This window comes from Nonomuraea sp. LP-02 (genome assembly GCF_036289125.1).
GTDB lineage: Bacteria > Actinomycetota > Actinomycetes > Streptosporangiales > Streptosporangiaceae > Nonomuraea > Nonomuraea bangladeshensis.
The window spans coordinates 7787426-7843265 of record NZ_JAXCLK010000001.1 but is presented as its reverse complement, the minus strand read 5'-3'; the positions used below and the strand labels follow the sequence as shown (position 1 = coordinate 7843265).

Below are 55840 nucleotides of genomic sequence, written 5' to 3'. Positions count from 1 at the left end.
CGCAGTGCCTCGACGACCTGCGCCGAGGTGGACAGCACCGGGCCAGGGGCCTGCTCGGCGAGGTCGAGGTAGAGGCCGCGCTTGTTGGCGTATTTGACCTGGTCGTAGGCGTAGAGGACGATCGGGCGGCCGGTGGCGGCGAAGTCGAACATCACCGAGGAGTAGTCGGTGACCAGGACGTCCGCGATCAGCAGCAGCTCGGCGATGTCCGGATATGTGGTGACGTCACGCGCGATCTCGGGGACCGCGGGGACGGCCTGCATCGGGTGCGCCCGTACCAGGATCTCGTGGTCGGCCCCCAGCGCCTCGCGCGCCTTGGCGAGGTCGAGCTTGACCATCGCGTTCTTGCGGTCGTAGTCGCGGTAGGTCGGCGCGTACAGGACGACCCGCTTGCCCTCCGCCAGCCCCAGCCGCTCGCGCACGGCCTCGGCGAGCGCCTCGCGGTCGGGCGAGTTGAGCACGTCGTTGCGCGGCAGCCCGCTCTCCAGCACCTCGCCCTTGTAGCCGAACGCCTTGCGCAGCACCGGCGTGGCCCACGGCGACTGCGACAGCAGCAGGTCCCAGCCGCGCACCTCGGCGGCCTGGCGGTGCCAGATCGGCGGCCTCGGGTCGCGCTTCATGTGGGGCAGGTCGTTGCCGACGTGCTTGGCCGGGGTGCCGTTCCAGGTCTGCACCACCACCTGGTCCTCGCGGGCGCGGAACCAGGTGGGCAGGAACGCGTTGGTGATGATGTGCCGGGAGCGCGCCAGCGCGGCGTGGTGCTCACGGCTGCCGGCCCGTACGACCGTGGCCGGGCCCGGCGGCACGAAGGCGCCGTCCTTGACGATCCAGATGTGCTCGCGGTCGTCACCGCGCCGCAGCCGCTCCTCGTAGATGGCGCGGACGCTGTCGGCGTAGAGGCGGCCGTCGTTGACGACATAGACGGTGGCGTCGTTGAGGGGTTCGGTGCGCTGCGCCGGGTAGAAGACGCGGCGCAGCACATGGGTGCCCGCCACGCCGCGCTCGTCGGCGGGCCGGGCCTCCTCGACCGTGACGACCGGCACGTCGAAGCGGGTGGAGAGCATGCGGTAGACGCGGCCGTCGAGCGTGCGCGGCTCCTCGTCGAGGCCCGCCAGCGCGGCGTGGTCCATGCGCAGCGGCACGATCTCGCCCGACGGGTGGCGCAGCGACAGGTTCCAGGTGCCGGCGGCCAGCGGAACGGGCTCGCCGAAGCGGTCCATCGCCGAGGGCGCGACCCGGACGGAGAAGTCCTCGCCGGACCGCTCCATCGGCAGCTGGTAGGACAACCCCGACCGGTGCCGCAGCGTGAGCGTGCGCGGGCCGGGCGCGTCGGGGTAGCGGCCGCTCAGCACCAGCGCCGGGCCCTCCCACACGGCCGAGGTGATGACCGGCCTGATGCGGTGGGCGGAGAGCACCACGCGGTCGCGCCGGTCGCCGAGCACGGTGATCTCGCGGTCGCCCACGACCTCGCGGGCCTCGGGCAGGTCGGCCAGCATGACGGAGGCCGCCGGGTCGCCCTTGGGCTCGACCCAGAGCCGCCGCCCGTCCTTCTCCTGAAGCAGGGCGGGCACGGCCAGCGCGACGACGACCTCGGTGCCGCCGGTGACGGGCGTGAACTCGGCCGCGATGCGGTGGCCGCCCAGCCGGGCGTGGCCCTTGGTGACGCTGCGGCCGGGCAGGGAGATCCTGAGCTCCAGGCGGTCGCCGTCGAGGGCGACCCCGGTCAGCTCGGCCCGGTTGGGCTGGAGCACGACCTGAAGGGCGCGGTCGGAGGTCCAGACCGGACGCACCCACCAGCCGGGCTTGAGCTTGAGCCCCGCCGGCCGTTCGGGGCGGCCCAGCGAGGAGCCGCGCAGCAGGCCGGTGGCGCGGGCGCCGCGGCTCCAGAACACGATCTCGGCCCGCCACGTCGTGGTGTCGGGCACCGACGGGCGGTGCCGCATGCGGCGGCGCACCGCCGACACGACGTTGCGCACCGCGCCGCGCCAGCGCAGCGGCCACGGGCTCAACTCGGCGGAGAAGCCGGACCAGTCGTAGTTGCAGCCGGGCTCGCGCGCCCCGTGAGTGGCCTCCGGCTCGTACGTCCGCCGCGTCCGCATGCGGATCGGCGGCAGCCAGCGCGGCCCGCGCAGCACCACGGTCGCCCAGTTGGCGCGCCTGCTGCGCACCGACAGCCCCGCGAGGTAGGCGAAGCCGGTGACGCGCAGCTTGCCGTCGACCCAGGTGATGTCGTCGATGTGCGTGACGGGCACCATGTCGGCGCGGCGCAGCCGGTAGAGGTCGGGCGTCAGCTCGTCCTGCAGCGGCAGGTCGGCGTACCAGCGCAGGCCCTTGCGGATGCGCCTGGACGGCTCGGCCGCGGCCTCGACGACCTTGACCAGCGTGTCGCCGTCGATCAGCTCGTCGTCGGAACGGGTCTCGATCAGGTGGACGATCACCCGCCGGGCGACCGGCAGGTCGCGTTTGACGCCCGCGTCCACGGCCGCGAGGTAGGGGCGCACGAGCGCCAGCATCTCGCGCCGCCGCGCGGGACCGCGTTTGACCGCGAGCTCGATCCGGCCCCCGAGGGGACCGCTGAGCACCTCGGTGTCGAACGCCGCGTCGCGTCCGCCGGGGCCGACCGCTCGCATGACCGCTTCGAGAGGCTCGCCACGATCGCAGAGATCCTGGACAGCCTTGAGGCGGTCGGCGAGGGGTTCGCCGCCCTGGCTCTGGGCTGTGACGCCGGTGGCCATAGGGAGGCACCGCCTTTCGGGCCGCCATCAGTGTTCTGCCCATGGTAATGGGCGTCACATGTCACGAAATCGCCCGATCAAGGAATCCGCTGGTCAGAACCCTTACTGAAAATCCGCTGAAGAGTCCGCCGCGTGATCGGCCGGGCGGCCGTCCCAGCGGGCGCGGCGCATGTCGACCCGCTCGCCGCGCAGCGGGGTGCCCTCCTCGCGCCAGTGGGCCAGGCATTCGCGCAGGTGGTCGGGTGCGGCGCCGCTGCCGTCGGCGTGCACGACGCGCCACCAGGGCACGCCGCCTCCCCAGGTGGACATCACCTTGCCGACCTGTCGGGGGCCGCCATCGCCGAGATATTCAGCGATGTCGCCGTAGGCCATCACCTTGCCGGGAGGGATGCGCTCGACCAGATCGAGCACCCGCTCGGCGAAGGGGTTCAGGGGGTCCACGCCGCCGGTCCGGCGTCGATGATCTCCTCGAACTTGCCGAGCTCGGCCACGCTGCCGCCGCTCTCGACCTCCATGACGCCGTCGCGCAGCCGGTAGACCTCGCCGTCCTCGCCCACGAGCCGGGCGCCGAGCGCGGCCGACAACCTCAGGAGCTGGGCCACCTGCCAGTCGGAGCCGGGCTCGCCGACCACCAGGCCGGTCCAGCGGGCGACCTGGTGCGTCCGCCCGTCATGACCGATGACGATCTCGTCAGATCCGCGCAGCTCGAATCCGGCCGGCGCGATGGCCTTCGCCAAGTCCGCGAAGGCGAGTGGCGACTCGCGTACCACTCGCAGCTCGTATCCCATGACGGGGGACCATAGCGGATCTTTCATGACTCTCTACGCTGATTCAGGACGATGATCGCACCACAGAACGTGATGAGCGCCACAAGCGTGCCCCCACCGTACAGCCAGAGCCGCAGCGGGTCGGGCCCCGGCCGCCGGGGCACCGGCGCCTCGCCGCTGCCGAAGTGCTCCTTGCCGCTCGGATCGACGATGCCGCTCGGCCGGCCGGCCAGCGCGTCGGCGGCGTTGAGCGCGGCGGCGGCGTCGACCACGCCGAAGCCGATCTGGTCGTCGTAGCCTGCGGCGGGCCGGCCTCGGGCGCCGGTCGCGAGGGCCTGCGCCACCTGCTCGGGCCGCAGACCGGGATGCCGGGACTTGATCAGCGCGGCCACGCCGGAGATGAGCGCGGCGGCCGAGCTGGTGCCCTCCGACAGGTCGTAGCCGCTCCCGCGCCTGACCACCGGCACGCCGACGCCCGGCGCGGACACCAGCACCGACAGGTTGTCGCTGCTGAACAAGGCCCGCCTGCCCTGCTTGTCGGTGGCGGCCACGCCGATCACGCCCGGATAGCCCGCGGGGAAGCTCCAGTAGGAGGTGCCCTTGTCCTGGGCGTACTGGGTCAGGCCGTCGTTGCCCACGGCGGCGACCAGCACGACGCCCCTGTCCAGCGCGTACGACACCGCCTCACGCTCGGACCTGACCGGGCCGTACGAGCCGATCGACATGCTGACGACCTGCGCCCCGTGGTTGGCCGCGTACCGCAGGGCGCGCGCGAGCGGGCTCTCCGCGGCGGTCTCGGCGTCCGGCGCGGGCGGGATGCCGATCACCGGCTCGTCGTCGGTGGCCATCGGCAGCGACAGGATGCGCGACTCGGGCGCGATGCCGATGAGCCCGCCGCCGGTGCCTGAGCCGGCGATCAGGGCCGCCATGGCGGTGCCGTGCCGGCCGGGCGGCACGTCGTGCACGGCGGTGCCCGAGGTCATGTCGGGGCCCTTGGTGACGCGGCCCTTCAGCTCCTTGACGGTGTCATCCACGCCGCTGTCCACGACGGCGACGGTGACCCCGGCGCCCTTGGTGACGCTCCACGCCTGCTCGACGTTGAGCGCGTCCAGCACCCACTGCTGCTGGTCCCTGACGGGGGCGGGGGCGGCGGCGGTCTGGCCGGTGAGGGCGAGCAGCACCGCGGCGACGGCGCGCGCGGCGGTCAGCACACGTTCCCCTGAGTACAGGGCGGGACCTTGGGCGGGTCCGCGAGGAAGTAGGCGATCTGGTTGCCGATGGACTTGCCCGCCGGCCACAGCTCCGGGTGCAGGATCTCCTCGGGCGGGATCGCGGCCCTGGTGCGCCCGTCGGCGTAGCCGCCGGTGGAGAAGACGAGGTAGGGGCCCGCGCCGACCCAGCTCGTACGCTGCCGCTGCTCGGGCCCGAAGCGCTCGCTCACCGTGCCGGGGAAGGCCACGGGCAGCACGCCCACGCGGTCGTCCTGGGTGAGCTCCTCGCCGGCCGACAACCTGGACTCCTCGTCCTTGAGCACGGCCACGCCGACGGTGAAGACGAACGACGCCGTCTGGTCCATGTACGTGGCCCGCAGCATCGTGACGCAGCCGTGGCTGCGCAGCACGTCGGCCACGGGGGCGTCGACGCCCTTGGCGCACTCGGTCTCGGGGGCGATGCCGACCCGGCGGGCGTACTGCTGGGCCCGGTCCAGCCCGAGGTACTTGACCTCGTCGGGGAAGACGCCGGTCGTCGGCCACGCCTGCCAGCGCCGGGCGATCTCCTCCTGCTTGTACTGGTTCTGCTCGGCGGGCGTGAGCGGCCGCGAGCGGGTCTCGTTGAGCAGCCCGATCGTGCCGAGGAGCACCACGGCGGCGGACACGGCGACGATGACCCCGAGCAGCGTCACGAAGATGCGCCGGTACTGGATGCCCTGCTGGAGCTCCAGCAGCTCCGCGCGCTGCCTCGCGGCGCTCGCCCGCCTGCGGCCGTCGCCGGCCGGCCAGGCGCGTACCCGCGACCCGCGTCCGGTGGCGGCGCCGAGCGGATTCCTCCGGCCCGGCGTGGCTTCCTCTCCGGCGCGCGGCAACCCTGACGTCGTCCTACGTGCCTTCACCACCGCCTCGTTCCCGGTTCGGTTTTGTGTCTAGTTCGTCCCCCTACGGGGACAGATCATGCGTCTTGGGGGCTGTGCGCCCGGCGTACCCGCCTGACCAGGGTGAATATGACCCCCAGCGAGGCGAGCGCGCCCGCGCCCGCCGCCGTGGCGATGGCCGCCGAGACGGCCACCCGCCGGTCGTCCCGTACGACGACCTTGACCGGGCCCGCCCGGCCCCCGGCGAGGGGGCGGCCGGGGTCCTGGACCGCGGCGCCGGTGGCGACCGCCGTGTGGCCGGCCAGGCGGTCGGCCGCGGCGAGCGCTCTGGCGGCGCTCACGACGCCGAAGCCCGTGGAGGTGTCGTAGCCGCCCGGCGGACGGTCGAGTGCGCCGGCGGTGAGTGCCTGCGCGACGAGCGGCGGCGACATCCGCGGATGCCGCGCCTTGATGAGGGCGACGACGCCGGACACCAGCGCGGTCGCCTGTGACGTGCCCCGTCCCACCCAGTACTCGTCGCCGGGGCCCGCCCCCATGATGTCCACGCCGGGCGCGGCCACCTGCACCGAGGAATTCCAGTTCGAGAACGCGGCCCGGCGCAGCCGCCGGTCGGTCGCCCCCACCGCGACCACGCCGGGGAAGGCCGCCGGGTAGGAGTAGGGCGCGTAGTCGCGGGCGAGCTTCCTGTCGCCTTCGTTACCCGCGGCGGCCACGAGCACGACGCCCTTGGAGATCGCGTAGCGGACGGCGGCGCGCTCCTTCGCGGTGGCGAGCTCCTTGGAGATCGACAGGTTGATCACGTCCGCCCCCTCGTCGACCGCGTACCTGATGCCGCGCGCCACGACGTCCTCGAAACGCTCGGCGGTGTTGAACTCCCGGAAACCGGGCTCCTCGTCCTCGAGGATGACCCTCACCGACAGTACGTCCGCTTCGGGCGCGACGCCGATGATCCCCCGTTTTCCGGCCGGCCCGTGCCCGTGCCCGGCGATCAGCGAGGCCATGTACGTGCCGTGCAGCCTGAGCGGCGGCACGCCCGGCGGGTTCGCGCCCGCCGTGAAGTCCTTGCCCGTGCGCACCGAGCCGGTCAGGTCGCGGTGGCCCGGGTCCACGCCGGAGTCGAGCACGGCCACGGTCGTTCCCGCGCCCTTGGTCACCCGCCACGCCTGCTGGAGCTCCAGCGTCTCGATCACCTGCCGCTGCCCGCTGCGTACGTCGTCGGGGTACGCGGGCGGCGCGCCCAGCAGCAGCGCTCCCACCGCCGCCCCTGCGGCGAGCACCGGCCGCGGCACGCCTCTCAGCACGCCTGAGTGACTGCCCCGCCTCAGCACTGCCACTCCTCGCCGCGGCAGTCCGGCATGACGGGGGTGCTGAGCGCGGCGAGGATCCCCTCGGAGATCTCGACGGCGAACGCGAACACCGCGGGCCGCGGCTCGCCGACGGCGCTCCCCGGCCGTCCGTCCACCTCTCCGGCCGTGGTGAGCACGAGGTACGGCCCCGCCTGCCCCACCGATCCCGCCTGACGGACGGCGGGCGTGAACCGCTCGGCGACCGTGCCGGGGAAGGCCAGCGGGAGCAGGCCGGGCACGGGCTCGCCGCCCTCGGGGAACGCGGCACGCGCGCGGGCGGCGCTCCGCTCGTCCGGCAGGGCCGCCACGCCGACGGTGACGAGCACGCCCTGCAGGGCGTCGAGGTACGTGGCCCGCAGCAGCCCCCGGCAGCCGGCCAGGCGCAGCCCCTCGGCCGCCTCGGGGTCGGCGTGCGCGCAGGAGGTGTCGGGCGAGATGCCGACGCGGCGGGCGTGCTCCTCGCCGCCCTGCTCGGCGGAGTAGGCCAGCTTGGCGGGGAACACGCGCCCCGCGGGCCAGGTGCGCCAGCGCTCGGCGACCTCCCGCGTGGCGGCGGCGCGCAACTCGGCGGCCGTGGGACCGCGCGTGAGCTCGGTGCCCGCCGAACCGCCCGCGACCCCGGCGGCCACCGCGCAGACCAGGGTCAGCGCGGAGGCCGCCACCAGGGTCGGCCAGGGCCGGGACGTGTTCACGTCATCGACCTTAACCAGGGCGTCACTGGAACACCCCGCAAAAATGCCGCAATATGCCTAATAGCTGGGCAGGCTCGGGTCCACCGTCTTGACCCAGCTCAGCACGCCGCCGCCCACGTGCACGGCGTCGGAGAAACCGGCGTTCTTGACGACCGCCAGCGCCTCGGCCGAGCGCGCGCCCGACTTGCAGTGGAGCACGATGCGCTTGTCCTGCGGCAGCTTCTCCAGGGCCGAGCCGTTGAGGAACTCGCCCTTCGGGATCAGCGTGGCGCCGGGGATGGAGACGATCTCGTACTCGTTGGGCTCGCGGACGTCGACGAGGAAGATGTCCTCGCCGCGCTCCTGCATGCCCTTGAGCTCAAGGGCGGTGATGGTGGAGCCCGTCGCCGCCTCGGCGGCCTCGTCCGAGATCGCGCCGCAGAACGCCTCGTAGTCGTCGAGGAGCTGGGTGAGCGTCGGGTTCTTGCCGCACAGGACGCACTCGGGGTCCTTGCGGACCTTGACGTCGCGGTACTTCATCTCCAGGGCGTCGTAGATCATCAGCCGCCCGACCAGCGGGTCGCCGATGCCGGTCAGCAGCTTGATGGCCTCGTTGACCTGGATGGAGCCCACCGACGCGCACAACACGCCGAGCACGCCGCCCTCGGCGCACGACGGCACCATGCCGGGAGGCGGGGGCTCGGGGTAGAGGCAGCGGTAGCACGGCCCGTGCTCGGCCCAGAAGACGCTCGCCTGGCCGTCGAAACGGTAGATGGAGCCCCAGACGTACGGCTTGCCGAGCAGCACCGCGGCGTCGTTCACCATGTAGCGCGTGGCGAAGTTGTCCGTGCCGTCGACGATGAGGTCGTAGCCGGAGAAGATCTCCATCACGTTGTCGGTGGTCAGCACCGTGTTGTGGACCACAACCTCGACGAGGGGGTTGATCTCCCGGATCGAGGCGGCCGCGCTCTCGGCCTTCGGCCGGCCCACGTCGGACTGGCCATGGATGACCTGGCGCTGCAGGTTGGACTCATCGACCACGTCGAAGTCGATGATGCCGAGGGTGCCGACGCCCGCCGCCGCGAGATACAGCAGCGCGGGCGAGCCCAGGCCCCCGGCGCCGACACACAGCACCTTGGCGTTCTTCAGCCGCTTCTGCCCGGCCATGCCCACATCGGGAATGATCAGGTGGCGCGAGTAGCGGCGCACTTCGTCGACGGTCAGCTCGTCTGCCGGCTCGACCAGCGGTGGCAACGACACTTCAATACGCTCCCGTTTTCGGGGTCTCATCTCACTGTGAAACCTAGCTGGGCAGTGGGGCATTCCCCAATCGAGTCTCACGGATCAGACGCCCTGCTTCGGCCGCCACGACCTGCGGCATCTCCATCATGGCGACGTGGCCGGCGGTCGGCAGCAGCACGATCCTGACGTCGCGGAACGTGTTCCACGCCCGGCGCGCCATCGCGGGGCGGACCAGCCGGTCGTGCCGGCCGTGCAGGATCAGCGTGGGCGCCTCGACCTTGGCGGCCTGGCGCCAGAGGTTGTCCTCGCCGCGGCGGAAGTACTCGGCCACGATGCCGCGGGCCGAGGCGATCATGGCCTGGCCGGCGTACGGGAGGTCGTCGCGGCGGCGCAGCTCTTCGACGGCGTCGCGCAGGCGTACGGGGTGGACCGCGGCGGCGTCGGCCCAGACCATCGCCATGGAGGCGGTGACGCGCTGCTCGGCGGGGATGAGCTGCAGCTTGCCCGCCACCCACTCCCCCAGCACGGGGATCGCGGCGGCGGCCACCCGGGCGGGCCCGTAGCGCGGGACCAGGTCGGGCAGCGCCGGGGAGACCAGCGTGAGCGAGCGGACCAGTTCGGGACGGCTCGCGGCGACCCGTACGGAGACCGCGCCGCCCAGCGAGTTGCCGAACAGGTGGGCCGGCCCGGTCCGCTCCAGCAGGCCGATCACGGACCTGGCGTGCCCGGCCACCGTGTAGTCGCCGTCGGCCGGGGCCGGGGAGAAGCCCGCGCCCGGCAGGTCGAGGGCGTGGCCCCTGACGGTGTCCTTGAGCTCGTCCATGAGGTCGGTCCAGTTGGTGGCGGACCCGGCCAGGCCGTGGACGAAGACCGCCTGCTCGGGCGGGCCCTCGGGGGTGGATCGGACGTACAACGAGCCGATCGTGCGTCCCGGCCAGTGCGGGATCGGCTCCGCGACCATGCGCGTCCTCCTCGTCGTTCATGGAAGGCGGGGGTGGCGTTCCCCCAACGATAACCGTCGAGCCTAGAAGCGGCCCAGAAAGGGTCAGAACGGTTTTTACCCTACTTTTTACGACACATCGTGCACCGGCCCTCGCGGGAGGCGCGCCGGCCGGGCGTCTGGGGCGAGTCGTCCCGACATGTCCAAGAGATCGGTAAAAAGGCGACGGGCGTCGTTTATGAGGGTCACCGGCGGAAACATGTCAGGCAGCGCCACGGACGGTGACTCGTCCGGCACTGACCGTATTCGTGAGGGACAGGCCGGCACGGAAGCATCGTCCGGGCGTACGGCTATTTCTTTGGGTGTGAAATGACGACCGCCGTCATCATGTGACCGCGAATGTGCTTCCTGTCGGCGTGCGCCCACGGGGTAATTCCGGCCCGGCGGCCGGCCGGAGTGTTCGCGGCCATTCTCACCGCGCGAAGCGCGCCACTTTGTGCTGCCATCCTTTGCGACTCCGGCCAAATCGGACATTTCATCTCATTTCATGGGATAGACATGTAATGCAAGCAATAGGATTCTTAATACACAGCAAAATAGGGTGATCCCAGTTTGCCCGCCCGGCCCTCCGGAAATGACATGCAGCGGATGACTCTTAAGCAGCCGTCCAAGACCTTTTTCAGGTACCCGGAAACGTCTGAAACGGGGCACTCGATCCTTTAGGGGGAAAACGCAATGCCCAAGCTCAAGAGCCTTATCACCGGTCTCGCCGTCAGCACGGCGATGACCGGCGCCGCGGTCGCCATGGCACCCACGGCCGCCAACGCCACCCCGGTCACCTCCCTAGTGTCCGTCGCCACCGGCGACTGGGACGACGACGACAGCCTGGGCGACGGCCTGGGCGACGGCCTGGGCACCGGCCTGGGCAACAACTGGGGCGGCGGCTGGAACAACTGGGGCGGCGGCTGGGGCGGCGGTCGTCACCAGCGCTGCCACCGCGGCGGCGGCGGGGGCGGCTGGGGCGGCTGGGGCCGTCGCCACGGCAGGATCTGCGTCGTGGTCCGCAACCACAACCGCAACATCAACGACGATTTCGAGCACGACCGCCGCCGCCGCCACCTGCGCAACTTCGACCACCACAACTTCGAGAACGAAGTGTCGTGACGACGCGTCCGTGAAGCAACGGCGCAAGGAGTAAGGGGCCGTTTCACGACCGCCGGAAATCCGTCCATGAAACGGATGACGGCGCCGTACTGAATGGCTTTTCCCGGGGTCCGGCCCGCGCGGGCGCGTGCGGGTCCGGCCTGAGATCTCTTTTCTCCTCGCCTGCTGCGGCGAATCATTTTCGAGGGCCCCGCCGGCTGACAGCCGGCGGGGCTCTCGTCGTGTTTTCCCGGACTTTTCCCTATGTCACAAACCGGCAAAAGTGGACAATTCCGGTTTGTCTGGGTTGGTGGCGGTTATATGAAGAGTGCGGATGAACGGACTCGTTCCGAACATCCCCCGCCCTGACCATCAAGACGGCAGCAATCAGGCTGTCAGGAAAGGGCGGTACGGGGCAATCGATCCTTTAGGGGGAAGACAAAATGCCCAAGCTCAAGAGTATTGTCGCGGGCCTCGCCCTCAGCACGGCGATGACCGGAGGCGCGGTCGCCGCGAGCGCGGCCACCTCTGCCGCCAGCGCCGCCACCCAGCTCACCACGCAGACCGGCATCCAGACCGGATGGGGCTGCGCCCGCCGCCGCTGCGGCGGCTGGGGCTGGCGTCGGGCCGGCTGGGGCCACCGGGGCCACGGCCGCATCAGGGTCGTCGTCGTCAACAACAACACCAACGTCAACAGCAACCAGCACCGCCGCTTCCGCCACTTCGACGGCGACAGCGACTGGGATTAGCGGCCAGGCCGGAGCCTGAGGTCTCCTGCGAGGAACCTTCCCAGGTGGTGAACCTCCGGCCGACGAAGCCGCGAGTGCCCGTGTTCACATCGTGAGCACGGGCACTTCTTCATGCCGGGGTCACCTGGTGCGGCGGCCCCCCTTGAACGCCCCCGCATACGTGATGGTCGAGCGCCTCGGCTGCGCAAGGCCCCTCCCCCGTCGCCGCGCCCCCGACGGCCCAGCAGCCCTGAGCGGCGTCTCCGAGGCCGGGCGACCGACTACCCGGTCCGGGCCCCCGCAGCAGGCCAGCCGGATGGCCCCCGACGCCTCCCAGAACCGCGCCCAGCCCTTTCTGCCCCTGCGCATCACCCCACCCGAGGAACGTGACACCAGAAGGCCACAGCGCCTTTTCGCGCCGCGGCTCCGAGCCACCCTTCCCGGGAAATGCAATGAGGGCCTCCCGGCTGGTGCCGGGAGACCCTCAGCAGGATCGCCATGGAGACGAGGAAAAGGGATTCGCCGTCAGCGGGCGTTTCCTTCTTCCGTCGTCACGCGACTGGATCAGTCGGTGTCGGTGTCGGCGTCGCTGGTGGTGGCGTAATCCTGGTCGCTGGTCATCGGGTGGTGGTGGTGGTGATGTTGATTCTTCTGGAGCCGGCGGTCGGACTCCCGGCGGATATCGAAGCGGCGGTTGAAGTTGAAGTTGTCGTTGGTCACGTTCACCCGCGCACTCTGGCTGTGGTGGCGGCGCCCCCACCCGCCCCAGCCACAGCGGCTCCGGTGGCCGCAGCCCCAGCCGGTCGTGACGGTGGTGCCCGTGCCGATCTGGGTGGCGGCGCTGGCGGCAGAGGTGGCGGCGCTCGTGGCGACCGCGCCACCGGTCATGGCCGTGCCGATGGCGAGACCCGCGAGAACACTCCTGAGCTTGGGCATTGCGTTTTCCCCCTAAAGGATCGATTGCCCCGTACCCGATCTTTCCGGCAGTGCCGGAAAAAACGTTTGGATGACCGCCGTTGAGCCATCCGGTAAATGTCATTTCCGACACCAGTGGCACACAAACAGAAATCGTCCCTTTTTGCCACACATTAAGATGGGCATTGCTTGCATTACACGTTTATGCATTGATTCCACATAAATTATCCGAAATGTCCTATTTTGGCGGTCATCCCGGTGCCCCGAACGTCGCACCATAGATCCGCGGGCCCACCCGCATCTAGGTGGGTGAGACCCGAGGAGAGCCCTTGCACCCCGACCAGCAGCGTGACTTCACCGAGTTCGTCATCACCCGTTCCGACCGGCTGATCAGGCTCGCGTACCTCCTGACCGGCGATCAGCACGCCGCCGAGGACCTGCTCCAGACCGCGCTGGCCAAGACCGCCGGGCACTGGCGGCGCATCCGCGACAGTCCGGAGGCGTACGTGCGCCGGGTCATGTACCACGAACAGGCCGGCCGCTGGCGAAGCCCGCGCTGGGGACGCGAACGGCCGGTCCTGTCACCGCCCGACCGGGCCGCCGGCGACCGGACCGACGAGGTCGAGACCCGGGTCACCCTGGCCCGGGCGCTCCGGACCCTGCCGCCGCGCAAGAGAGCGGTCCTGGTGCTCCGTTACTACGAGGACCTCCCGGAGTCGGAGGTCGCCAGGATCATGGGCTGCTCGGTGGGGACCGTACGCAGCCAGACGCACCAAGCCGTCGCCCGGTTGCGCGAGCTGATCGGCGAGACCATCACCCTGGAGGCCTGAGATGACCCTCGACGAACAGCGGATCTCCGCCGAGCTGCGGCGGATGGCGGACGAGGCGAGGCCCGTCGACGCGCTCGCCTACGCCGCACGGGCGCGGGCCGGCTCCACGCGGCGCCGCCGCTTCTCCTTGTCGGTCGCCGGGCTCGCCGCGGCCGCGTCGGTGATCGCCGCGGTGACCGTCGTGACCGGCGGGGGCTCCGGCCAGGTCACCGCGGCGGAGGTGGACCGCCTGCCGGACAACACCCCTGAGCAGGCGCGGGCCGTACGCGCGTGCATGCCCCAGGGCGGCCCGGTGCACAACATGGACGGTCGCCACCGCATCCCCGAGCACGGCGCGATGGAGGACTTCCGGATGCTGGTCGAGTACCGGGACGAGGGCGGATCGACCGCTCTGGTCGGCAGCCTGTCCGGCTTCGTCCTGTGCACGCCGAGCACGCCGCAGGATCTCTCGGAACGGGCGGTCTTCACCTACTGGGGATTCCAGGCTCCGGGGAACATGAGGGGCTTCCCCGGCCCGCTCCAGGTGGACGCCTACACCTCGCAGTCGCGCTACGAGGAGGGGCGGGACAAGGCGACGAGAGACCAGACCTACCGGGTCGTGGTCGGCCGGGTCACGGCGGACGTACGCCGGGTCGAGGTCGACTGGGCGGACGGGCGGCGCACCGACGCGCGCATCGCCGGCGGCTTCTTCATCGCCCGGGTGCTCGGAAAGTCGGTCCCCCACCCCGACGGCGGCAAGGACGCGGTCGGCGAGCCCATCACCGTCCTGGACTCGCCACCGGTGACGGTCACCGCCTACGGCCCGCAGAACCAGGTCCTAAAGCAGGTCACGGACGAGGCGTACGGCCCGTTGGGCCGGGGAACAGGGTACTGACCAGGCCGGGAGGAGGGGTCAGGCGGACTTGCGGGTCTTACGCCTGGCGGGGGGCTTCTCCTCCTCCTTGGCGGTGTCGGCCTTGGAGCCCGTCTTCGTGTCCTTCGCCTTCCCCGAGGCGGCCTTCCCGCGCTTGGCGGGGGCGCCCTCCCGTTCCCGCTTGGCCGCCTCGACGCTGGCCCGCAGCGCCGCCATCAGGTCCACGGCCGGCCCGGCCTCCTCCTCCTCGGCGGCCGGGACGACCTCCTTGCCCTCCACCTTGGCCTCGATCACGTGCTGGAGCGCCTCGCGGTAGGTGTCGTGGTACTCGCCCGGGTCGAAGTCGGACTCCATCGTGCTGATGAGCGACTCGGCCATCTTGAGCTCCTGGGCGCGTACCTCGATGTCCTCCTCCAGGAACTCGAAGTCGGGCGCGCGGATCTCGTCCGGCCAGAGCATGGTCTCCAGGACGAAGACGCCGTCGCGGACGCGCAGCGTGGCCAGCGACTCCCGCTGGCGCAGCGCCACCTTGACCACGGCGACCTGGCCCGAGCTCTCCAGCGCGTCGCGCAGCAGCACGTACGGCTTCGCCCCCTGCGCGTCGGGCTCCAGATAGTACGACTTCGCGAAGTAGATGGGGTCGATCTGCTCGGCCGGGGTGAACTGCAGCACGTCGATCCTGCGGGACGTGGTCAGCGGCAGGTCCTCGAAGTCCTCGTCGGTGAGCACGACCATCTCGCCCGTGGCCAGCTCGTAGCCCTTGGCGATGTCGGCGTAGGGGATCTCCTCGCCGTCGAGCTGGCACACGCGCTTGTAGCGGATGCGCCCGCCGTCCTTGCGATGCACCTGATGGAACGACACGTCCTTCTGCTCGGTCGCGGAGTAGAGCTTGACGGGGATCGTGACCAGGCCGAAGGAGATCGCACCCTTCCAGATGCTGCGCATGGCTCACTCCTCAAGCTCTCCGTCGTCGGTCAGCAAAAGGCACATACCCGACATGACACGACCAATGCTTGCCATACGTGGCCGTGGCGAAATCGGTGGGTTAGGCCAGATCCAATCGGGGAGGTGGCGTACACCACGGACGACCGCGAAAGGAGGTGCCCCCGTGGCCAAGAAGGTCCCCGTCAAGGTGGACGGACGCGAGCTGACCCTTAGCAACCTGGACAAGGTGCTCTATCCGGACTGCGGCTTCACCAAGGCCGAGGTCATCGACTACTACAGCCGGATCGCCCCCGTCCTGCTGCCCCACCTCGCGGGCCGCCCGCTGACCGTCAAGCGCTACCCCAACGGCGTGACCGGCCAGTCCTTCTTCGAGAAGAACGCCCCCGACCACACCCCCGACTGGGTACGCCGGGTCAACCTGCCCGTCCCCGGCAGCACCAAGAACCGCGAGAGCATCGACTTCGCCGTGATCGAGGACCTGCCGACGCTCGTCTACTACGCCAACCTCGCCGCGCTGGAGCTGCACGTGCCGCAGTGGCGCGTGGACGACGACGGCGAGGCCCTGCCCCCCGACATGATCGTCTTCGACCTCGACCCCGGGGCGCCGGCGACGATCGTCCAGTGCGCCGAGGTCGCGCTGATGCTGCGCGAGGTGCTGAAGGCAGAAGGGCTGACCGCCAGGCCGAAGACGAGCGGCAGCAAGGGCATGCAGCTCTACGCGGACTGGGACTGCAGGGAGGAGCCCTCCGCGTACGCCAAGAGGCTGGCCCAGCTCCTGGAGAAGGAGCACCCGAAGCAGGTCGTCAGCGTCATGGCCAAGGCCGCGAGGCCCGGCAAGGTCCTCATCGACTGGAGCCAGAACAACCCCGCGAAGACCACCGTGGCGCCCTACTCCCTGCGGGCCCGCGAACAGCCGACCGTGTCGACGCCCCTTACGTGGAAAGAGGTGGAAAGCTGTGAACATCCGGAGGACCTGGTGTTCACGGCGCCGGACGTACTGGCGAGAGCGGAGAACCGCGGCGACCTTTTCGCGCGGGCGTAGTCTGGAGCCGTCCACACCTGGAGGGGGACCACAAGATGTCGGAGATGGACGTTCGCGGGGACGAGGGGCCCTTCGACGAGGAGGTCGAGGAGTTGTCGATCGAGGCGCCCGAGGCCGACGCGGCCGAGCAGCAACGCGAGGTGGAGCGGGCGACCGGCGGGCTGCGCCGCGAGCTGCCGCTGGACGTCAACCCCGCCGACGCGGCCGAGCAGGACCGCGAGGTCGAGCTCGACGACGACGAATACCGGTGACGACCGCCGCCGGGTGTGACGCCTGCTCGCGCGCTGGACGATCTTCCTGCTCACGCGCGGGACGACCTGCCTACTCACGCGTAGGACGACCTGCCTACTCACGCGTAGGACGACCTGCCTACTCACGCGTAGGACGACCTGCCTACTCACGCGTAGGACGACCTGCCTACTCACGCGTAGGACGACGTGCCTACTCGCCCGTAGGATGTCCGCACGACCCGTTGAGAGCGCCGAGAGACCCATGGAGACCCGCGTGACCGCAACCCCGGACGCCAAGCCCCGGGGCACCCGGCTGCCCCGACTCGCCCGCCGCCGGCAGCTCCTGAGCGCGGCGCAGGAAGTGTTCGTCGAGAACGGCTACCACGCGGCCGCCATGGACGAGATCGCCGACCGGGCAGGGGTCAGCAAGCCCGTGCTCTACCAGCACTTCCCGGGCAAGCTGGAGCTCTACCTCGCGCTGCTCGACCTGCACGTCGACGACATGGTCAACCGCTGCAGGGACGCCCTGGCCTCCACCAACGAGAACAAACTGCGCGTGCAGGCCACCTTCCAGGCGTTCTTCGACTTCGTCTCCACCCAGGGCGAGGCCTTCCGCCTCGTCTTCGAGTCCGACCTGCGCAACGTCGCCCCGGTGCGCCAGCGCGTGGAGCGATCCCTGCGCGAGTGCGCGGAGATGGTCAGCGCGCTCATCCAGGAGGACACCGGCTGCACCAGCGACGAGGCCCATCTGCTGGGCGTCGGCCTGGTCGGCATGGCCGAGGTGAGCGCCCGCTACTGGGTGACGACGCACGGCTCCATCCCCAAGGACGCGGCCGAGCAGATGATGGCCCGCCTCGCCTGGCGCGGCATCAGCGGTTTTCCGCGTACGGCATAACCCGTTCGCTGGGCGCGATCATCCGCGTGTCCGTCGTGCGGCAGAGGCCACGATGGAGTTGAGCCAGCCCGTCCATGAGGGAGCCACGATGGAAGTCAAGATCGGCGTACGTTCCGTGCACCGCGAGCTCGTTGTCGAGACCGACCTGTCCGCCGACCAGGTCGAGGAGGAGATCAGGAACGCGCTGTCCGTCGAGCGTGGCGTCTTCGCCATCACCGACGTCAAGGGGCGGCGGGTGGTCGTGCCGGTGGCCGCGCTCGGGTTCATCGAGATCGGCGAGGACGAGGCCAGGCCGGTGGGCTTCGGCGGCACGCTGTAACTTTCCGGATACGGCCCGGCGCCGGGGGGACGGCTCACCATCCGCCGCACCCCCGGCGTCCTTTCGCGTCCGCGCGGGGGACGCATCCGCGCGAGAGGCCGTTCGCGCATCAGGCGGCGTCCGCGCGAGAGGCGCGTGTCCGCGCGGATGGCGCGTCCGCGCGGATGGCGTGTCCGCGCGGTCAGCGTTCCCCGCGATCAGCGTGGGAGGTGACCGGCGGCGAGGCGGCAGCCCGGCGGCGGGCGGTGCGGCCTCGGGGCGGGATGCCGGGGCTGGGCGGTGGCCGGGCAGCGCGAGCTTTCCCGTCGCAGCACGGCGCGTGAGGTCCAGCGGTTAGGCCCACATCTGGTCAAAGAACCGCTGTCGCGTCGCAAGGCCCTCATGCTGGCACGGTACAGCCGTTTCGCCGCGCCGCGCCGCCTAACCGGCCGACTTTCGGCTGCCCGGGCTTTCAGATGCCGAGCGCGGCCATGCGCTTGTTGTGCTCCTCGGTCAGCGTGGCGAAGAGCCGGGAGATGTCGGCCTGTCCCCCGCTCGCCTCCATCAGCGACAGCGCCAGCTCCGGCCGCGCCGCCGCCACCTGCTGGGCCTGGCTGAGCGCCTCGCCCACGAGCCGCCGCGCCCACAGCGCCAGCCGCGCCCCCGCCGTCGGGTCCGCCTCGATCCCGGCGCGCACGCGCTCCACCGCGAACTGCGAGCGCCCCTCGTCCACCAGCACCTCGTCCACCAGCTTGGCGACCGCCGGGTCGAGGTGCCTGGCCACCTCCCGGTAGAAGTCGTTGGCGATGCCGTCCCCGACGTACGTCTTGACCAGCGCCTGCAGCCAGTCGGCCGGGCGGGTCTGGGCGTGCCAGGCGTCCAGTGCCGCGGCGAACGGCGCCATCGCCTCGTCAGGATCGGCGCCCAGCCCCGTGAGGTGGTCGCGCAGCAGGCGGAAATGGGCGTACTCGGCGACCGCCAGCTCACTCAGCGCCGCGCGGTCGGCCAGCGAGGGCGCCAGCGTGGCCGCGTCCTCGGTCATCCGGGCGTAGGCACTGAGTTCCGCGTACGCCAGCACACCGAGCAGGTCGACGACTCCTGGAGACTGCTTCATGGTGGCAGCGTACTTCGGGAAATCTTCGGGAACATACGTGAGCTCGGCCAGCGTTGTGCTATCGAGTACACTGCTCTGTGAAAGTGCGACCGCACTGTGTAAATTCGGGGGTTTCTCCCGGATACCTCCGCTCCCAGGAGGCCGCGGTCGCTGATGACGCGAGAGGGCTGGCTCTACCGCGAGGACCCAAGACACGGGGTGTTATCCACCCGTCGGTCCCGGCAGGCCCGCCTTCATTTGAGACTGAGGCAGGCCACGCTGACGACTTTCCGAGACCTCGGAGTCACACCAGAAATCGCCGACGCCCTCGAGACCGAGGGCATCGTGTCGCCGTTCCCCATTCAGGAAATGGCGCTCCCGCTCGCGCTGAGCGGCCAGGACCTCATCGGTCAGGCACGCACCGGCACGGGCAAGACCTACGCGTTCGGCATCGCCATGCTGCAAGGCATCGGCAAGCCGCGCAAGAACCGCAAGAAGCCCCGCGGGCTGGTCGTCGTACCGACCCGAGAGCTGGCCACCCAGGTCAGCGAGGACCTCGTGACCGCCGCGGGCAAGCTCGGCTCCCGGGTGCTGACCGTCTACGGCGGTCGGGCGTACGAGCCCCAGGTCGAAGCGCTCAAGGCGGGAGTCGACGTCGTCGTCGGCACCCCCGGTCGGCTGCTCGACCTGGTCAAGCAGAAGCACCTCGACCTGAGCCAGGTCACCTCCCTCGTGCTCGACGAGGCCGACCGCATGCTCGACCTGGGCTTCCTGCCCGACGTCGAGCGCATCTTCAAGCTGGTCCCGGCGGAGCGGCAGACGATGCTGTTCTCCGCGACCATGCCGGGCGAGGTCGTCGCGCTGTCGCGCAAATACCTCAACCGTCCGACGCACATCCGCGCCGAGCACGAGAGCGGCGAGGGCGAGGCGACGCCGCAGGTGCGCCAGCTCGTGTGGCGCACCCACCGCATGGACAAGATCGAGATCCTGTCGCGGCTGCTCCAGGCCGACGGCCGGGGGCTCACCATGGTCTTCTGCGAGACCAAGCGGGCCTGCGACATGGTCGCCGAGCAGCTCGACACGCGCGGCTTCGCCGTCGCGGCCGTGCACGGCGACCTCGGCCAGGGCCAGCGCGAGCAGGCGCTGCGGGCGTTCCGCAACGGCAAGATCGACGTGCTCGTGGCCACCGACGTGGCCGCGCGCGGCATCGACATCGACGACGTCACGCACGTGGTCAACTACGACTGCCCCACTGAGGACAAGACGTACGTGCACCGCATCGGCCGCACCGGCCGGGCCGGGCGCACGGGCATCGCGGTCACCTTCGTGGAGTGGGAGGAGCTGACCCGGTGGAAGATGATCAACAACATGCTCGGGCTCGCCTTCGCCGAGCCTGAGGAGACCTACTCCACCTCGCCGCACGTCTACGCCGAGCTCAACATCCCCGAGGGCACCAAGGGCGTCCTGCCGCACGCGAACCGCTCGCGCGCCGGACTCTCCGCCGAGCATCTCGAGGACCTCGGCGAGACCGGCAGGGCACGCGGACGTGGCGGCCGGCGCCGCGACGAGCGCGACCGTGAGCGCGACCGTGAGCGTCCTGCCCGTACGCAGCGCCAGCGCCGCCGCACCCGTGGCGGCAAGGAACTGGCCGAGACCGCACCCGTCGAGACCTCGGAGGTCGAGCTCGTGGATGCCAAGGCGGAGGAGACTCCCGCGATCTTCACCCCCGACGAGGTCGGCGCCGCGAACGCGCAGCCGAAGCGGGCCCGTACGCGGAGGGGGGCGGCCTCGACGGCGATCGAGCAGGCGCTCGCCGTCGCGCCCGAGTCCGCGCTCGCCTCTTCCGGCGCCCCTTCCGGGGCTCCGGCGGACGGTGCGGTCGCGGAGGCGCCGGCGCGGAGCACGCGGAGCACCCGCTCCCGCCGGGTCGTCGCCGACGCCCCCGCCGCCGCAGCCTCGTTGTCGGAGGCGCTGTCGGAGTCGTCGCCGGTGGAGACGCCAGCGAAGGCACCGGTGGAGACGCCGGTGGAGACGCCGGCGCGGACCACCCGGTCCCGCCGCACCGCCGCCGCCAAGGCCACCGAACCGGCCGCGGCCGGCATCGAGCCGGCCCCGCCGGTCACCGAGCAGGCCCCGGCCGCCAAGCGAGCGCCCGTCGCCGAGCAGGCCCCGGCCGCCAAGCAGGCGCCGGTCGCCGAGCAGGCGTCCGTGGCCGAGCAGACGCCCGTTGCCAAGCGGGCGCCGGTCGCCAAGCGGACGTCGGTCGCCGAGCAGGCGCCCGTGGTCGCGGAGCGGCGGGAGGCGCGGGTTCAGGCGGAGCCGGAGCCGAGCTTCCTCGCCCCGCCGCCGCCCGCCCCGGTTCGCCAGCCGGAGCGGATCATCCCGCCGAGCCCGTTCGCGGTGATCTTCCAGTCACCGGACCTGGCCACGGACGACGATGACATCGCGCCGTCCGCCGCCAGCGAGCGCAAGCAGCAGCGACGCCAGGCCCGAGGCGGCAACCGCCGCCGCACCGGCTGACGTCCCGGCACCACCACGAAAGGCGCGCACCCCGTAGTACGTACGGGGTGCGCGCCTTTCGGCATGTGCGGACGTGCGGCAGAGTCGCTGTACGGGCCCCACCGCGCGTCCCCCGGCCGCGACGCCCCCAGGTGAGCCCGAGCCGCTCCAAGGCCCCTCCACGTGCCTCTCAGGCCGCGTGCGCCGGGAGTACGGCGTCGCGCCCCGCCGGTCGCACGGCAAGATCCGGCATTCGCGACATCTCCCCCGAAGTCGCACCAGCGTAACCGGCATGCCGGTGTCGAGGCGCTGACCTCTGGGTATTGTTGCCTCACGTGAGTACGCCGCGATTCCTCGACCTGCCTCCTGGCGTCACCCCACAGAAGATCGAGACGCCACAGGGCACGTTCGCGGCCCTGGAGGCCCTTCCGGTCAGTGGTGTGGTTGAGCGCTGGCCCGCGCTCCTCGTCCCCGGCCTGACCGGCAGCAAGGAGGACTTCATCGCGGTCCTGATGACGCTCGCGCAGTCCGGCCGCTGCGTGGTGGCGGTCGACCTGCGCGGCCAGTACGAGACCCCGGGCCCCGACGACCCCGCCGCCTACACCTGCGCGGCCCTCGGCGCCGACCTCGACACGCTCGCCCAGGTGATCGGCGGCAGCGGCCCCATGCACCTGGTGGGCCACTCCTTCGGCGGCCTGGTGGCCCGCGAGGCGGTCATCGACGGGCGTACGAAGTTCGCCTCGTTCACGCTCATGGGCTCGGGCCCGGGGGCGATCGAGGGCCGGCGGGCGCGCAACGGCAGGAAGATCATGGAAGAGGTGCCCGCGCTCGGCCTGGAGCACGTGTGGCACCAGAGGTTCGAGCCGGACGCGCTGGCGGCCGACGTCCCCGACGAGATCGTGGCGTTCCTGCACCGGCGACTGCTGGCCAACTCACCGACCGGCCTGTCGTGCATGGCCGAGCAGGTGCTCACCATGCGCGACCGCACCGACGAGCTGCGCCAGATCGAGGTGCCCACGCTCGTCCTCTACGGCGAGGACGACGACGGCTGGTCCCCCGAGACGCAGTCGGAGATGGCCGCCAGGCTGGGCGCGGAGTGCGTGGTCGTGCCGGGCGCCGTGCACTCCCCCGCCGTCGAGGCGCCGGAGACGACGGCGGCCGCGCTGGTCAGGTTCTGGAACGCGGCCGAGAAGCACTATTTGGACATTCATTCCAATAGCCTGTAATCATGTACTTACCATGAACGGCATCGAAGACCTCGTCGTCCAGCCGCCGCACACCGTCACCTATCGCGTGCACATCGACCGCACGATGTGGGTGGGCGGCGTCCGCGGGCTCATGCTGCAGGCACTGCACCCCCTGGCCATGCGCGGCGTCTGGCAGAACTCCACCTTCCAGCAGGACCCGTTCGGCCGGCTGCGGCGCACCGCCGACTTCGTGGGACGGGTCACGTTCGGCAGCCCCGCGGAGGCGGCCGAGGCCGGGCGGCGGGTGCGTACGATCCACAAGGCGCTGCGCGTCCAGGACCCCGACACCGGCCGCAGGCACCGGGTGGACGATCCCGAGCTGCTGCTGTGGGTGCACTGCGCCGAGGTGTCGTCCTACCTGGAGGCGGCCAGGCGCGGCGGGCTGGGGCTGAGCGAGCGCCAGGCCGACCGCTACCTGGCCGAGCAGCGCTCCGCCGCGGCCTACGTCGGGCTGCACCCCGAGGACGTGCCGGGCACGTGCGCCGAGTTGGAGGCGTACGTCAAGCAGGTGCGGCCCGCCCTCCGCGTGACCGAGGAGGCTGCCGCGACCGTGCGGTTCCTCATGTGGCCGCGGCTGCCGGAGGAGCTGCGCATGCTGTCGCCGGGCAAGCCGGTCTACTTCCCGTTCGGGGCGCTCTGCTACTACACGCTCCCCGACTGGGCCAGGCGGATGTACGGCGTGCTGCCCGAGGTGCCCCGCGCGGCGGTCACGGCGGCGCTGCGGGCGTTCAGGCTGGCGATGAACTCCGTCCCCGAGCCCGTCCACGACCGGGCCTTCATGCCGGCCACCCGTGACATGCTCCGGGGGGCCAGGGAACGGCTGGGCGCGGCCGGCTACGACGTCAGCGAGGGGCTCAAGGGCCTCACGGACCCCCGCCGCTGGCCCAAGGGGGCAGCAGCGGGCTCGACGCCCGCCGCCTGACCGCCGAAGGGGGGCGGGCGGCACTCATCCGGCGCGGCCGCCCAGGGGCGCCCGTCCAGCGAGGCCGCCCAGGAGCTCTCGTCCGGCGCGGCCGCCCAGGAGCGCTTACTCGGCGAGGCCGTCCCAGGGGTCGCGGTCGGGGGCCACGGCCTGGCCCTCGGGACAGTGGCGGCGGAAGTCGCACCAGGAGCAGATCGGGCCCGGGCTGGGCGCGAACAGCTCGTCGATCTCGGGCGGCACCACCGCGGGCCCCACGAACGGCCGCGCGGACGCCCCCGCAGGCGACGGAGCGGAGGTGCGTGACGCCTGGCCGCGCGGGGCGGTGCGGCCCTTGGCGGGAGCGGCGACGGCCGCGCGGTAGCGTTCGTCGGCCTCCGCCGCCTCGCTCGCCAGCTCTTCGGCCCGCCTCAGATGGCGGGCCAGCGACTCGTCGGTGTGCCGCCACTGGACGATCTCGCCGGTGGGCAGGTGGTGCAGCTCGACCTCGTGGCACGGGGTGCGCAGCATGCTGGAGGCGGCCACGGCGTAGGCGGCGAGGGCGAGCGAGCCACGGGCGTCGTCCTGGGTGAGCGGGCGGCGGCCGGTCTTGTAGTCGACCACGACCAGCTCGTCGCCGCGCCGGTCGAGCCGGTCGATGCGGCCCGACAGGGCGATGACCTTGGTGCGCGTGCCGACCGTGCGTTCGACGCCGACCGGCTCATCCGCCGGATCTAAAGTCGCCACATATCCGGACACGAGGTCGCGGGCCCGCGCCAGCCAGCGCCCCGACTGCTCGGCGTCCCTGAACCCCTCGGCGATCCACCCGTTGGTGAGCAGGATGGCCGCCGTCAGCGGCGTGCGCCGCTCGTACGGCTCCCGCCACCACCCCGCCAGCGCGTTGTGGACGCTCGCGCCGACGCTGTTGTGCGCCCAGGCGGGCCCCTTGGACGGCTGGGGCCGGTCGAGGTAGCTGAACCGGTAGCGGCGCCGGCAGTCGAGCCAGGCGTTCAACCGCGACGGCGTGCACGAGTAGAGCCGCCGCGGCATGTCCTCCAGCGGGAGCTGGCCCTGCACCGAGCTCACCCGGCCGCCTACTCGTCGCCCGAACCGAGCTTGATCCCGGAGATCCTGGTGCCGTCGGTGAGCGGGCCCTCGGGCTCCTCGCCTTCGGTGGCGACCCTGGTCAGCGAGCCCGACACCCAGTCGTCGAAGTGCGGCTCCAGGTCGCCGACCGTGACCTCGTCACCGTGGACCGGCAGCACCCGCGTCTCCGGCGGCAGCGTGAACAGCCGCCCGCCGATCGAGGTGAGCTGGTCGGCCAGCGCCGGGTATTCGCCGCCCAGCTTGCCGGGGCCGTCGGCCTGGAGCGCCTTGCCGGTGAACACGGCCCCGAGCGCCTCGCAGTAGAGCGACACGCCTCCGGGGGTGACGCCCGGCGTCTCCATGACGTCGAGCTGGACGTCGGCGACCTCGAAGATGCCGTCGTCCTCCATGTCGATGTCGGGCCAGGTCTCGGACCAGGTCTCCCGCCACAGGGGCTTGTCCTTGGGGTGGAGCGCCACGACCGCCTCGTCCCTGCTGGCCACCTCGATGGCCGCGGAGACGTGGTCGGGCAGCCCGGCCGTGCAGATGACGGCCAGCACCTCGCGCTCGCCCACCTGCTCCATGATCTTCTCGGCGTCACGGGACGGGTCGATGACGATCACCTCGTCGTCGTCGCCTATGACCCAGGTGTTGTTCTCGACCTTGTGCTCGGTGCCGTCGAGGTCGACGACCCCCTCGGTCACCACTCTCTCGATACGCGCTGTCACGCCTCCGAACTCTAGCCCGTCTGCCTGACAGCGCGAATCGCGAAAGCGGGTCCTAGTCCTCGAGCCGTGGCGAGAAGGCCCCGAAGGGCACGTCCAGATCGTGGTCGCGGGCGTCGATCAGGGACAGCTCGGCGAGCGCGATCATGCATCCGGCGTCGGCCGGCCAGCAGATCGTCCACAGCCAGTTGCCCAGGGCCTCGCCCGCGTAGACCGCGCGGTCGTCCTCGCCGTCGACGCACCACAGCGGCGCGGGATGCCCGAGCACCTCGATCTTGGCGTTGGGCGGACCCTCGTCGAACCCCGTGCCGGGGTCGGGGCCGTCCAGGCCCGCGAACGCCGCGCCGAGCCCGATGCCCGGCTCCTCGGCGATGATCAGCATGTCGGCCGGCCCTTCCACCAGGGACGGACCGGTGAGCGCGACGACGCTGGCACGGGCGCCGGTGCGCTGGTCGCCCACCTCGGCGAAACCGGTCACCACCCATAGGGAGGGCAGCGGCCACGGCAGCCATACGGGCACGACGGAACTCTTGCGCATCGCGTCCAGGGCCTCGCGGGTCGGCGGCCACGGAGGCTGATACGGCAGGACGTCGCCGTGCGTGTCACATCGGTACGCGCTTGACCAGGCGCCCGGCCCGTGAAGCGGGCCAAAACACCGTGGGCAGGTTGGAGCCGCTCTCACACCTACCCACGGTGCTTTCTCGGGTACGGCCCCGTCAAGGCCGGTCCCCGTTATCCCGTCGTAATCTTGGTCATGTGCGCGTAAATTGTGTCGGCGCCGTCATCCTCGACGCCGCCGGACGGATCCTGCTCGTCCAGCGGGGGCGTCCTCCGGGCGTCGGCCTGTGGTCCGTGCCCGGCGGCCGGCTGGAGCCCGGCGAGGACGACGAGGCGGGCGTGCGGCGTGAGGTCCTGGAGGAGACCGGCCTGCGGGTCGAGGTGGGCCCGCTGGCCGGCGTCGTGGAGCGCCCCGGCCCCGGCGGCGTCACGTACGTGATCCGCGACTACCACGCCACCGTGACCGGCGGGACGGCGGCGGCCGGTGACGACGCCGCCGACCTGCGCTGGTGCACGCCGGCCGAGCTCGCCGGGCTGCCGCTCACCGAGGGCCTGCTGGAGACGCTCACCGGATGGGGAGCCCTACCGGCTTGAGGTCAGGCTGGACGTCCACAGGATGAGGTGGTCGGCGTCGTACGTGGTGGACCGCCCGAGCGCCACCACCTCCGACCCCGACACCGCCACGGCGGTGAGCCACTGCATCCCCGGGCCGGCCAGCCGGTCCTTCGTGAGCGCCATGCGGTTCCAGTTCAGGCCGTCCTGGGAGGTCCAGGCGGCGCTGTCGCCCTCGCCGGGCACGCCGTGCCAGCCGACCGCCACCAGGCCCTCGGCCGCCGCCGCGAGGTCGTAGACCGCGGCCGCCTGCTCGGCGGGCAGCCACGAGGTCTCCCAGCTCTCGCCGTCGTCGGCGGAGACCGCCGCGAAGGCGCGGCGGGAGCCGCCGGTGAGCGCGGTGCCCATTGCCACCAGCCTGCCCTGGTGCTCCACGATCCGGCGCAGCCCGGCGGACGCGGCGTCCGGCGGGGCCACGCGGGGGCGGGCGCTCCAGTTGAGCCCGTCCTCGGAGTACCAGACGAGGCTGCTCTCCCGGTCGGCCGGGCCCGCGCCGCCCACCGCCACGAACCCGTCCGCCGTCGCGGCCACGTCGTGCACGCGCGCGCCGGAGCCGCCCTGCGGCAGCTTGTCCGCCCTGGTGAACCTGCGCAGGTCGGAGGTGAACCACAGGGCCGCGCCCGCGGTGTTCGACTGGTCGGTGTCCTGGCCGGCCAGCACGTAGCCCTTCTTGCCCGCGGCGACGACCCGCGGCTCCAGGCCCACGTGGCCGGACCGCCTGGCCAGGTCGCCCGAGACGTTCACCCGCCTCCAGGACTCGCCGTCGGCCGAGGTCACCAGCAGGGGGTCGGTGACGCCGACGTTGGTCTCGGTGCCGCCGACCGCGAGCCAGCCCCGGGAGCCGTGGGCCACGTCGTCCAGCCGCTGGCGGCCGGAGCCGCCGAGACTCATGGACTTCCAGCTCTGCCAGTTCCTGATCGTCCACAGGCCGGCGTCGCCGGAGGCCGAGCCGACGGCGACGTACCGGCCGCCGAAGCTGGTCAGGGCGCTCGTCTCGCGGGCCATGCGGGTCAGGCCGGCGACGTCGCCGAGCGGCACGCGGGCGGCCTGGCCGCGCGGCGGCGCGGACATCAGCACGAGCTGGTTGTCCACGTCGGAGGCGGCCTGGTCGCCGCCCGCGAACAGGGTGCCGCCCTCGGCGATGGTGAAGCCGCGCAACGTGGCGTTGCGCAGGTTCCCGAGGTCGGCCCGCTTGGTCCAGCCGCGGCCGTCGGACGTGGTCAGCACGGCGTACCGGCCGAGGCCGGCCTGCGCGATCGCCGCCGCCCCCGACTCGTACGAGATCAGCGACTCGACGCCGACGCTCTCGCCGCCGAGGCCCGCGATCGAGCCGCACTGCGCCCACTCGTCGCCGCCCGGGGAGCAGTAGACGCGTACGTCGCCCGTGATCGTGCGCTGCCGCGTCGGCACCAGCACGAACCGCTTGGGCAGCACCGCCAGCGTCCCCGTGCGCGGCATCGCCTCGGGGAGCAGGAAGTCCGTGACCTGCCAGGTACGCCCGCCGTCGGCCGACCGGACGACCCGCGAACCCTCGCCCTCCGCGGGTCGCCCGATGGCCACGACGGTGTCGCCCTTGGCGACCACCGCGTTGATCTCGCGTATCTGCAGGCCCGTCGCCTCGGCCCGCTCCCAGGCGCGGCCGTCGGCCGACCGCCAGGCGGCCGGGCCCGGCGCGCCGTCGTCGCCCGTGGTGGTGCCGACCGCGACGAACCCCGATGACGTACGGGCGATGTCGGCGATCCGGTCGCCCGCGCGGAACGCGGTCAGGGCGGAGGCGGGCACGGCGTCCCAGCTGAAGCCGTCGGCGCTGGTCCACAGGCCGCGCTCGCCGGTGCCGAAGTCCTCGCCACTGGCCAGCCAGCGCCCGCCGCCGCCGACGACGCGCTGGACGGTGGGGGCGGAGGCACCGTTGACCTGGCCGAGCTGCCACGTCTTGCCGCCGTCGGGCGAGAACAGGAACAGCGGGCGCGGGGTGGGGTCGGTGATGTCGCTGCCGACGGCGACGACCGCGCGGCCGACCGAGGCCATGTCGTTGAGCTTCTGGTTGACGCCGTCACCGGCGGCCGGGACGGTGAACAGCTCGTCGCCCGAGCGGCCGGTCCCGGCGGCCAGGCTGAGACCTTGGGGCTCCTCGCCGGCCCACTGCCAGACGAGCACCCCGGTCGCCACCAGGAGGGCGGCGGCGACGGTGAGGACGACGGGGGTGGCGCGGCTGCCCCCGCGTACGGGGCTGGACCTGCGGACGGCGGCGGGGGCCGGGCCCCTGTGATGGCGTCCGCTCGCGCCTTGGGGGCGGGCGGGGCCGCTCGCCACGAGCAGGTCGGGCCTGGTCGGCCGACCGGCCGGTGGGCGGCCGACGCGCCGCACCTCGGGCTCGTCCTCCCCGCCGGGCTCGGGCGCGTCGGCGGGGACCACCAGCCGGTACGGGGCCGTACGCGGGTCCCTGCGCGGCGTCTCCTCCTCCACGCCCTCCCGCGTCCCGGAGGCGGCCTCCTGGCCCTCTCGGCCCTCCCTGTGCCGCGACTCCTCCCGAGGCCCCTGTACGGCCTCCTGAGCGTCCTCCTGCCCCCTCGGCGACTCGGGCGGCGCGTGACCGGCAGAGGGGGGTTGGGCGGACGCGTCGGCGGACGCAGTGTCGTGGGAACCCGACGGGTCCCGAGGGGCCGCTGGGTCGTGCGCTGTGGAGGCCGACGGGCCCTGGGGAGCCGACGGGCCTTCGGGGGCCGCTGCGTCCTGCAGGGCTGTGTCCTGGGGGGCCGATGGGCCCTCGGGGGCCGGGGGCTTTCTGGGAGGGCCGGAGGCGACGAGTTTGTCCGGGCGGTTGACCACTCGGCGCGGCCGGCGGCGCGGCTCGGCCTCGGGCTCCGCCGTCGGCGAGCTGTAGGGCCGGCGTCCCTTGGGCGGCTCCTGCGGCGCCTCGTCCGGTACGGGCGCCGCGAAGGGCGGCATGCCCCACGGGGACGTCAGGGGTAAGCCCCTGGCCCGGTCGTCGGTGGGCCCGGGCGGGGAGTGGCTGATCCTCGGCTCTGGAGAAGATTGCGGCTCGGACGCGCCCTCGGAGCGGGGGTCGTCGTCGCCTGGCGGTCGCCGTGGCGGTTCGCTGGGGCCGGAGGCCACGCGCCGTACCTCCTAGTCGAACTAGTCGTACGGGAACGGTCACCATCCGGGACCGTTCCAGGAAGGATGTCCGTCCTTATGCGCTTATTTCGAGTTTTTCTGTCTCACTCGACGAAGTATCACACGCGCCAACCCTTACCCCGCCGGACCGAAACGATCACCTCCGGAAGCCCTCGCCCTCCCCACAGGTTCCAGAGCAGCACGAATGAGCGCGAATGGCGAGACCTCTCTAGTGAGATTCCCCCAACCGCTAGCCCGATTTATCTAGAAATTGTGGCGATTGACCGCTTTTTGGCCAGGTACAAAACCCCGAGCGAGAACACCAGGAACTGCACCGCCGTCCCCGTCAGCGCCTGCCACGGCACCGCCACCTCCGCCTGGTTCAGCGACTCCTGCAACTCCCCCGCCGCCGCGCTCAGCCCGAACGCCACCAGATTGTTGAGCACGTGCAGCGCGATCGCCGCCTCCAGCCCTCCGGTACGCACCGACAACCAGCCCATCACCACGCCGAACGCGAACACGTCGGCGAGCCCCATCCACGAGTAGCCGTGCAGCGAGGCGAACAGCGCCGCCCCGACGACGATGCCCCACACGGGGTTGCTCACGTGCGCCCCGACGGCCTGGAGGAACCAGCCGCGGAAGACGTACTCCTCGGCGGCGGCCTGGAACGGCACCAGCACCAGGATCACCACGAACACGGGCAGGAACGCCTCCCAGCCCACCCACCCGAACATGCCGGCCTCCGCGCCGGTCAGGGTCAGCATCAGCCACTGCGCGGCCTGTCCGAGCACCATCGCCAGCACCGCCAGCCCCATGCACCGGACCATCCAGCCCCAGCGCAGCCGGCCGGCCACGGACGACAGCGTCCCCGGCCTGCGCCGCTGCACCAGCGCCGTCACGCCCAGCACGAGGAGCAGCACGGGCGCGATCGACATCAACGTCGTGGCCAGCCCGAACGGGGTGCCCTCAGGCAGCCCGGTGTTCACGTCCACCGGCGAGGGCAGGCCGAACACGGCGGCGAACAGCATGCCCGCGGTGATCACCAGGAACCCGATGACGAAGAACCCGAGCGCGATCACCAGCGTGCCGACGATCGAGCGCCACGGCCGGGCGACCTCGTTCCGCGCCAGATGGTCGAAGCGGGCACCCGAGGGCATCGGCAGGAACCAGGACCGCTGCGGCGGCACGGGCGGATAGGGATACTGCGGCTGCGGGTACGCGGCCCCGTACGGGTGGCGCGGCGGACCAGGGTTCTCCTGCATTCCTCCATTCTGTCCATCTGATGCGCAATAGTTCACAGACGGATCGCGCTTTTGGGCGGATGCTCTCAGAGGTAGGCACTTCAACCCTGGGAGCAGTCCATGTCAAGGCTGGGACCTGTCATCACCCTCGTGGCGGGAGCCGTGCTCGCCGCGGGGCTCGGTGTCGCCAGCGTCAACGCGACACCTGCGGCGAACACCGCCGCCCCCAACGTGGAGAACTCCGTTCCCGACGAGGAACAGACGGCTGAGGAACAGACGACTGAGGAGCCGGCGCAGGAGGCGCAGCCGACGCCCACCCCCGAGCGGACGGAGGAGAAGAAGATCGCCAAGGCCGACTACGGCGGCCGCGTCACCGGCAACGGCGGCCTCATCGCCATCTCGATCAGGAACGGCAAGGCCGTCGGCTACTTCTGCGACGGCCGCGCGGAAGCCTGGTTCAAGGGCACCCAGTCGGGCGACTCGGTCAGCCTGACAGGGGTCAGGACCGGCAAGGTGACCGCCGACCTCGGCGCCGGCAGGGCCACCGGCCAGTTGTCGCTCGGCGGCAAGAAGTGGAGCTTCGTCGCCCAGGCCGTGCGCAAGCCGTCGGGCCTTTACCGGGCCACCGCCCTCGTGCGCGGCGCCCAGTACCGCGCCGGCTGGATCCGGATCAAGAACCCGGACGGCAGCTACACCTCGGTCGGCGCCGCCACCTCGAACGACAGCCTGGTGCCCGTGCCCACGCTGAACCCCGACCAGCCGACCGCGCCGCTGACGGTGGACGGCACCACGGTCTACCCGAAGGACGTCGACGGCTTCATCGAGGAGATGTCATGACCGCCATCCACCGGACGCCCTCGCGTGGCCTGGCCTCGTTGCTGGTGCCGCTGCTGATCGGCGGGCTCGTGGTGCTCGCGCTCGGCGTGTACGGCCGCGCGCACACCCCCACCGGCTACGCCGTCGGCGTGGCGGGCTTCTCCGCCGCCCTGCCGATGAAGGCGTGGCTGACCACCGCCGCGCTCGTGCTGGCGTTCGTCCAGGTCGTCTCGGCCCTGTCGATGTGGGGCAAGCTGGGGATCGCCGTCCCGGCGGGGGTGCACCGCTGGTCGGGGCGGCTGGCGTTCCTGCTGACGATCCCGGTCGCCTTCCACTGCCTGTACGCGCTCGGCCTCCAGTACGACGTGCCCAGGGTGCTCGCGCACTCCCTTCTCGGCTGCTTCTTCTACGGGGTGTTCACCGCGAAGATGCTGGCCCTGCCCAAGCGGGACACGCCGGGCTGGACGCTGCCGGTGTTCGGCGGGCTGGCGTTCACCGCGCTGGTGGGGCTCTGGCTGACCTCGGCGTTCTGGTTCTTCACGGCCGTGGGCATCAAGGTGTGAAGGTGACGGTCCTGCTCAGCCCGGCCGCGCGCCCCTTGGCGGCCACGACGAGCGCCATCTTGCGCGAGGCCTCGTCGATCATCTCGTCGCCCAGCATGACCGCGCCGCGCTTCTCCACGGTGGTGTAGTACTCGTACGCCTCCAGGATCAGCTCGGCGTGGTCGTAGTCCTCCTGCACCGGCGAGAACACCTCGTTGGCCGCGTCCACCTGGGAGGGGTGCAGCACCCACTTGCCGTCGAAGCCCAGCGCCGCCGACCGCCGGGCGACCCGGCGGAAGCCGTCGACGTCCTTGATCTGGAGGTAGGGGCCGTCGATGACCTGGAGGTCGTGGCTGCGGGCCGCCATGAGCAGGCGCATGAGGATGTAGTGGTAGGCGTCGCCCTCGGTGTAGCCGGGCGGCTGCTCGCCGACGACGAGCGTGCGCATGTTGATCGAGGCCATGAAGTCGGCGGGCCCGAACACCAGCGTCTCCAGCCGCCGCGAGGAGCCGGCGATCATGTCGACGTTGACCAGGCCGCGGGCGTTCTCGATCTGCGCCTCGATCCCGATCCTGCCGGGCTCGTAGCCCATGGCCTTCTCGATCTGCGTCAGCAGCGTGTCGAGCCAGACCACCTCGGTCGGGTCCTGCACCTTGGGCAGCATCACGCAGTCGAGGAACTCGCCCGCGCCCTCGACGACCTCGATGACGTCGCGGTAGGTCCACTGCGTGGCGAGGTCGTTGACCCGCACCACGCGCGTCTTGCCCGACCAGTCGCCCTCGCGCAGCGCGGCGACGACGTTGCGCCGCGCGTCCTCCTTGGCGGCCGGCGCGACGGAGTCCTCAAGGTCGAGGAAGACCTCGTCGACGGGCAGGGTCTGGGCCTTCTCCAGGAAGCGCGGGCTGCTCCCCGGCACCGCGAGAACCGAACGACGTGAGCGCATGCGCACACGCTACTGGTGGTGCCGCCCCCTTCCGGCGGCGGCACCCACCCGTACGTGGCCGGCTCAGCGGCGCGGGGCCAGGCCGAGCTGGAGGCCCTTCAGGCTGGAGGAGCGCTTGCTCAGGGCGCCCGCGATCGAGCGCAGCTCGGCCGCGGCGGGCGAGTCGGGGTCGGTGAGGACCAGCGGCTTGCCCTCGTCGCCGCCCTCGCGCAGCCGCATGTCGATCGGGACCTGCCCGAGCAGCGGCACCCGCGCGCCGAGGATGCGGGTCAGCGCGTCGGCGACGGTCTGGCCGCCGCCCTCGCCGAACACCGAGATGCGCTCGTCGCAGTGGGGGCAGGGCAGCCAGGACATGTTCTCGATGACGCCGGCGATCTGCTGGTGGGTCTGCGCGGCGATGGAGCCGGCGCGCTCGGCCACCTCGGCGGCGGCCGTCTGCGGCGTGGTCACGACCAGGATCTCGGCTCCCGGGAGCCGCTGCGCCACGGAGATGGCGATGTCGCCGGTGCCGGGCGGCAGGTCGAGCAGCAGGACGTCGAGGTCGCCCCAGTAGACGTCGGCCAGGAACTGGTGGAGCGCCCGGTCGAGCATCGGCCCGCGCCAGACGACCGGGTCGTTGCCCTCGGGCTTGAACATGCCGACCGAGATGACCTTGATGTCGTGGGCCACCGGCGGCATGATCATGTCTTCGACCTTGGTGGGCCGCTCGGCGGCGCCCAGCATGCGGGGGACGCTGTGGCCGTAGATGTCGGCGTCGACGATGCCCACCTTGAGGCCGCTCGCGGCCATGGCGGCGGCCAGGTTGACGGTCACGGACGACTTGCCGACGCCGCCCTTGCCGCTCGCCACGGCGAACACGCGGGTCAGCGAGCCGGGCTGGTTGAAGGGGATCTCCTTCTCCGGCCCGCGGTTGCCGCGCAGCTTGGTCTGGAGCTCCTTGCGCTGCTCGGTGCTCATCACGTCCAGTTCGATCTGGACGCCGGTCACGCCTTCGACCTTGGAGACGGCGGTGGTGACGTCGCGGGTGATGGTGTCCCGCATCGGGCAGCCCGCCACGGTGAGGTAGACGCCCACGCGCACCGCACCGCCGGGAGCGATATCGATGCTCTTGACCATGCCGAGGTCCGTGATCGGACGGCGGATCTCGGGGTCGATGACGGTGGAAAGAGCCGCCGTCACCAGTTCCTGGGTAGGTGCCATCGAAGTCTCGGCACGAGGGAGTGCCGTCCCTCCTTTGTCGGTATATGTGTGACAGGCGCTGGACGCCAGCGAGGATGCCCCTCCATGGTATGAACCGGCGGCCCCGCTGAGTTAATCCGTGCTGTTAGATGTCTGTGCAACAACGTCCTAAGGTTACTCCGTGACTCTTCTGCGCGACGAGGGCCTCACCGCCGAGGAGCTGGCGGTCTGGCGGATGCTGCAGCGCGCCCAGGTGCGCATCACCCGCCGCCTGGAGGCTGAGCTGCTCGTCGCCCATGATCTGCCACTGGCCTCGTACGAGGTGCTCATGCAGCTCGCCGAGGCGGACGGGCGGCGGCTGCGGATGAACGACCTGGCCGACCGCGTGCTGCTGTCGCGCAGCGGCCTGACCCGCCTCATCGACCGGCTGCAGCGCGACGGCCTGGTGACCCGCGAGGCGTGCCCCGACGACGCCCGCGGCCTGTTCGCGGTGCTGACCGACGCCGGGGAGGGCCGGCTGGCCGAGGCCACGCCCACCTATCTGCGCGGCATCAGGACGCAGTTCCTCGACATGCTGGGCAGCGGCGAGATCGGCCAGATCAGGGCCATGCTCGGCAGGCTCGACGGCGCCGGCGCAGGCGCTAGCGCGGCTGGCGGCGGCGCTCCCTGACCTCGGGCTCCTGGAGCTCCTCCAGCAGCCGGCCCAGCTCGGCGCGCAGGTAGTCGCGAGTGGCCACCTCGTTGATCGCGAGGCGCAGGCCGGCGATCTCGCGCGTCAGATACTCGATCTCGGCCTGGTTGCGCTCGGCGGCCTCGCGGTCCTGCTCGTACTGGATGCGGTCGCGGTCGTCCTGGCGGTTCTGGGCCAGCAGGATGAGCGGCGCGGCGTAGCTGGCCTGCAGCGACAGCATGAGCGTCAGGAAGATGAACGGGTAGGGGTCGAACTTGAGCGCGGACGGGACGGTCACGTTCCAGATCACCCAGACCGCGACGAACACCGTCATGTAGACGAGGAACCTGGCGGTGCCGAGGAAGCGCGCGATCCGCTCGGACAACCGGCCGAAGGCCTCCGGGTCGTAGTGCGGCCGCAGCGTGCGGCGCAGCTCGCGCGGCTGGTCGAGTCGTTCGGTGGTCACGTTTCGTCCCTCTCGCGCCAGTCCTCGGGCAGCAGGTGGTCCAGGACGTCGTCGACGGTCACCGCGCCGACGAGCCGGCCCAGCTCGTCCACGACCGGCGCCGCGACGAGGTTGTAGTTCGCGAGGTACGAGGTGACCTCGATCAGCGTGAAGTCCGGCCTGATGGGGTCGATCGACGGGTCCAGCGCCGCGCCGAGCAGCGTGGAGGGCGGCTCGCGCAGCAGGCGCTGGAAGTGCGCCACCCCCAGGTAGGTGCCGGTGGGGGTCTCGGTCGGCGGCCGGGAGACGAACACCTGGGCCGCGACGGCGGGCGAGAGGTCCTGCTGGCGGATGTGCGCCAGCGCCTCGGCCACCGTGGACGAGGGCGGCAGGATGACCGGCTCGCTGGTCATGACGCCGCCCGCGCTGTTCTCCGGATAGGTGAGCAGCCGCCGCACCGGCGCGGCCTCCCCCGGCTCCATCAGCGCCAGCAGCTCGGACGCCTGCTCGTCGGGCAGCTCGTGCAGCAGGTCGGCGGCGTCGTCGGGGCCCATCTCCTCAAGGACATGGGCCGCCCGCTCGGGCCCCAGCATGCCGAGGATGCCGACCTGGTCGTCCGGCGGCAGCTCCTCCAGCACGTCGGCGAGGCGGTCGTCGTCGAGCGCGCGGGCGATCTCGGTGCGCCGCTTGGGCGGCAGGTGGTGCAGGGCGCTCGCCACGTCGGCGGCCCGCATGGCCGCGAACGCCGCGATCAGCCCGGCCGCGCCCTGGTCCTGCTGGAGGGTGTCGAAGCCGGTGACCTCGTTCCAGTCGACCACGCGGGGGTCGCGCCGCCTGCGCCGGTAGACGGCGACCTTGGTGATCTCCCAGGTGGACGGCTTGACCTCCTCCATGGCCACGTCGTAGACGGTGACCTCCTCGCCGCCGACGCGTACGGACAGGTCGAGCAGCTCGCCGACGACCAGCGTCTCGGTCGCGCGCTGCTCGAACCTGCGCATGTTGAGCCGGCCGCTGAAGACGACGGCCCCGGCCTCGATGCGGCGGACGCGGGTGATGGGCAGGAAGACGCGGCGGCGCGGCTGGACCTCCACGACCAGGCCGTGGACGGTGGGGCGGCGGCCGGCGCGCAGGCTCGCCACCAGGTCGCGGACGCGGCCGATCTGGTCGCCCGCCGGGTCGAAGACCGGGGTCCCAGGGAGCCGCGCCACGAAGATCCTCACGTGGCCAGGCTAACAGCGCCGTCCCATTGCGCCAGGTGAGGGCGACATGTCAGGATCAAACCTGCTTGACGGTGATTACGACCCGGGAATGGTGTTGCGATGAGATATGCGGGGCTGGCGCTCGCGTTCGTGTCCTCGTGTTGTTTCGCGTTCTCGGGGCCCATGGCCAAATATCTGATCGCGGCCGGACTGGCGCCGATCGAGGCGGTGTGGACGCGGATGGCGGGCGCGGGGCTGCTGCTGATCGCCGTCCTCGCCATCGTACGGCCGCGCGCGCTGCGCATCCCCCGCTCCCGCATGCCGTTCTTCGCCCTGTACGCGATCATGGCGGTGGCCGGGGTCCAGTCGCTCTACTTCGTGGCCATCACGCGGCTGCCGGTGGGCATCGCCCTGCTGCTGGAGTTCATGGCGCCGGTGATGGTCGTCGCCTGGGTGCGGCTGGTGCGCAGGATCCGGCTGGCGCCCGCCGCCTACGTCGGCGCCGTGGCGGCCGTCCTTGGGCTCGCCATCGTGGTCGAGGCGTGGCAGGGCATGCGGATCGACGCGCTCGGCCTGCTGCTCGGGCTGGCCGCCGGGGCCTGCTGCGCGGGCTACTTCCTCATGAGCGACAGCTTCGGCGACGACGTGGACCCGCTCGGGCTCATCGCCTGGGGCATGGCGGGCGCGGCCGTGGTGCTGGTGCCCTTCGCCCGTCCGTGGGACATCCCCTGGAGCGCCTTCACCCTCACCACCACGCCGGCCGGGGGCGGGGTGAGCCTGCCCGTGCTGGGGGCGTACGTGTGGATGGTGCTGGTCGCGACCGTGGTGGCGTACATCCTGGGCGTCAACGCGGTGCGGCGGCTGTCGGCCGCCGTCGGGGCCACGGTCGCGTCGTTGGAGGTCATCGGCGGCGCCCTGGTGGCCTGGGGGCTGGTCGGCGAGACCCTCGGCGTGTTCCAGATCACCGGCGGGCTGCTCGTGCTGGCCGGCGCGCTGCTCGCGCAGACCGCGACCGCCTCGGCGCGGCCGGCGGAGGAACCCGGCGAGCCCGGCGAGCCCGGACTGGCGTCCCTGGACGGGGTCAGCTCACGGGGGTGAGCCGGACGACGACGCACTCGCGGGCCCACCGCTCGGTGAGGTGCTCGGCGTCGCGCGCGTTGAGCCGCTCCTTGGCGAGCGCCGCCACCGCCTCGGAGGCCCGCTCCTGGTCGACGACCGACACCGCGGCGTCGAACTCCACCAGCCTGGCGCCGTTGTCCTTGCTGCGCAGCGTCACGCGGACCCGGTCGAGCGCGTCGAGCCCGGGGAGGCTCTGCTCCTCGCCGCCGGTCACGAGGTAGATCGCGCCGTCGTGCCACACGTGCCAGGCGAGCCGGGATCCCCCGGCCAGGCCGAGCCAGAGGACGCCCGACTTCTTCGCGCCCTCCTCGACGCCGGGCGCCAGGGAGGGCTCCACGGGCATCAGGTGGCCTCGGAGTCGTACGGCGGGACCTCGCCGTAGCCCAGCTCGTCCACGACCGGCTCCGGCGAGTAGGAGGCCGCGACGGAGTCCAGCTCCTTCGGCTTGTCGTTCCAGGTGTCCTCGATGTCGTCGAGGAGATGCTTGCGGACGAACGTGCGCGGGTTGAGATCGGCCGGGTCGAAGTTCTGGAACTCCGGGCCCAGCCCGGCCCGCAGGTCGTCGCGCGCGTTGTTGGCCATGCGGCGCAGGTTGCGCAGCGTCCGGCCGGCCTGCGCGGCGGCCTGGGGCAGCTTGTCGGGGCCGAAGACCAGCAGCGCGAGGACGACCAGCGCCGCTATCTCCCCCCACCCGAGTCCGAACACCGTGAGCTCCTACCGCAGTCAACGCCTCCGAGGACAACCCCGGCCTATCCACAGACTAAGGGCTCCCGGGCACCGCTACGATGCCCGGCCTCTGGACAGCCTCGGGACAGCCCCGGATCGGCGTCAGGACGGCGTCGGCGACGGCCCGTCCTCGGCCACCACCGTCAGCGTGGCCGTGCGTTCCTGGCCGGCCCGCTGATACTTGATGTTCACCTTCGAGCCGGGGGCCTTGCTGCGGATCAGCGCGATCAGCTCGTTGCCGTCCTGCAGGGCGAGGCCGTCCATCTCCAGGATCACGTCACCGGCCCGGAGCCCGGCCTTGTCGGCGGGCCCGCCGGGGGTCACCGGCTGCTGGCCGGCCACGTTCGCGGTGGCGATCTTCACGCCCTGGCCGCGGTAGTCCTTCTCCAGCACGATGCCGATCTTCGGCCGCTTGGCCCGGCCAGTGCTGATCAGCTCCTCGGCCACCCGCCGCGTCTGGTTGACCGGGATCGCGAAGCCCAGGCCGATGCTGCCGCTCTGGCCGCCGATCGACCGGCTGAGCGTGGCGATGGCCGAGTTGACGCCGACGACCTCGCCGCGGCTGTTGACCAGCGGGCCGCCCGAGTTGCCGGGGTTGATCGCGGCGTCGGTCTGGATGGCGCTGATGTACGCGGTCTCCTCGCTGCCCCCGCCCGTCTCGTCGCCGGCGATGACGGGGCGGTTGAGCGAGCTGACGATGCCGGTCGTGACCGTGCCCGTCAGTCCGAGCGGCGAGCCGATCGCGATGACCGGGTCGCCCACGACCACCTGGTCGGAGTTGCCGAGGGTGATCTCCGGGGTCCCGAACGTCTCCTCCGGCTTGACCACGGCCAGGTCGGAGCCGGGGTCGCGGCCGACGATGCGGGCCGAGGTGGTCTTGCGGTTGTTGAACTGGATCCGGATCTCGCCGCCACTGGCCGCAAGGGCGACCACGTGGTTGTTGGTCACCACGTAGCCGTTCTTGATCAGGAAGCCGGAGCCGGTGGCGCCCTCGGTGTTGGAGCCGTTGCCGACCTCCAGGGAGACCACGCTGGGCAGCACCCGCGCGGCGACGCCCGCGATGGAGCCGGGCTCGCGGCTGGCCGCGCCGGTGGGCACCGGGCCGAGGCTGTAGGAGGGGTCAGTGGCGGCCGAGCCGCTGGGCCTGGTCAGCAGGTAGGTGCCGACGCTGCCGAGGCCGGAGGCCACCAGCGCGATGGCGAGGGCGATGGCGATCAGCCCGCCGGTGCCGGGACCGCGCCGCCGGTCGCCCGCCGGCCCGCCCTGGACCAGGGGCGGCGGGGCCCAGCCCGCGCCCATCCCGAGCGGCTGCCGGGGAGGCGGCGGCGACCCGCCCCCGTACGGCGCGCCGCCGAACGACGGGCTCCCGAACGGGTTACCACCGGACGACGGGCTCCCGAACGGGTTGCCCCCGGAGGACGGACCCCCGGACGACGGGCTCTCGAACGACGGGCTCTCGAACGACGCGCCGCCGAAGGACGGCCCACCGTAGGGCGGGGCCGCGGAGGACGGGCCGTCGAACGACGGGCTGCCGAACGACGGGCCGCCGTAGGGCGGGGCCGCCGACGACGGGCCGTCGAACGACGGGCTGCCGAACGACGGACCGCTGACGGTGTCGGCGAGCGGCCGATCACCGGACGCCCCGTCACCGTAGGGGTTGTCGCCGGATGCCGACCCGCCGTCGGGCCGCCCGAAGACGGGGCTCTCGTACTGGCGGGTGCCGTTGTCCTGGCCGCCGGGCGCGTACGAAGGCCCGCTCCCGCCCCCCTGCTCCCCCGACGAGGCGGGCGAGCCGCCATAGGGCGCGTAGGACGGCTGGTACGGCGGCGCCCCCGCGGGCTCGGCGGCGCGGCCCGACGGATCGCCCCAGGAGGTGCCGCCGAAGGAGGCGGGGGGTTCCGCGCGCCCGCCCGGCGACTCGGCCGGGTGGTCGGCGGGCAGGAACTCCGGCCGCCCCTGTGACTCGGGGTAGTCCGACGGCGTGCGTCCTTCGGTGGGGCGCGTCTCGTCGGTCATCTAAGTCTCACCACTCCTTGGCTCGGCCGCCGCAATCGTCGCCATTGCGACATACGAGGGTTATAAGGACCCGAACCCAGATCGTATGCCCGTACCATGCGCGGCTACGCCAACCTCGGCCATCTCCGGCATATCGGTACGTCAGGGAGTGTGGACCGCCGGAGCGCCCGACGGCGAGTGCTGCAACTTGTACAGCTCGACGGGCGGCGTCGGGGTCTCCTGACCCGCGCCGGAGACGGCGAAGAACGTGCCGAGGGCCACGGCGGCCGACACCACGCTCACCGCGACGTACGCCGAGCGCCGCCTACCGCCACGGCCGGGGCCCGAAGCCCCACCAGTGGCGTCCCTGCGGGGCCGGTTGTCCAGCGGGGCGATGCTGTGCGGGCCCGGGATGGGCACACCCCCGAAGGTACGGGTGGGAAAAGGGCGCTCCCTCGGCGGCAGCGGCCCGCCCGGCTCCGCCATGCGGAGCAGGGACATCGTGAGGTCGGCCGGCATCGCCGGCGTCTCCAGCGAGCGCAGTCGCGCCTTCAGCGCGCGTACGGACTCGACCTCCGCCCTGCAGTCGGCGCAGAAGGTCAGGTGCGCGAGCGCGCGCTCGCGCTCGTGGTGGCTGAGCTCGCCGTCGACCAGCGCGGAAACGCGTTCTCCAAGATGAGCCATATCAGACTTCCTCCCCAGGGATCACGGACGGGGGGAGTTGGTTGGCACGGGGGGCCCGGTGGTCGAGAGCCTCCCGCAACTGCGCCCGACCACGGTGGATGCGGCTCCGGACCGTGCCCAGCTTGACGCCGAGCGTTTTGGCGATCTCCTCGTAGGAGAGCCCCTCGATGTCGCAGAGCACGATCGCGGCACGAAACTCGGGCGCGAGCGCGTCGAGTGCGGCCTGGATGTCGGGCTCCAGATGGGCGTCGTCGAACGCCTGCGCCGGCGACGGCTCCCGGCCGCGCAGCCGCTCGGCGGCGTCGTCGGCCAGCCCCTCGAACCTGATGCGCTGCTTGCGCCGCGCCATGTCGAGGAACAGGTTGGTCGTGATCCGGTGCAGCCACCCCTCGAACGTGCCGGGGGTGTAGCTGGACAACGACCTGAAGACCCGGACGAAGACCTCCTGCGTGAGGTCCTCGGCGTCGTGGACGTTGCCGGTCAGCCGGTACGCGAGCCGGTACACGCGCGCGGAGTGCGTCCGCACGACTTCCTCCCATGTGGGAGGCGTCCAGTCAGACGACACGGGAGCATCCGTCTGGTGGTCGCTCTCGTCCACCAGAACTCCTCTCTCTGGGACCACCGCTATCGCCATAGTGCCTGGTTTCGTCCCTTCGTGCGCACTGCCTGCCTTCCGGACCGGCAAAGCCCGTTTAAACCTGCAACGCCTCGGGACCCTCCTGAGTTCCCGTCCCGGCGTGTCTCCCCTAGGCTGCGATCGGTGCCAATCACGCGGACACATCGCACGAAAGTGGGGGGAGGCGGCCGATGACCGATCAGGTGGAGGCCACTCTGGCCTATGCGGAGCAGTTTCATCAGGAGGATGAAATCCTGCACGCGGCGCGGCAGCGCGGGCTGGAGATGGGGGCCGTGCCCATCCTTCCCGGCGCGGGCGCGGCGCTGTGCTTCCTCGCCACCGCGGTCAACGCCAAGGCGGTGGTGGAGATCGGCACGGGCTGCGGCGTCTCAGGGCTGTGGCTGCTGCGCGGCATGCGCGCCGACGGCACGCTGACCAGCGTGGACGTCGAGCCCGAGCACCAGCGCCTGGCCCGGCAGGCGTTCGCGGAGGCCGGGTTCTCCGGCGCGCGGGTGCGGCTGATCTCCGGGCGGGCGCTCGACGTGCTGCCCCGCCTGTCCGACGGCGGCTACGACATGGTCTTCGCCGACGGCGCGAAGCAGGAGTACGCCGACTATCTGGCCGAGGCCGTCCGCCTGCTGCGCGTGGGCGGCATCGTGGCCTTCGACAACATGTTGTGGCACAACCGCGTGGCCGACCCGTCGCAGCGCGACCCCGACACGGTCGCGCTGCGCGAGCTCGGCAAGCTGGTGCAGTCGGACGAGCGGCTGCGCTCGGTGCTCATGCCCCTCGGCGACGGCCTGCTGGCCGCCGTCAAGGTGTCGGCGTAGGGCGGCTCACCCCCGGGTGAGCCACTCCAGCAGGACGCGGACGCCGAACCCGGTGGCGCCCTTGCTGAGCGTGCCCTCGTCCACGGTGCTGCGGCCGACCCCGGCGATGTCGAGGTGCGCCCACGGCCGCTTGCCCGCGAACTCCCGCAGGAACAGCGCCGCCGTGATCGAGCCCGCCCCGAAGCGCGAGCCCGCCTCGACGTTGGCCAGGTCGGCGATGGACGACTCCAGCGCGGGGACGTACTCGTCGATGAGCGGCATCCGCCACAGCCGGTCGTCGCTCGCCTGCCCGGCCGCGACGAGCCGCCCGGCCAGGTCGTCGTCGGAGGCGTAGACGGCGCCGACGCTGCGGCCGAGCGCCACGCTGATGGCCCCGGTGAGCGTGGCGATGTCCACCACCGCGTCGGGGTCGAGCTCGGCGTCGGCGTAGGCGAGGGCGTCGGCCAGCACGAGCCGCCCCTCCGCGTCGGTGTTGAGGACCTCGACCGTGCGGCCGCCGTAGTGGGTGATGACGTCGCTGGGCCGCTGCGCGGTGCCGGAGGGCATGTTCTCGGCGGCGGCGACCAGCCCGGTGACCCGCACCGGCGCCTTCAGCTCGGCGAGGGCGCGCAGCACCGCGATGACGACCGCCCCGCCCGCCATGTCGGTCTTCTGGGTCTTCATGTTCTCGGTCGGCTTGAGCGACAGGCCGCCCGAGTCGAACGTGATGCCCTTGCCGACCAGCACCACGTGCCGCTCCGCGGGCTGCTCGGGGGTGTAGGAGAGCTGGATGAGGCGCGGTGGGCTGACCGAGCCCTGCCCGACGGCGAGGATGCCGCCGAAGCCGTCGGCCCGCAGCTGCTCCTCGTCCCACACCCGCACCGGCAGGCCGGTCTCGGCGGCCCGCTCGGCGAGCCAGGCGGGGTTCTTGACCGAGGAGGGCGTGTTGGCGAGGTCGCGCGCCAGCGCCACCGCCCGCGCCGTGACCTCCGCCCGCTCCAGCGCCGTCTGGTCGGCCCCGGCGAACACCAGCCGCGCCACGGACTTGCGCCCCGCGTCACCGATGCGGAAGGTGTAGGCGGCCAGCAGCGCGGCCTCGACGAACGCGGTGATCTCCCCGTCCGGCGGCACCACGGTCAGGGTGTCCTTGCCCTTGGCCCGGCGGGCGAGCGCGGCCCCGGCCCTGCGCAGCGCGGCCGGGGAGCCGTCGCCGACGCCGTAGAACAGCACCCGGCCCACGCCCCCGGCGCGGGCCACGGGCACCTCCACGACCTCCCCGGCCTCCCCCTTGGCCTCATAGTGGGCCAGCAGGTCGCGCACGGGCAGGTGCAGCTCCACGGCGTGCGCGGGAGCGAGGTCGGAGGCGTACGGGATCGCCAGCAACTCGGCGTCGGCGGGCACCTCGGCGACCACCGCGGCAGTGGTCTCAATGGGCACGGGAAATTCTCCTCAAACGTCAGCGACCCTGGCGCCGGTGCAGCCGGGTATGCGCCAGGGTCGTGAAACAGGTTGTCTCTCGGGAGCGCTCAGCCGACGACGTTCTTCAACGCCTCACCGAGGGCCTTGGCCTCGTCGGCGGAGATCTCCACGACGAGCCGGCCGCCACCTTCGAGAGGGACCCGCATGACTATGCCGCGCCCTTCCTTGGTGACCTCGAGCGGACCATCGCCGGTCCGCGGCTTCATCGCCGCCATGCGTGCATCCCTTCCTGCCTTGGGCTCCCGCGGCCCGCGACTTCCGACCTCCCAGGAGGGGAGCTCGGCGCATTCACGTCTTCTGTGATGTCCTATTCTCCCGCATCGAGAGCGCTCATGGGTAACGATCTCCTCCCAGAATGCGTTGTCCGGGCGTGCGAAGACGGCCAAACTGGACTGCGTGCACGCTCGCGCCGCTCTGTTCGATCTCTACGGGGACCACCTGCGCCGGCGAGGCGGAGAGGCGTCCGTCGCCGCGCTCGTACGGCTCATGAAACCCCTGGAAATCGCGGCTCCGGCCGTCCGCACGGCGGTCTCCAGGATGGTGCGCCAGGGCTGGCTGCGGCCGGTCCGGCTGCCGCAGGGGCCCGGCTACGGCCTGACGCCCAAGTGCGTGCGCCGGCTCGATGAGGCGGCCCTGAGAATTTACCGAGCCGGGGCTCCTCCCTGGCCGGGCCGCTGGCATGTCGTCGTCCTCGAACCGGTCAGGGAACGCCCGCGCAGGGAGCGGCTGCGGGCCGACCTCACCTTCCTCGGCTACGCCGCGCTGTCGGAGACGACCTGGATCGGTCCACGCCACTCCCCCGAGCTGGACGCCCTGCTGGAGGGCGAAGGCGTGCGGGCCGACCGGTTCGAGGCCGCGCTCGACGGCGACCCGCGCGAGCTGGTGGCGCGGGCCTGGGATCTGAACGCCATCGGCGAGGCGTACGAGCAATGGCTCGCCGAGGCTGTCACGCTGATCAGCACGCTGCCCGGGTCGGCCCCGGACGACCAGGTCTTCGCCACCCGCAGCAGGCTCGTCCACGGCTGGCGGAACTTCCTGTTCCGCGACCCCGGCCTGCCGGGCGAGCTGCTGCCGGCCGGCTGGCCCGGTGAGAAGGCCAGGGCCTACTTCGAGCAGGAGGCCGCCAGGCTGCTGCCCGCAGCCACCGCGTTCGTCGACAGGGAGTTGCCTTGATCCGATACGACGTGTCCGACGCCGTCGCCACCATCACCCTCGACCGCCCCGACGCGATGAACTCGCTCACCACCGAGCTCAAAGTGGCGCTGCTCGACGCGCTGCGGCGGGCCGCGGACGACCGCGCGATCCGCGCCGTGCTGCTGACCGGCGCGGGCCGGGCCTTCTGCGCGGGCCAGGACCTGCGCGAGCACGCCGACAACCTGGAGGCGGGACGCGGCCTCGACGACACCGTACGCCGCCACTACAACCCCGTCGTCGAGCTGCTGACCACCATGCCGAAACCGGTGGTGGCCGCCGTCAACGGGGTCGCGGCGGGCGCGGGGGCGTCGCTCGCCTTCGCCTGCGACCTGCGGGTGGCCTCGGAGAAGGCGAAGTTCGCGCTCGCCTTCACGGGCATCGGCCTCGCCCCCGACTCCGGCGCGTCGTGGACGCTCCAACGCCTGGTCGGGCTCGGCCGGGCCGCCGAGCTGATGCTGCTCGGCGAGCCGCTGGACGCCGCCCGCGCCCTGGAGCTGGGGCTGGTCACGCGGGTGGTGCCCGCCGACGACGTGCTGAAGACCGCGTACGAGCTGGCCGCGCGATTGGCGCAGGGGCCGACGGTGGCGTACGCGGCCACCAAGCGGGCCCTCGCCCACGCCGCCACGCACGCGCTGCCCGACGCGCTCGCCCTGGAGGCCGACCTGCAGGACGAGTGCGCGGCCACCCGCGACCACCGCGAGGCGACCCGGGCCTTCCTCGCCAAGCAGCGCCCGGCCTTCACCGGCGAGTGACGCGGCTCAGCGGGTGCGCGCCACGCAGTCCGCGAGATGGTCGTTGACCAGGCCGATCGCCTGCATGAGCGCGTAGGCCGTGGTGGGGCCGACGAACGTGAAGCCGTGCCGCTTCAGCTCCTTGGCCAGCGCCTTGGAGCCGGGGGTGACGGCGGGGACGTCGGCCATCGTCTTCGGCACCGGCGAGTCCGGGTCGGCGTGCCGCCACACCAGCTCCGACAGGCCGACGGGGAGGTCCTGGGCGGCTCTGGCGTTGCTGATCGCCGCCTCGATCTTGGCGCGGTTGCGGACGATGCCGGCGTCGCCGAGCAGCCGTTCGACGTCGCGCTCGGTGTAGGCGGCGACCTTCGGGATGGAGAAGCCGTCGAAGGCGGCGCGGAAGTTCTCGCGCTTGCGCAGGATGGTCAGCCAGGACAGGCCGGACTGGAACGCCTCCAGCGCGACGCGCTCGAACACCGCGTCGTCGCCCCGCACCGGGCGGCCCCACTCCTCGTCGTGGTAGGCGAGGTACATCGGGTCGGACATGCCGGCCCAGGTGCAGCGGATCAGCTCGGTCACGTCCGGTCGTCCCCGTCGGCGTCCTTGGCCCGCGCGGCGCGCGCCGGCTCCCCGTCCTTCTCCACGCCGTCCTTCTCCGAGCCTTCCGCGTCTTCTTTCTCCGGCGCGTCCTGCTCCGGCTCGTCCTTCTCCGCCTGGTCCTGATCCGCCTGGTTCTGCTCCGGCTGGTCCTGCTCCGGCTCGACGTTCTCCGGCTCGTTCTCGGCGGGCTCGCCGGCGGACTGGTCCGTGGCGTCGGCGGGCAGCCGCCACTCGGGCTCCTCGGGCAGGTGCTTCAGCTCGGCCCCGCCGTCCCACGACACCGACGCGCCGCTCGACGTGACGGGATCGCCGGACTCCGGCAGCTCCCTGTCGACGGCCGGCGCCTCGGGCTCGTGCTCGGTCCGCAGCCCGGCGCCCGGCGAGGCGTAGACCTCCTGGCGCGCGTACAGCCGGCTGGACAGCAGCTCGGAGACGCGCTGCTCCAGCACGGCGATCCTGGTGTCGCGCTCGCTGAGCGCGGTGGCCGCCCGGCGCAGGGCCTCATCGACGCTCGCCGTGTGGTAGCCGACCAGGTTGACCGGCAGTTGGAGCGCCATGAAGTCGACCGCCGTGAGCTGTCCCGGCTCGGGCAGGCCAAGCGGCGGCACGTCCGGCGGGAACTCGGTCAGCTCACCGCCCCGGCCGAGGGAGACCACGACCACGCAGGCCAGAATGGCGATGGCGGCGATGGCGAGTATGACCAGCACATTGGCATCGTACTCATACCATCGGGGCATGAGGTCCGCACTTGCCGCGGCAGGTGCCGCTTCGGGCACGACCGTCCTGGTCAGCGGGGCCGGCCCCGATCAGGGGGTGGCCTCGCCCAGCTCGGCGACGCTCGGCCGGACCGGCTGGGGACGGGCCTCCAGCCGGGCGAACGCCTCCTCGACGGTCGTGGTCCACGAGATCGCGTCGAACACCTCGGGCCGGGTGAAGCCCTCGTCGTAGAGGTGGTGCATGAGCCGCTTGAGCGGTTCGTACAGGCCCCAGGGGTCGAGCACCACCAGGGGCTTGTCGTGCATGCCCAGCACCCGCGCGGTCCAGATCTCGAACAGCTCCTCCAGCGTGCCGATGCCGCCGGGCAGCACCAGGAACGCGTCGGAGCGGGCGTCCATGACGCCCTTGCGCTCGCGCATGTCGCCGGTGACGATCAGCTCGTGCGACTCCTCGTCGGCCACCTCCATGTCGACCAGCACCTGGGGGATCACGCCGACCGTGCGCCCGCCCGCCGCGCGGGTCGCCGAGGTGACGGCCCCCATGCAGGAGATCGATCCGCCGCCGCTGACGAGCGTGTGGCCGCGCCGGCCGAGCTCGGCGCCGACGCGGGCGGCCAGGTCGAGGTATTTCCGGTCGATGTGCAGGCTGGAGGCGCAGAAGACGCAGATGTTCACGTCGGGGAAGCCTATTGCGGCTCGGCGTGGTGGCCGGCGGCGGCCTCGATCTCCTCCTGACGCTGCTTGCTGCGGGCCCGGTCGGACTCCACGATGATGCGTACGGCCTCGTCGACGTCGTCGGTGACGGTGATGAGGTCGAGGTCGTGCGAGGCGATCTTGCCGGTGCCGAGCAGGCTGCTCTTGACCCAGTCGAGCAGGCCGCCCCAGAAGTCGCTGCCCACCAGCACGACGGGGAACGAGGTGACCTTGTGCGTCTGCACCAGCGTCAGCGCCTCGAACAGCTCGTCCAGGGTGCCGAAGCCGCCGGGCAGGGCGATGAAGCCGCAGGAGTACTTCACGAACATGGTCTTGCGCACGAAGAAGTAGCGGAACTCGATGCCGAGGTCCACGAAGTCGTTCATGCGCTGCTCGAACGGCAGCTCGATGCCGAGCCCGACCGAGATCGCGCCCTCCACGTCGCGCGCCCCGCGGTTGGCCGCCTCCATCACGCCGGGCCCGCCGCCGGTGATGACGGCGTAGCCGGCCTCGGCCAGCGCCCGGCCGAGCGCCCGTCCCGTGCCGTAGTCGGCGGAGTCGCCGGGCGTGCGGGCCGAGCCGAACACGGTGACGGCGGGCGGCAGCTCGGCGAGCTGGCCGAAGCCCTCCACGAACTCGGCCTGGATGCGCATGACCCGCCACGGGTCCATGTGCACCCAGTCGGAGGAGCCCTGGCGGGCCAGCAGCCGCTGGTCATGGGTGGAGCTGGGCACCAGGCTGCCTCGGACGACGGCCTGGCCCTGACGGCGCTCCCGGCGGTTCTGTTCCATGCGGATCACGCTAGCCCTTCTCCCGCGCGGTTCGCGGCCTGACGGCGAAAGCCCAGGTGGCGGGGTGGTTACGGGAATCGAAAAAAACTTTGGAGGCGGGGAACCGGTTTTCGGCTTCCTCGCGTCTAACTGGCGAGGGTGCTGCTCGGGACTGAAAGTGGTCTTCCCCGCCAAATGGCCGGCGAGGAAGGCCACTTTCATTTTGCGAGCCAGTCCCGCATCGCGCGCTCGCCCTCCACGATCTTCGGCAGTGACACGTACTCTCCCTGCTGGTGCGCCAGGTTGGGATCGCCGGGACCGTAGTTCACGGCGGGGACGCCGAGCGCGGAGAAGCGGGCGACGTCCGTCCAGCCCAGCTTGGCCCGCGGCGTGCCGCCCACGGCCGCGGCGAACGCCGCCGCCACCGGATGCGTCAGCCCCGGCCGGGCCGCCGGCGCCGCGTCGGTGAAGGTCACCTCGAAGCCGTCGAACACCTCGCGTACGTGCTCCTCGGCCTGCCCGACGGTCAGGTCGGGCGCGAAGCGGTAGTTGACGGTGACCACGCAACGGTCGGGGATGACGTTGCCGGCCACGCCGCCGGTGACGCCGACCGCGTTGAGCCCTTCGTGGTACTCCAGCCCGTCGACCACCGGCCGGCGCGCCTCGTAGGCGTTGAGCCTGGCGAGCACCGGCTCGATCCCGTGGATGGCGTTGACCCCGAACCACGAGCGGGCGCTGTGGGCGCGCTTGCCGGTCACCGCGACCTCGGCGCGCAGCGTGCCCTGGCAGCCGCCCTCGATCACGCCGTCGGTCGGCTCCATCAGCACCGCGAAGTCGGCGAGCAGCCAGTCGGGGTGCTCCCTCGCGACCCGGGTGAGGCCGTTGCGCTCGGCCTCGATCTCCTCGCAGTCGTAGAAGACGTAGGTGACGTCCCTGTTGGGGGCGGGCACGGTGGCGGCCAGCCGGAGCGCGACCGCCACGCCGGCCTTCATGTCGGAGGTGCCGCACCCGTACAGCAGGTCGCCCTCGACCCGGCTCGGCAGGTTGCCCGCGACCGGGACGGTGTCGAGGTGGCCGGCGATCAGCACGCGCTCGGCGCGGCCGAGCTCGGTGCGGGCGACGACGGTCTCGCCGGAACGCTCCACCTTCAGGTACGGCAGCGCGGCCAGCGCCCGCTCGACGGCGTCGGCCAGGGCGCGCTCGGCGCCGCTCACGGACTCGATGTCCACGATCGCGGCGGTGAGCGCGCGTACGTCCTGGGTCAGGTCCAGCATCAGGTGTTCACCCCGTGTTCCCGCAGCACCTCGTTGAGCGCCGCCTTGTCGTGCCGCTGCCCCGGCTCCAGCCGCTTGATCACCAGCACGCACGGCAGCCCGAACGTGCCTCCGGGGAACTCCCGCTGCCGCGTGCCGCTCACGGCCACGCACCAGTCGGGGATCCGGCCCCGGGCCAGCTCCTCGCCGGTCTCCACGTCTATCACGGGGATCGAGGCGGACAGGATCACCCCGGCGCCCACCACCGCGCCCCTGCCGACCCTGGCGCCCTCGACGAGCATCGCCCGGCTGCCGACGAGCGCGTCGTCCTCGACCACGACCGGCACCGCGTTGGGCGGCTCCAGCACGCCGCCGACGCCCACCCCGCCGGACAGGTGCACGTTCTTGCCGATCTGGGCGCAGGAGCCGACGGTGGCCCAGGTGTCGACCATCGTGTTCTCGTCCACGTACGCGCCGATGTTGGTGAACGACGGCATCAGCACCACCCCGGGGGCCAGGTAGGACCCCCAGCGGGCGATCGCGCCGGGCACCACGCGCACGCCCTCGAAGGAGTTCTTCAGCGGGACGCGGTCCTGGTGGTGGAAGTCGCCCACCTGTGAGCGGGCCATGCCGAGCAGCTTGAAGGCGAGCAGGATCGCCCTCCTCGCCCGCTCGTCGACCTCCAGCTCGCCGTCCACCAGCCGGGCGGTGCGGGCGACCCCGGCGTCGAGCAGGTCCACCGCGCCGATCACCAGGTGGCGGGCCTCGTCGTCCTGCGGTGACAGCTCCGCGCGACGCTCCCAAAGCTCGTCGATGACCGGCGCTATCGGTGAGGAGGTGCTCGCGTCACTCATGGGCACGGAGCTTATCCGTACGGGTAGGTTCTTCAGGGTGCGCATGCGGTTCTCCCGTGGGGTCATCACCATCGTGATCATCGTGATCGTCCTCGCCGTCGGCATCTCCGTGGGGCTCTACCACCTGCTGAAGAAGACACCGCGCCTGGCCGAGCCCGAGGCCCACTGCACCGTGAGCGCCCTGGGGTCCAACCTCACCCTCGATCCCGAGCAGGCGCAGATCGCCGCCACGATCGCGGCCGTCGCGGCGCGCAGGAAGCTGCCGGAGCGGGCCGTGGTCATCGCCTACGCCACCGCGATCCAGGAGTCGAAGCTCTACAACCTCGACTACGGCGACCGCGACTCCGTGGGCGTGTTCCAGCAGCGCGAGTCGCAGGGGTGGGGCACGAAGAAGCAGATCATGGACCCCGTCTACGCCACCAACCGCTTCTTCGCCGCGCTGGTCAAGGTGAAGAACTACCGGAAGATCCCGCTGGCGGAGGCGGCGCAGGAGGTGCAGCGCTCGGCGGGCGGCTACGCCTACGCGCCCCACGAGGAGCAGGCCAAGGTCCTGGCGGCGGCGTTCACCGGGCGCGTGCCGGAGTCGGTGCACTGCTGGTATCCGTCGGGTGGCCGGACGCCGGCCCCGGCGCCGCGTACGGAGGAGGCGCGCAAGCAGCTCGCCCGCGCCCTCGGCAGCACGACGATCACCTCGCGCAAGCGGGGGTGGCTGGTGGCCGCCTGGTCGGTGGCGCACGCCGAGAAGTACGGCCTGAGCCGGGTGCGCTACGCGGGCGCGTCCTGGTCGAACGACCTGGAGGCCACGGGATGGCGCACCGGCGACGGGTCGGGCACCGCCCGGGTCGAGCTGTCCTGAACCCGTCCCACGGCGATGATTGCCCGCAATCCGTGCCGCATTGCGGGCTCTGCCGCAACGCGCGTCAGGAGGCGCGGCGGATGATGGAGATGGAGCCGGGCGGCAGGGGCTGGGCGTAGCTGGCGGTCCAGGAGTGGCCCTGGATGCGCTCGAAGGAGAGCAGCCGGCCGTCGCCCGCGCGGTAGTCGGCGAAGTCGAGCAGGCCCCGGTCGGGGTTGTTCGTGTCGCCCTCGCTGCGGAAGGCGGCCGTGCCCCGCTCGACGGGGAAGAACTCCACGCCCTCCATGATGAGCATGTGCTTGGCGGGGACCATGCCCTGGGTGGGCACCTCGGTCCAGAGCAGCACCACCAGGTGCGGCGGGTCGCCGGCCCGCACCTCGACCGACAGCCACTGATGGCGCCGCGCGCTGTCGCGCAGCAGGAACTCGGTCCACTCCTGGCCCTGGCAGGAGATGTGCATGGCGCCGAGCACCCGCGCGGTCGAGCCCTGCACCTCGATCCGGTCGCCCACCCGGAGGGTGCGGGGGTCGGTGTAGTCGGCGCCGACCTGGCCGGGCACGCTCGGGGGCAGCTGCGGGGGCACCACGGTGGGCGCGGCGACGGGCGCGCTCACGGGCCCGCTCGTCGGTGCCGGCATCGGGCTCTCCGCGGGCGCGGCCCCGGCCGCCGGCGGCGGCGTGCCCGCGCGGCCTCTCCTGTCTTGCCGCAACGTCGCCAAGAAGGCTCCGAGCAGGAGCAGGACGAGGGCGATGCTCAGCCCGAGAACGACCATGGAGGTCATGCTCATCGATCAGCTCGCTCCACTCGCGGTCTGCCTCGGCATAAGCCCTTATCAATTTATGCGTGCCAAACCTCACGGTTTGCTCTGACGCGCGATCCTACTGGAGGCGGCGCACCGCCGCACTGATGCGTTCGTCGGTCGCGGTGACGGCGATGCGGATGTGCCGCTCACCTGCCGATCCGTAGAACTCGCCCGGCGCGACCAAAATCCCGATTTCGGAAAGCTTTCTTACCTGGTCCCAGGCGTTCTGCCCGTTGGATGCCCAGAAGTACAGCCCTGCGGTCGAATGGTCGATCTGCCAGCCGGCCTTCTCCAGGGCGGGGCGGAGCAGGGCGCGGCGGGCGGCGTAGCGCTCGCGCTGGGCGTCGGCGTGGGCGTCGTCCTGCAGCGCGGCCGTCATCGCGGCCTGCACCGGGGCGGGCATGAGCATGCCGGCGTGCTTGCGGATCTCCAGCAGCCGCTTGACCAGGGCGGGGTCGCCGGTCACGAACCCGGCGCGATAGCCCGCCAGGTTGGAGCGCTTGGAGAGCGAGTGGACGGCGAGCAGCCCCTCGTGGGAGCCGCCGCAGATGTCGGGGTGGAGGATGGAGATCGGCTCCTCCTCCCAGCCGAGCTCGATGTAGCACTCGTCGGAGGCGACCACCGCGCCGCGCTCGCGCGCCCAGGCCACCACCTTGCGCAGGTGCTCGGCGGGCAGCACCCGGCCCGTCGGGTTGCCGGGCGAGTTGACCCAGACGAGGTCGACGCGCTCGGGACCGAGCGCCAGCGTGCTGTCGGAGGCCGTGCCCTGCGCCCCCGCGAGCCGCGCGCCCACGTCGTAGGTGGGATAGGCCAGCTCGGGGAAGACCACCCGGCGCGCGCCCAGATAGGTGGGCAGCCAGGCGACGAACTCCTTGGAGCCGATCAGCGGCAGCACGTCATGCTGGCCGACCTCGACGCCGTGGCGGCGGCGCAGCCAGCCGGCCGCCGCCTCGCGCAGCGCCTTGGTGCCGTGCGTGAAGGGATAGCCCGGGCTGTCGGCGGCCCTGGCCAGCGCCTGCCGGACGATCTCGGGCACGGGATCGACCGGCGTGCCGACCGAGAGGTCGACGATGCCCTCGGGATGAGCGAGCGCGCGCTCTTTGTACGGCTCCAGCCGGTCCCAGGGAAAGTCAGGCAGGTTGTTCACGGTGCTCCAGGGTGTCGCTCTGCCGTACGGCGCGTGCGCGGGCACGCCACGCGGACGGGGCGCATCCAGGCGTGGATGCCCCCGTCCCCGACGTGGGACCGCTCAGTGATCCTCGCCCTGCGGCGGCAGCGCCGCCACCACCGGGTGGTCCCTGTCGATCTTGCCGACCTTCGAGGCGCCGCCCGGCGAGCCGAGCTCCTCGAAGAAGTCGACGTTGGCCTTGTAGAAGTCCTTCCACTGCTCGGGAAGGTCGTCCTCATAGAAAATGGCCTCGACGGGGCATACAGGCTCACACGCGCCGCAGTCCACGCACTCGTCGGGGTGGATGTAAAGCATGCGCTCGCCCTCGTAGATGCAATCGACGGGGCACTCCTCGATGCACGCCTTGTCCAGGACGTCCACGCAAGGCTGCGCGATGACGTAGGTCACCTCGAGCTCCTTCTTCTCCGCACCATGGCATGACTTCTGACCGCGGTTTGCTACGCCCTAGTATTGCCGTGCTTGCCAGCTGGCCGAAACGGAGGGTGGCAAACTCGTGCCCGCACGCCTCGTCATCGCGATCACAACTCAGGACATAGGGGCCCGGATCACCACGCGCCGCAGGGTTCCTGGCGGGTTCCGGGACGCGGTCGGCGTCCTGGAGTCCTGGGAGCACGGGGTTCTGCGCGTACGTAAAAAAGACGGCACGCTGGTGGAGATCTCCGAGGAGACGCTGGTCGCGGCCAGGGTCGTTCCCGCCGCGCCTCCTCGACCTGCGGCGCGGTAGCGGTCAGTATTCGTCATGTGACCGTACGTACCTGCGCCGCCGCCGCCGCAATCCTCGCCAGCGCCGGATGCGGCGCGTCGTCCACAGAGACCGCTCCGGCCAAGAACCTGCCGCCGGTGAACGTGCAGGCGGGCTCGCTCAAGGCGGGCTTCTCCACCATGGACCGCCTGGTCGAGGCGGCCAAGCGCGAGGGGCAGCTCAACGTCATCGCGCTGCCACGCGAATGGGTCAACTACGGCGAGGTCATCGACGCCTTCGCCGACAAGTACGGCATCAAGGTCAACGAGCTGGAGCCGAACGCCAGCAGCAGCCGGCAGATCGACGCCGCCGCCCAGCTCAAGCCCGACGTGTTCGATCTCACGCTGGACGTCGCGGTCAAGGAGGCGGCCAGGTTCGCGCCGTACAAGGTGCAGGGCTGGCTGGACGTCCCCGACCGCGTCAAGGACCCGTCCGGCGCCTGGTACGCCGCCTACGGCGGCTACATGTCCATCGGCTACGACCCGCGCGCCGTCAAGGCCCCGGCCAGTTTCGCCGACCTGCTCAACCCCGGCTACCAGGTGGCGCTCGACGGCGACCCGCTCCGCTCCGCCGCCGCCTTCGGAGGCGTGATGGCGGCCTCCATGCGCGGCGGCGTGCCGCGGCCCGACCAGGGCGTGGCCCTGTTCGCCAGGCTCAAGCAGGCCGGGCGGCTCACCGACCTGACCAAGGCCAACACCATCGTGGCCTGGGACCACCTCAACGCCGCCCGCGGCGCCGCGCACTCCGACCGCTGGAAGGTCGTCATTCCGAGGGACGCGGCGCTCGGCGACTACCACGTGCAGGCGATCAACAAGGCCGCCCCGCATCCGGCCGCCGCCCGGCTGTGGCAGGAGTTCCTGTTCTCCGACGAGGGCCAGAACCTGCTGCAGAAGGGCTGGGCCCGTCCGTCCCGCGGCGAGGCCATGGCCATGAAGGGCACGCTGGACGCCGAGCAGGCCGCCAAGCTGCCCAAGGCGCCCGGCCCGCCGATCCTGCTCACGATCCCGCAGGAGGATGCCGGGAAGGCGTACCTGCGTAAGGAATGGGCCAAGAGTGTGGGATGAGTCAGTAGTGACTTGATATGTCGTAGGGACGATCAGGCTCTAAAGTGAACAGACAGCACGGCCACGGGGGCCCGATGTCTGAGGAAAAGTGAGCTGATCGTCTTGCGATACGACACACCGAGTTTGGAGCGGTGGAACAGTCGCGCCTACGACAGCAGCTTCGGCTACGTCTCCACCCAGGGCGCGCCACTGGTCGACCTGCTGGATCCGCGGCCCGGCGAGCGGGTGCTCGACCTCGGCTGCGGCACCGGCGTGCTCACCGCGCAGATCGCCTTCCGCGGCGCCGAGGTCCTCGGCATCGACGGCTCGGCCGCGATGATCGAGAAGGCGCTGGCGCAGTACCCGGGGATCAACTTCATCGCCGGCGACGGGCACGACTTCTCCGTGGTGAACCCGTACGACGCGGTCT

General features: G+C 71.8%; 60 protein-coding genes (2 of these 60 cut by a window edge). 23 read left to right on the top strand and 37 right to left on the bottom strand.

Going from position 1 to position 55840, the window contains the following annotated elements:
- The 9 genes from SMD20_RS36820 to SMD20_RS36780 all read right to left on the bottom strand — a co-directional run.
- Positions 1–2630: the 5' portion of a CDP-glycerol glycerophosphotransferase family protein gene (locus SMD20_RS36820; RefSeq protein ID WP_329590129.1), read on the bottom strand. 118 nt of this gene lie to the left of the window's left edge; the window shows 2630 of its 2748 coding nt (coding positions 1–2630); its start codon is at positions 2628–2630; its stop codon lies beyond the left edge, outside the window.
- 207 nt (positions 2631–2837) lie between these two features.
- Positions 2838–3176, bottom strand: coding sequence for an MGMT family protein (locus SMD20_RS36815; protein ID WP_329590127.1), 339 nt, complete (start codon positions 3174–3176; stop codon positions 2838–2840).
- Positions 3164–3523, bottom strand: a complete 360-nt coding sequence (locus SMD20_RS36810; RefSeq protein ID WP_329590125.1) for a hypothetical protein — start codon at positions 3521–3523, stop codon at positions 3164–3166. The genes SMD20_RS36815 and SMD20_RS36810 overlap by 13 nt, the downstream gene beginning before the upstream one ends.
- A gap of 23 nt (positions 3524–3546) precedes the next feature.
- Positions 3547–4713, bottom strand: coding sequence for a S8 family peptidase (locus SMD20_RS36805; RefSeq protein ID WP_329590124.1), 1167 nt, complete (start codon positions 4711–4713; stop codon positions 3547–3549).
- Entirely contained in the window at positions 4707–5612 is a 906-nt protein-coding gene (locus tag SMD20_RS36800) for a hypothetical protein (RefSeq protein ID WP_329590122.1), read from the bottom strand. Before SMD20_RS36800 ends, SMD20_RS36805 begins: the two co-directional genes overlap by 7 nt.
- A 56-nt stretch (positions 5613–5668) precedes the next feature.
- On the bottom strand, positions 5669–6892 hold the full coding sequence (locus SMD20_RS36795) for a S8 family serine peptidase (protein ID WP_329590120.1): 1224 nt from the start codon (positions 6890–6892) through the stop codon (positions 5669–5671).
- Between the two features lie 20 nt (positions 6893–6912).
- Positions 6913–7629 carry a hypothetical protein gene (locus SMD20_RS36790; RefSeq protein ID WP_329590118.1) on the bottom strand — a complete coding sequence of 239 codons (717 nt, stop codon included), beginning with the start codon at positions 7627–7629 and terminating at the stop codon, positions 6913–6915.
- A gap of 57 nt (positions 7630–7686) precedes the next feature.
- Positions 7687–8868: an adenylyltransferase/sulfurtransferase MoeZ gene (moeZ, locus tag SMD20_RS36785; protein ID WP_329590116.1), complete on the bottom strand. Its 1182-nt coding sequence runs from the start codon at positions 8866–8868 to the stop codon at positions 7687–7689.
- Positions 8869–8911: 43 nt separating this feature from the next.
- Entirely contained in the window at positions 8912–9811 is a 900-nt protein-coding gene (locus SMD20_RS36780) for an alpha/beta fold hydrolase (protein ID WP_329590115.1), read from the bottom strand.
- 714 nt (positions 9812–10525) lie between these two features.
- On the opposite strand from SMD20_RS36780, the gene SMD20_RS36775 reads away from it, so the two are divergent.
- Both SMD20_RS36775 and SMD20_RS36770 read left to right on the top strand, forming a co-directional pair.
- Positions 10526–10954 carry a hypothetical protein gene (locus SMD20_RS36775; protein WP_329590111.1) on the top strand — a complete coding sequence of 143 codons (429 nt, stop codon included), beginning with the start codon at positions 10526–10528 and terminating at the stop codon, positions 10952–10954.
- 422 nt (positions 10955–11376) lie between these two features.
- Complete coding sequence (locus tag SMD20_RS36770) at positions 11377–11682, top strand: hypothetical protein (protein ID WP_329590109.1); 306 nt, start codon at positions 11377–11379, stop codon at positions 11680–11682.
- Positions 11683–12225: 543 nt separating this feature from the next.
- Here the strand turns inward: SMD20_RS36770 and SMD20_RS36765 are convergent.
- Positions 12226–12597 carry a hypothetical protein gene (locus tag SMD20_RS36765; RefSeq protein ID WP_329590107.1) on the bottom strand — a complete coding sequence of 124 codons (372 nt, stop codon included), beginning with the start codon at positions 12595–12597 and terminating at the stop codon, positions 12226–12228.
- Positions 12598–12905: 308 nt separating this feature from the next.
- On the opposite strand from SMD20_RS36765, the gene SMD20_RS36760 reads away from it, so the two are divergent.
- Positions 12906–13406, top strand: a complete 501-nt coding sequence (locus SMD20_RS36760; RefSeq protein WP_329590105.1) for a SigE family RNA polymerase sigma factor — start codon at positions 12906–12908, stop codon at positions 13404–13406.
- Position 13407: 1 nt separating this feature from the next.
- Positions 13408–14280, top strand: a complete 873-nt coding sequence (locus SMD20_RS36755; RefSeq protein ID WP_329590103.1) for a hypothetical protein — start codon at positions 13408–13410, stop codon at positions 14278–14280.
- Between the two features lie 18 nt (positions 14281–14298).
- On the opposite strand, the gene ku is transcribed toward SMD20_RS36755, so the two are convergent.
- Positions 14299–15204, bottom strand: coding sequence for a non-homologous end joining protein Ku (gene ku, locus SMD20_RS36750; RefSeq protein WP_329590101.1), 906 nt, complete (start codon positions 15202–15204; stop codon positions 14299–14301).
- 163 nt (positions 15205–15367) lie between these two features.
- On the opposite strand from ku, the gene ligD reads away from it, so the two are divergent.
- The 4 genes from ligD (at position 15368) to SMD20_RS36730 (ending at position 17690) form a co-directional block, all read left to right on the top strand.
- The gene (ligD, locus tag SMD20_RS36745; protein WP_329590099.1) at positions 15368–16246 is read left to right on the top strand and encodes a non-homologous end-joining DNA ligase; all 879 of its coding nucleotides are present in this window, start codon (positions 15368–15370) and stop codon (positions 16244–16246) included.
- Positions 16247–16290: 44 nt separating this feature from the next.
- Positions 16291–16497: a hypothetical protein gene (locus SMD20_RS36740; protein WP_329590098.1), complete on the top strand. Its 207-nt coding sequence runs from the start codon at positions 16291–16293 to the stop codon at positions 16495–16497.
- Between the two features lie 253 nt (positions 16498–16750).
- Positions 16751–17371 carry a TetR/AcrR family transcriptional regulator gene (locus tag SMD20_RS36735; RefSeq protein ID WP_026214719.1) on the top strand — a complete coding sequence of 207 codons (621 nt, stop codon included), beginning with the start codon at positions 16751–16753 and terminating at the stop codon, positions 17369–17371.
- Between the two features lie 88 nt (positions 17372–17459).
- Positions 17460–17690: a DUF3107 domain-containing protein gene (locus SMD20_RS36730; protein ID WP_329590095.1), complete on the top strand. Its 231-nt coding sequence runs from the start codon at positions 17460–17462 to the stop codon at positions 17688–17690.
- Positions 17691–18141: 451 nt separating this feature from the next.
- Here SMD20_RS36730 and SMD20_RS36725 read toward each other — a convergent pair whose 3' ends face one another.
- Entirely contained in the window at positions 18142–18783 is a 642-nt protein-coding gene (locus SMD20_RS36725) for a ferritin-like fold-containing protein (protein ID WP_442942548.1), read from the bottom strand.
- 348 nt (positions 18784–19131) lie between these two features.
- On the opposite strand from SMD20_RS36725, the gene SMD20_RS36720 reads away from it, so the two are divergent.
- From SMD20_RS36720 to SMD20_RS36710, 3 genes are all read left to right on the top strand, one after another.
- A complete protein-coding gene (locus SMD20_RS36720; protein WP_329590093.1) occupies positions 19132–21282 on the top strand; it encodes a DEAD/DEAH box helicase in 2151 nt (716 codons plus the stop codon).
- A 314-nt stretch (positions 21283–21596) separates the two neighbouring features.
- A complete protein-coding gene (locus SMD20_RS36715; RefSeq protein ID WP_329590091.1) occupies positions 21597–22487 on the top strand; it encodes an alpha/beta fold hydrolase in 891 nt (296 codons plus the stop codon).
- Between the two features lie 13 nt (positions 22488–22500).
- On the top strand, positions 22501–23430 hold the full coding sequence (locus SMD20_RS36710) for an oxygenase MpaB family protein (protein WP_329590088.1): 930 nt from the start codon (positions 22501–22503) through the stop codon (positions 23428–23430).
- Positions 23431–23535: 105 nt separating this feature from the next.
- On the opposite strand, the gene SMD20_RS36705 is transcribed toward SMD20_RS36710, so the two are convergent.
- Genes SMD20_RS36705 through SMD20_RS36695 form a run of 3 tightly spaced genes read right to left on the bottom strand, consistent with a single transcriptional unit; the run spans position 23536 to position 25899 of the window.
- Positions 23536–24492 (bottom strand): RecB family exonuclease, encoded by a 957-nt coding sequence (locus SMD20_RS36705; protein WP_329590086.1) that lies wholly within the window; start codon positions 24490–24492, stop codon positions 23536–23538.
- Positions 24493–24500: 8 nt separating this feature from the next.
- Complete coding sequence (locus tag SMD20_RS36700) at positions 24501–25220, bottom strand: MBL fold metallo-hydrolase (RefSeq protein ID WP_329590084.1); 720 nt, start codon at positions 25218–25220, stop codon at positions 24501–24503.
- Between the two features lie 52 nt (positions 25221–25272).
- Positions 25273–25899: a DUF6758 family protein gene (locus SMD20_RS36695; RefSeq protein ID WP_329590083.1), complete on the bottom strand. Its 627-nt coding sequence runs from the start codon at positions 25897–25899 to the stop codon at positions 25273–25275.
- Between the two features lie 74 nt (positions 25900–25973).
- Here SMD20_RS36695 and SMD20_RS36690 point away from each other — a divergent pair, with 74 nt between their 5' ends.
- Entirely contained in the window at positions 25974–26369 is a 396-nt protein-coding gene (locus SMD20_RS36690) for an NUDIX hydrolase (protein WP_329590081.1), read from the top strand.
- Here SMD20_RS36690 and SMD20_RS36685 read toward each other — a convergent pair.
- Positions 26358–28853, bottom strand: coding sequence for a hypothetical protein (locus SMD20_RS36685; protein WP_329590080.1), 2496 nt, complete (start codon positions 28851–28853; stop codon positions 26358–26360). The genes SMD20_RS36690 and SMD20_RS36685 overlap by 12 nt on opposite strands.
- Before the next feature lie 911 nt (positions 28854–29764).
- Positions 29765–30766 (bottom strand): CPBP family intramembrane glutamic endopeptidase, encoded by a 1002-nt coding sequence (locus SMD20_RS36680; RefSeq protein ID WP_329590078.1) that lies wholly within the window; start codon positions 30764–30766, stop codon positions 29765–29767.
- A 99-nt stretch (positions 30767–30865) separates the two neighbouring features.
- Between SMD20_RS36680 and SMD20_RS36675 the strand changes: the two genes are divergently transcribed.
- Together SMD20_RS36675 and SMD20_RS36670 are read left to right on the top strand one after the other, a co-directional pair.
- Positions 30866–31582 (top strand): hypothetical protein, encoded by a 717-nt coding sequence (locus SMD20_RS36675; protein ID WP_329590076.1) that lies wholly within the window; start codon positions 30866–30868, stop codon positions 31580–31582.
- The gene (locus tag SMD20_RS36670; RefSeq protein ID WP_329590074.1) at positions 31579–32124 is read left to right on the top strand and encodes a DUF6529 family protein; all 546 of its coding nucleotides are present in this window, start codon (positions 31579–31581) and stop codon (positions 32122–32124) included. The genes SMD20_RS36675 and SMD20_RS36670 overlap by 4 nt, the downstream gene beginning before the upstream one ends.
- Here SMD20_RS36670 and SMD20_RS36665 read toward each other — a convergent pair.
- Together SMD20_RS36665 and SMD20_RS36660 are read right to left on the bottom strand one after the other, a co-directional pair.
- A complete protein-coding gene (locus SMD20_RS36665) occupies positions 32114–33046 on the bottom strand; it encodes an HpcH/HpaI aldolase/citrate lyase family protein (protein ID WP_329590072.1) in 933 nt (310 codons plus the stop codon). The genes SMD20_RS36670 and SMD20_RS36665 overlap by 11 nt on opposite strands.
- Positions 33047–33109: 63 nt before the next feature.
- Positions 33110–34246 (bottom strand): Mrp/NBP35 family ATP-binding protein, encoded by a 1137-nt coding sequence (locus SMD20_RS36660; RefSeq protein WP_329590070.1) that lies wholly within the window; start codon positions 34244–34246, stop codon positions 33110–33112.
- A gap of 160 nt (positions 34247–34406) precedes the next feature.
- Here SMD20_RS36660 and SMD20_RS36655 point away from each other — a divergent pair, with 160 nt between their 5' ends.
- Entirely contained in the window at positions 34407–34895 is a 489-nt protein-coding gene (locus SMD20_RS36655) for a MarR family winged helix-turn-helix transcriptional regulator (protein WP_329590068.1), read from the top strand.
- Here the strand turns inward: SMD20_RS36655 and SMD20_RS36650 are convergent.
- Positions 34867–35361 carry a DUF1003 domain-containing protein gene (locus SMD20_RS36650; RefSeq protein ID WP_329590066.1) on the bottom strand — a complete coding sequence of 165 codons (495 nt, stop codon included), beginning with the start codon at positions 35359–35361 and terminating at the stop codon, positions 34867–34869. The two genes, SMD20_RS36655 and SMD20_RS36650, sit on opposite strands and share 29 nt — an antisense overlap.
- On the bottom strand, positions 35358–36560 hold the full coding sequence (locus tag SMD20_RS36645) for a magnesium transporter MgtE N-terminal domain-containing protein (RefSeq protein ID WP_442942547.1): 1203 nt from the start codon (positions 36558–36560) through the stop codon (positions 35358–35360). The genes SMD20_RS36650 and SMD20_RS36645 overlap by 4 nt, the downstream gene beginning before the upstream one ends.
- Positions 36561–36659: 99 nt before the next feature.
- On the opposite strand from SMD20_RS36645, the gene SMD20_RS36640 reads away from it, so the two are divergent.
- Complete coding sequence (locus SMD20_RS36640) at positions 36660–37637, top strand: EamA family transporter (protein WP_329590064.1); 978 nt, start codon at positions 36660–36662, stop codon at positions 37635–37637.
- On the opposite strand, the gene SMD20_RS36635 is transcribed toward SMD20_RS36640, so the two are convergent.
- From SMD20_RS36635 to sigE, 5 genes are all read right to left on the bottom strand, one after another.
- On the bottom strand, positions 37621–38001 hold the full coding sequence (locus tag SMD20_RS36635) for a hypothetical protein (protein WP_329590062.1): 381 nt from the start codon (positions 37999–38001) through the stop codon (positions 37621–37623). The genes SMD20_RS36640 and SMD20_RS36635 overlap by 17 nt on opposite strands.
- Positions 38001–38363, bottom strand: a complete 363-nt coding sequence (locus SMD20_RS36630) for a sec-independent translocase (RefSeq protein WP_329590060.1) — start codon at positions 38361–38363, stop codon at positions 38001–38003. The genes SMD20_RS36635 and SMD20_RS36630 overlap by 1 nt, the downstream gene beginning before the upstream one ends.
- A 123-nt stretch (positions 38364–38486) precedes the next feature.
- Complete coding sequence (locus SMD20_RS36625; RefSeq protein WP_329590058.1) at positions 38487–40400, bottom strand: trypsin-like peptidase domain-containing protein; 1914 nt, start codon at positions 40398–40400, stop codon at positions 38487–38489.
- Positions 40401–40541: 141 nt separating this feature from the next.
- Positions 40542–41063 (bottom strand): anti-sigma factor family protein, encoded by a 522-nt coding sequence (locus SMD20_RS36620; RefSeq protein ID WP_329590057.1) that lies wholly within the window; start codon positions 41061–41063, stop codon positions 40542–40544.
- A 1-nt stretch (position 41064) separates the two neighbouring features.
- Entirely contained in the window at positions 41065–41697 is a 633-nt protein-coding gene (gene sigE, locus SMD20_RS36615; RefSeq protein ID WP_329590055.1) for an RNA polymerase sigma factor SigE, read from the bottom strand.
- Between the two features lie 173 nt (positions 41698–41870).
- On the opposite strand from sigE, the gene SMD20_RS36610 reads away from it, so the two are divergent.
- Complete coding sequence (locus SMD20_RS36610; protein WP_091086951.1) at positions 41871–42509, top strand: O-methyltransferase; 639 nt, start codon at positions 41871–41873, stop codon at positions 42507–42509.
- A 6-nt stretch (positions 42510–42515) separates the two neighbouring features.
- Here SMD20_RS36610 and SMD20_RS36605 read toward each other — a convergent pair whose 3' ends face one another.
- Both SMD20_RS36605 and SMD20_RS36600 read right to left on the bottom strand, forming a co-directional pair.
- Complete coding sequence (locus tag SMD20_RS36605; RefSeq protein WP_329590052.1) at positions 42516–43925, bottom strand: leucyl aminopeptidase; 1410 nt, start codon at positions 43923–43925, stop codon at positions 42516–42518.
- 89 nt (positions 43926–44014) lie between these two features.
- Positions 44015–44182: a DUF3117 domain-containing protein gene (locus tag SMD20_RS36600; RefSeq protein WP_020545024.1), complete on the bottom strand. Its 168-nt coding sequence runs from the start codon at positions 44180–44182 to the stop codon at positions 44015–44017.
- A gap of 181 nt (positions 44183–44363) precedes the next feature.
- On the opposite strand from SMD20_RS36600, the gene SMD20_RS36595 reads away from it, so the two are divergent.
- Both SMD20_RS36595 and SMD20_RS36590 read left to right on the top strand, forming a co-directional pair.
- On the top strand, positions 44364–45140 hold the full coding sequence (locus SMD20_RS36595) for a PaaX family transcriptional regulator (protein WP_329590050.1): 777 nt from the start codon (positions 44364–44366) through the stop codon (positions 45138–45140).
- On the top strand, positions 45137–45913 hold the full coding sequence (locus SMD20_RS36590; protein WP_329590047.1) for an enoyl-CoA hydratase-related protein: 777 nt from the start codon (positions 45137–45139) through the stop codon (positions 45911–45913). The genes SMD20_RS36595 and SMD20_RS36590 overlap by 4 nt, the downstream gene beginning before the upstream one ends.
- A gap of 6 nt (positions 45914–45919) precedes the next feature.
- Here the strand turns inward: SMD20_RS36590 and SMD20_RS36585 are convergent, their stop codons facing one another.
- The 6 genes from SMD20_RS36585 to SMD20_RS36560 form a co-directional block, all read right to left on the bottom strand.
- Positions 45920–46471 carry a DNA-3-methyladenine glycosylase I gene (locus SMD20_RS36585; protein WP_329590045.1) on the bottom strand — a complete coding sequence of 184 codons (552 nt, stop codon included), beginning with the start codon at positions 46469–46471 and terminating at the stop codon, positions 45920–45922.
- Positions 46468–47199 carry a hypothetical protein gene (locus SMD20_RS36580; protein WP_329590043.1) on the bottom strand — a complete coding sequence of 244 codons (732 nt, stop codon included), beginning with the start codon at positions 47197–47199 and terminating at the stop codon, positions 46468–46470. Before SMD20_RS36580 ends, SMD20_RS36585 begins: the two co-directional genes overlap by 4 nt.
- Before the next feature lie 99 nt (positions 47200–47298).
- Positions 47299–47883 (bottom strand): TIGR00730 family Rossman fold protein, encoded by a 585-nt coding sequence (locus SMD20_RS36575; protein ID WP_329590041.1) that lies wholly within the window; start codon positions 47881–47883, stop codon positions 47299–47301.
- An 11-nt stretch (positions 47884–47894) separates the two neighbouring features.
- Positions 47895–48692, bottom strand: coding sequence for a TIGR00730 family Rossman fold protein (locus tag SMD20_RS36570; protein ID WP_329590039.1), 798 nt, complete (start codon positions 48690–48692; stop codon positions 47895–47897).
- Between the two features lie 197 nt (positions 48693–48889).
- Entirely contained in the window at positions 48890–49945 is a 1056-nt protein-coding gene (gene dapE, locus SMD20_RS36565; RefSeq protein ID WP_329590038.1) for a succinyl-diaminopimelate desuccinylase, read from the bottom strand.
- Complete coding sequence (locus tag SMD20_RS36560) at positions 49945–50778, bottom strand: 2,3,4,5-tetrahydropyridine-2,6-dicarboxylate N-succinyltransferase (RefSeq protein ID WP_329590036.1); 834 nt, start codon at positions 50776–50778, stop codon at positions 49945–49947. The genes dapE and SMD20_RS36560 overlap by 1 nt, the downstream gene beginning before the upstream one ends.
- A 43-nt stretch (positions 50779–50821) precedes the next feature.
- Here SMD20_RS36560 and SMD20_RS36555 point away from each other — a divergent pair, with 43 nt between their 5' ends.
- The gene (locus SMD20_RS36555; RefSeq protein WP_329590035.1) at positions 50822–51634 is read left to right on the top strand and encodes a hypothetical protein; all 813 of its coding nucleotides are present in this window, start codon (positions 50822–50824) and stop codon (positions 51632–51634) included.
- Between the two features lie 64 nt (positions 51635–51698).
- Here the strand turns inward: SMD20_RS36555 and SMD20_RS36550 are convergent, their stop codons facing one another.
- The 3 genes from SMD20_RS36550 to fdxA all read right to left on the bottom strand — a co-directional run bounded on the left by SMD20_RS36550 (position 51699) and on the right by fdxA (position 54012).
- Positions 51699–52421 (bottom strand): DUF4178 domain-containing protein, encoded by a 723-nt coding sequence (locus SMD20_RS36550; RefSeq protein ID WP_329590033.1) that lies wholly within the window; start codon positions 52419–52421, stop codon positions 51699–51701.
- Between the two features lie 91 nt (positions 52422–52512).
- A complete protein-coding gene (dapC, locus tag SMD20_RS36545; RefSeq protein WP_329590031.1) occupies positions 52513–53583 on the bottom strand; it encodes a succinyldiaminopimelate transaminase in 1071 nt (356 codons plus the stop codon).
- Between the two features lie 102 nt (positions 53584–53685).
- On the bottom strand, positions 53686–54012 hold the full coding sequence (gene fdxA / locus SMD20_RS36540; protein ID WP_329590029.1) for a ferredoxin: 327 nt from the start codon (positions 54010–54012) through the stop codon (positions 53686–53688).
- Between the two features lie 106 nt (positions 54013–54118).
- Between fdxA and SMD20_RS36535 the strand changes: the two genes are divergently transcribed.
- The 3 genes from SMD20_RS36535 to SMD20_RS36525 all read left to right on the top strand — a co-directional run.
- Positions 54119–54349 (top strand): putative acetyltransferase, encoded by a 231-nt coding sequence (locus SMD20_RS36535; RefSeq protein ID WP_329590027.1) that lies wholly within the window; start codon positions 54119–54121, stop codon positions 54347–54349.
- Between the two features lie 17 nt (positions 54350–54366).
- Positions 54367–55431, top strand: coding sequence for an ABC transporter substrate-binding protein (locus SMD20_RS36530; protein WP_329590025.1), 1065 nt, complete (start codon positions 54367–54369; stop codon positions 55429–55431).
- 102 nt (positions 55432–55533) lie between these two features.
- A protein-coding gene (locus SMD20_RS36525) for a class I SAM-dependent methyltransferase (RefSeq protein WP_329590023.1) crosses the window boundary here: on the top strand, positions 55534–55840 show its start. 470 nt of this gene lie beyond the right edge of the window; 307 of the gene's 777 nt are visible here — the first part of the coding sequence; the start codon lies at positions 55534–55536; its stop codon lies beyond the right edge, outside the window.

Bases quoted from the DNA above. Each gene is read 5' to 3' on its own strand.
- SMD20_RS36810 (WP_329590125.1), bottom strand. From the start codon at position 3,523: ATGGGATACGAGCTGCGAGTGGTACGCGAGTCGCCACTCGCCTTCGCG.
- sigE (WP_329590055.1), bottom strand. From the start codon at position 41,697: ATGGCGATAGCGGTGGTCCCAGAGAGAGGAGTTCTGGTGGACGAGAGC.
- dapE (WP_329590038.1), bottom strand. From the start codon at position 49,945: ATGCTGGACCTGACCCAGGACGTACGCGCGCTCACCGCCGCGATCGTG.
- SMD20_RS36610 (WP_091086951.1), top strand. From the start codon at position 41,871: ATGACCGATCAGGTGGAGGCCACTCTGGCCTATGCGGAGCAGTTTCAT.
- SMD20_RS36550 (WP_329590033.1), bottom strand. From the start codon at position 52,421: ATGAGCATGACCTCCATGGTCGTTCTCGGGCTGAGCATCGCCCTCGTC.
- SMD20_RS36625 (WP_329590058.1), bottom strand. From the start codon at position 40,400: ATGACCGACGAGACGCGCCCCACCGAAGGACGCACGCCGTCGGACTAC.
- SMD20_RS36660 (WP_329590070.1), bottom strand. From the start codon at position 34,246: ATGGCACCTACCCAGGAACTGGTGACGGCGGCTCTTTCCACCGTCATC.
- SMD20_RS36560 (WP_329590036.1), bottom strand. From the start codon at position 50,778: ATGAGTGACGCGAGCACCTCCTCACCGATAGCGCCGGTCATCGACGAG.
- SMD20_RS36570 (WP_329590039.1), bottom strand. From the start codon at position 48,692: ATGGAACAGAACCGCCGGGAGCGCCGTCAGGGCCAGGCCGTCGTCCGA.
- ku (WP_329590101.1), bottom strand. From the start codon at position 15,204: ATGCGCAGCATCTGGAAGGGTGCGATCTCCTTCGGCCTGGTCACGATC.
- SMD20_RS36555 (WP_329590035.1), top strand. From the start codon at position 50,822: ATGCGGTTCTCCCGTGGGGTCATCACCATCGTGATCATCGTGATCGTC.
- SMD20_RS36765 (WP_329590107.1), bottom strand. From the start codon at position 12,597: ATGCCCAAGCTCAGGAGTGTTCTCGCGGGTCTCGCCATCGGCACGGCC.
- SMD20_RS36640 (WP_329590064.1), top strand. From the start codon at position 36,660: ATGAGATATGCGGGGCTGGCGCTCGCGTTCGTGTCCTCGTGTTGTTTC.
- SMD20_RS36635 (WP_329590062.1), bottom strand. From the start codon at position 38,001: ATGCCCGTGGAGCCCTCCCTGGCGCCCGGCGTCGAGGAGGGCGCGAAG.
- SMD20_RS36710 (WP_329590088.1), top strand. From the start codon at position 22,501: ATGAACGGCATCGAAGACCTCGTCGTCCAGCCGCCGCACACCGTCACC.
- SMD20_RS36680 (WP_329590078.1), bottom strand. From the start codon at position 30,766: ATGCAGGAGAACCCTGGTCCGCCGCGCCACCCGTACGGGGCCGCGTAC.
- SMD20_RS36675 (WP_329590076.1), top strand. From the start codon at position 30,866: ATGTCAAGGCTGGGACCTGTCATCACCCTCGTGGCGGGAGCCGTGCTC.
- SMD20_RS36725 (WP_442942548.1), bottom strand. From the start codon at position 18,783: ATGAAGCAGTCTCCAGGAGTCGTCGACCTGCTCGGTGTGCTGGCGTAC.
- SMD20_RS36775 (WP_329590111.1), top strand. From the start codon at position 10,526: ATGCCCAAGCTCAAGAGCCTTATCACCGGTCTCGCCGTCAGCACGGCG.
- SMD20_RS36770 (WP_329590109.1), top strand. From the start codon at position 11,377: ATGCCCAAGCTCAAGAGTATTGTCGCGGGCCTCGCCCTCAGCACGGCG.
- SMD20_RS36620 (WP_329590057.1), bottom strand. From the start codon at position 41,063: ATGGCTCATCTTGGAGAACGCGTTTCCGCGCTGGTCGACGGCGAGCTC.
- SMD20_RS36730 (WP_329590095.1), top strand. From the start codon at position 17,460: ATGGAAGTCAAGATCGGCGTACGTTCCGTGCACCGCGAGCTCGTTGTC.
- SMD20_RS36755 (WP_329590103.1), top strand. From the start codon at position 13,408: ATGACCCTCGACGAACAGCGGATCTCCGCCGAGCTGCGGCGGATGGCG.
- SMD20_RS36670 (WP_329590074.1), top strand. From the start codon at position 31,579: ATGACCGCCATCCACCGGACGCCCTCGCGTGGCCTGGCCTCGTTGCTG.
- SMD20_RS36665 (WP_329590072.1), bottom strand. From the start codon at position 33,046: ATGCGCTCACGTCGTTCGGTTCTCGCGGTGCCGGGGAGCAGCCCGCGC.
- SMD20_RS36780 (WP_329590115.1), bottom strand. From the start codon at position 9,811: ATGGTCGCGGAGCCGATCCCGCACTGGCCGGGACGCACGATCGGCTCG.
- SMD20_RS36740 (WP_329590098.1), top strand. From the start codon at position 16,291: ATGGACGTTCGCGGGGACGAGGGGCCCTTCGACGAGGAGGTCGAGGAG.
- SMD20_RS36720 (WP_329590093.1), top strand. From the start codon at position 19,132: ATGGCGCTCCCGCTCGCGCTGAGCGGCCAGGACCTCATCGGTCAGGCA.
- SMD20_RS36600 (WP_020545024.1), bottom strand. From the start codon at position 44,182: ATGGCGGCGATGAAGCCGCGGACCGGCGATGGTCCGCTCGAGGTCACC.